General features: G+C 73.4%; 47 protein-coding genes (2 of these 47 only partly in view). 34 read left to right on the top strand and 13 right to left on the bottom strand.

All coding sequences use genetic code 11. The features are described from left to right. A protein-coding gene (recX, locus tag ABTY15_RS13185) for a recombination regulator RecX (RefSeq protein WP_502893489.1) crosses the window boundary here: on the top strand, positions 1-524 show its final stretch. It extends 613 nt beyond the left edge of the window; only the last 524 of its 1137 coding nucleotides appear in the window; its start codon lies beyond the left edge, outside the window; it ends in the stop codon at positions 522-524. Positions 525-696: 172 nt separating this feature from the next. Here the strand turns inward: recX and ABTY15_RS13180 are convergent, their stop codons facing one another. The 5 genes from ABTY15_RS13180 to ABTY15_RS13160 form a co-directional block, all read right to left on the bottom strand. Continuing rightward, positions 697-2433 (bottom strand): FAD-dependent monooxygenase, encoded by a 1737-nt coding sequence (locus tag ABTY15_RS13180; RefSeq protein ID WP_350581241.1) that lies wholly within the window; start codon positions 2431-2433, stop codon positions 697-699. A 122-nt stretch (positions 2434-2555) separates the two neighbouring features. After that, entirely contained in the window at positions 2556-3407 is an 852-nt protein-coding gene (locus ABTY15_RS13175) for an amino acid ABC transporter permease (protein ID WP_350581239.1), read from the bottom strand. After that, positions 3404-4054 (bottom strand): amino acid ABC transporter permease, encoded by a 651-nt coding sequence (locus tag ABTY15_RS13170; protein WP_350581237.1) that lies wholly within the window; start codon positions 4052-4054, stop codon positions 3404-3406. Before ABTY15_RS13170 ends, ABTY15_RS13175 begins: the two co-directional genes overlap by 4 nt. Before the next feature lie 50 nt (positions 4055-4104). Continuing rightward, positions 4105-5004: a glutamate ABC transporter substrate-binding protein gene (locus ABTY15_RS13165; protein ID WP_350581235.1), complete on the bottom strand. Its 900-nt coding sequence runs from the start codon at positions 5002-5004 to the stop codon at positions 4105-4107. Positions 5005-5120: 116 nt separating this feature from the next. Next, positions 5121-5906 carry an amino acid ABC transporter ATP-binding protein gene (locus ABTY15_RS13160; RefSeq protein WP_350581233.1) on the bottom strand — a complete coding sequence of 262 codons (786 nt, stop codon included), beginning with the start codon at positions 5904-5906 and terminating at the stop codon, positions 5121-5123. A gap of 363 nt (positions 5907-6269) precedes the next feature. Here ABTY15_RS13160 and ABTY15_RS13155 point away from each other — a divergent pair, with 363 nt between their 5' ends. Both ABTY15_RS13155 and ABTY15_RS13150 read left to right on the top strand, forming a co-directional pair. Further along, positions 6270-7025, top strand: coding sequence for a response regulator transcription factor (locus ABTY15_RS13155; RefSeq protein WP_350581230.1), 756 nt, complete (start codon positions 6270-6272; stop codon positions 7023-7025). A gap of 6 nt (positions 7026-7031) precedes the next feature. Beyond that, positions 7032-8465 carry a sensor histidine kinase gene (locus tag ABTY15_RS13150; protein ID WP_350581227.1) on the top strand — a complete coding sequence of 478 codons (1434 nt, stop codon included), beginning with the start codon at positions 7032-7034 and terminating at the stop codon, positions 8463-8465. Positions 8466-8468: 3 nt separating this feature from the next. On the opposite strand, the gene ABTY15_RS13145 is transcribed toward ABTY15_RS13150, so the two are convergent. Beyond that, positions 8469-9488 carry a TAXI family TRAP transporter solute-binding subunit gene (locus ABTY15_RS13145; RefSeq protein ID WP_350581224.1) on the bottom strand — a complete coding sequence of 340 codons (1020 nt, stop codon included), beginning with the start codon at positions 9486-9488 and terminating at the stop codon, positions 8469-8471. A 110-nt stretch (positions 9489-9598) separates the two neighbouring features. Between ABTY15_RS13145 and miaB the strand changes: the two genes are divergently transcribed. Together miaB and ABTY15_RS13135 are read left to right on the top strand one after the other, a co-directional pair. Further along, entirely contained in the window at positions 9599-11101 is a 1503-nt protein-coding gene (gene miaB, locus ABTY15_RS13140; RefSeq protein ID WP_350581217.1) for a tRNA (N6-isopentenyl adenosine(37)-C2)-methylthiotransferase MiaB, read from the top strand. Positions 11102-11236: 135 nt separating this feature from the next. Further along, positions 11237-11935 carry a class III extradiol dioxygenase subunit B-like domain-containing protein gene (locus ABTY15_RS13135; protein ID WP_350581206.1) on the top strand — a complete coding sequence of 233 codons (699 nt, stop codon included), beginning with the start codon at positions 11237-11239 and terminating at the stop codon, positions 11933-11935. 7 nt (positions 11936-11942) lie between these two features. On the opposite strand, the gene ABTY15_RS13130 is transcribed toward ABTY15_RS13135, so the two are convergent. Further along, the gene (locus tag ABTY15_RS13130; RefSeq protein ID WP_350581200.1) at positions 11943-12197 is read right to left on the bottom strand and encodes an antitoxin; all 255 of its coding nucleotides are present in this window, start codon (positions 12195-12197) and stop codon (positions 11943-11945) included. A gap of 170 nt (positions 12198-12367) precedes the next feature. On the opposite strand from ABTY15_RS13130, the gene miaA reads away from it, so the two are divergent. The 5 genes from miaA to hflX all read left to right on the top strand — a co-directional run bounded on the left by miaA (position 12368) and on the right by hflX (position 19193). Next, positions 12368-13303 carry a tRNA (adenosine(37)-N6)-dimethylallyltransferase MiaA gene (gene miaA, locus ABTY15_RS13125; RefSeq protein WP_350581176.1) on the top strand — a complete coding sequence of 312 codons (936 nt, stop codon included), beginning with the start codon at positions 12368-12370 and terminating at the stop codon, positions 13301-13303. 242 nt (positions 13304-13545) lie between these two features. Beyond that, the gene (locus tag ABTY15_RS13120; RefSeq protein ID WP_350581170.1) at positions 13546-14055 is read left to right on the top strand and encodes a hypothetical protein; all 510 of its coding nucleotides are present in this window, start codon (positions 13546-13548) and stop codon (positions 14053-14055) included. Between the two features lie 66 nt (positions 14056-14121). Next, entirely contained in the window at positions 14122-15030 is a 909-nt protein-coding gene (gene dapF, locus ABTY15_RS13115) for a diaminopimelate epimerase (RefSeq protein ID WP_350581167.1), read from the top strand. A gap of 186 nt (positions 15031-15216) precedes the next feature. Then, positions 15217-17595, top strand: a complete 2379-nt coding sequence (locus ABTY15_RS13110; protein ID WP_350581146.1) for a RelA/SpoT family protein — start codon at positions 15217-15219, stop codon at positions 17593-17595. 95 nt (positions 17596-17690) lie between these two features. Beyond that, a complete protein-coding gene (gene hflX / locus ABTY15_RS13105; protein ID WP_350581142.1) occupies positions 17691-19193 on the top strand; it encodes a GTPase HflX in 1503 nt (500 codons plus the stop codon). 67 nt (positions 19194-19260) lie between these two features. Here hflX and ABTY15_RS13100 read toward each other — a convergent pair whose 3' ends face one another. Next, the gene (locus ABTY15_RS13100) at positions 19261-20394 is read right to left on the bottom strand and encodes a trypsin-like serine peptidase (RefSeq protein WP_350581139.1); all 1134 of its coding nucleotides are present in this window, start codon (positions 20392-20394) and stop codon (positions 19261-19263) included. Between the two features lie 38 nt (positions 20395-20432). Beyond that, positions 20433-21614, bottom strand: coding sequence for a trypsin-like serine peptidase (locus ABTY15_RS13095; RefSeq protein WP_350581136.1), 1182 nt, complete (start codon positions 21612-21614; stop codon positions 20433-20435). A gap of 350 nt (positions 21615-21964) precedes the next feature. Here ABTY15_RS13095 and ABTY15_RS13090 point away from each other — a divergent pair, with 350 nt between their 5' ends. Genes ABTY15_RS13090 through ABTY15_RS13070 form a run of 5 tightly spaced genes read left to right on the top strand, consistent with a single transcriptional unit; the run spans position 21965 to position 29717 of the window. Next, complete coding sequence (locus ABTY15_RS13090; RefSeq protein ID WP_350581134.1) at positions 21965-23758, top strand: IucA/IucC family protein; 1794 nt, start codon at positions 21965-21967, stop codon at positions 23756-23758. Continuing rightward, positions 23758-24321 (top strand): GNAT family N-acetyltransferase, encoded by a 564-nt coding sequence (locus tag ABTY15_RS13085; protein ID WP_502893488.1) that lies wholly within the window; start codon positions 23758-23760, stop codon positions 24319-24321. Before ABTY15_RS13090 ends, ABTY15_RS13085 begins: the two co-directional genes overlap by 1 nt. A 10-nt stretch (positions 24322-24331) precedes the next feature. After that, positions 24332-25702 carry a lysine N(6)-hydroxylase/L-ornithine N(5)-oxygenase family protein gene (locus ABTY15_RS13080; RefSeq protein ID WP_350581131.1) on the top strand — a complete coding sequence of 457 codons (1371 nt, stop codon included), beginning with the start codon at positions 24332-24334 and terminating at the stop codon, positions 25700-25702. Then, complete coding sequence (locus ABTY15_RS13075; RefSeq protein ID WP_350581129.1) at positions 25680-27536, top strand: IucA/IucC family protein; 1857 nt, start codon at positions 25680-25682, stop codon at positions 27534-27536. Before ABTY15_RS13080 ends, ABTY15_RS13075 begins: the two co-directional genes overlap by 23 nt. A gap of 12 nt (positions 27537-27548) precedes the next feature. Continuing rightward, entirely contained in the window at positions 27549-29717 is a 2169-nt protein-coding gene (locus ABTY15_RS13070) for an ATP-dependent DNA helicase (protein WP_350581126.1), read from the top strand. Between the two features lie 123 nt (positions 29718-29840). On the opposite strand, the gene lexA is transcribed toward ABTY15_RS13070, so the two are convergent. After that, positions 29841-30503, bottom strand: coding sequence for a transcriptional repressor LexA (lexA, locus tag ABTY15_RS13065; protein ID WP_224281048.1), 663 nt, complete (start codon positions 30501-30503; stop codon positions 29841-29843). 562 nt (positions 30504-31065) lie between these two features. Here lexA and nrdR point away from each other — a divergent pair. The 15 genes from nrdR (at position 31066) to ABTY15_RS12990 (ending at position 48218) form a co-directional block, all read left to right on the top strand. Then, a complete protein-coding gene (gene nrdR / locus ABTY15_RS13060; RefSeq protein WP_350581122.1) occupies positions 31066-31563 on the top strand; it encodes a transcriptional regulator NrdR in 498 nt (165 codons plus the stop codon). Positions 31564-31764: 201 nt separating this feature from the next. Next, on the top strand, positions 31765-34638 hold the full coding sequence (locus ABTY15_RS13055; RefSeq protein ID WP_350581119.1) for a vitamin B12-dependent ribonucleotide reductase: 2874 nt from the start codon (positions 31765-31767) through the stop codon (positions 34636-34638). 166 nt (positions 34639-34804) lie between these two features. Continuing rightward, positions 34805-35584, top strand: a complete 780-nt coding sequence (locus tag ABTY15_RS13050; RefSeq protein ID WP_350581116.1) for an SDR family oxidoreductase — start codon at positions 34805-34807, stop codon at positions 35582-35584. A 49-nt stretch (positions 35585-35633) separates the two neighbouring features. Further along, positions 35634-35870 carry an RNA polymerase subunit sigma-70 gene (locus ABTY15_RS13045; protein WP_350581114.1) on the top strand — a complete coding sequence of 79 codons (237 nt, stop codon included), beginning with the start codon at positions 35634-35636 and terminating at the stop codon, positions 35868-35870. A 3-nt stretch (positions 35871-35873) separates the two neighbouring features. Then, positions 35874-36446, top strand: coding sequence for a Clp protease N-terminal domain-containing protein (locus tag ABTY15_RS13040; protein ID WP_350581111.1), 573 nt, complete (start codon positions 35874-35876; stop codon positions 36444-36446). A 268-nt stretch (positions 36447-36714) separates the two neighbouring features. Beyond that, a complete protein-coding gene (locus ABTY15_RS13035; RefSeq protein WP_350581109.1) occupies positions 36715-38577 on the top strand; it encodes a sensor histidine kinase in 1863 nt (620 codons plus the stop codon). After that, positions 38574-39053: a roadblock/LC7 domain-containing protein gene (locus ABTY15_RS13030; RefSeq protein WP_350581106.1), complete on the top strand. Its 480-nt coding sequence runs from the start codon at positions 38574-38576 to the stop codon at positions 39051-39053. The genes ABTY15_RS13035 and ABTY15_RS13030 overlap by 4 nt, the downstream gene beginning before the upstream one ends. Continuing rightward, a complete protein-coding gene (locus ABTY15_RS13025; RefSeq protein WP_350581104.1) occupies positions 39050-39418 on the top strand; it encodes a DUF742 domain-containing protein in 369 nt (122 codons plus the stop codon). Before ABTY15_RS13030 ends, ABTY15_RS13025 begins: the two co-directional genes overlap by 4 nt. Then, positions 39399-40112: a GTP-binding protein gene (locus ABTY15_RS13020; RefSeq protein WP_350581101.1), complete on the top strand. Its 714-nt coding sequence runs from the start codon at positions 39399-39401 to the stop codon at positions 40110-40112. Before ABTY15_RS13025 ends, ABTY15_RS13020 begins: the two co-directional genes overlap by 20 nt. Next, positions 40109-41353 carry a cytochrome P450 gene (locus ABTY15_RS13015; RefSeq protein ID WP_350581099.1) on the top strand — a complete coding sequence of 415 codons (1245 nt, stop codon included), beginning with the start codon at positions 40109-40111 and terminating at the stop codon, positions 41351-41353. The genes ABTY15_RS13020 and ABTY15_RS13015 overlap by 4 nt, the downstream gene beginning before the upstream one ends. A 48-nt stretch (positions 41354-41401) precedes the next feature. Then, positions 41402-42616 (top strand): cytochrome P450 family protein, encoded by a 1215-nt coding sequence (locus ABTY15_RS13010; protein WP_350581096.1) that lies wholly within the window; start codon positions 41402-41404, stop codon positions 42614-42616. A gap of 298 nt (positions 42617-42914) precedes the next feature. Further along, the gene (locus ABTY15_RS13005) at positions 42915-44303 is read left to right on the top strand and encodes an ABC transporter substrate-binding protein (protein ID WP_350581093.1); all 1389 of its coding nucleotides are present in this window, start codon (positions 42915-42917) and stop codon (positions 44301-44303) included. A 158-nt stretch (positions 44304-44461) separates the two neighbouring features. Continuing rightward, positions 44462-45484 carry a carbohydrate ABC transporter permease gene (locus ABTY15_RS13000; RefSeq protein WP_350581090.1) on the top strand — a complete coding sequence of 341 codons (1023 nt, stop codon included), beginning with the start codon at positions 44462-44464 and terminating at the stop codon, positions 45482-45484. Further along, positions 45481-46458, top strand: coding sequence for a carbohydrate ABC transporter permease (locus ABTY15_RS12995; RefSeq protein WP_350581086.1), 978 nt, complete (start codon positions 45481-45483; stop codon positions 46456-46458). The genes ABTY15_RS13000 and ABTY15_RS12995 overlap by 4 nt, the downstream gene beginning before the upstream one ends. 179 nt (positions 46459-46637) lie before the next feature. Then, positions 46638-48218: a DUF4153 domain-containing protein gene (locus tag ABTY15_RS12990; RefSeq protein WP_350581083.1), complete on the top strand. Its 1581-nt coding sequence runs from the start codon at positions 46638-46640 to the stop codon at positions 48216-48218. A gap of 156 nt (positions 48219-48374) precedes the next feature. Here ABTY15_RS12990 and ABTY15_RS12985 read toward each other — a convergent pair whose 3' ends face one another. Further along, positions 48375-49928, bottom strand: a complete 1554-nt coding sequence (locus tag ABTY15_RS12985) for an MFS transporter (protein WP_350581081.1) — start codon at positions 49926-49928, stop codon at positions 48375-48377. Positions 49929-50425: 497 nt separating this feature from the next. Between ABTY15_RS12985 and ABTY15_RS12980 the strand changes: the two genes are divergently transcribed. From ABTY15_RS12980 to ABTY15_RS12970, 3 genes are all read left to right on the top strand, one after another. Further along, positions 50426-50977: a TetR/AcrR family transcriptional regulator gene (locus ABTY15_RS12980; RefSeq protein WP_350581078.1), complete on the top strand. Its 552-nt coding sequence runs from the start codon at positions 50426-50428 to the stop codon at positions 50975-50977. Positions 50978-51078: 101 nt separating this feature from the next. Further along, complete coding sequence (gene rnhB / locus ABTY15_RS12975) at positions 51079-51777, top strand: ribonuclease HII (protein WP_350581076.1); 699 nt, start codon at positions 51079-51081, stop codon at positions 51775-51777. Between the two features lie 101 nt (positions 51778-51878). Continuing rightward, entirely contained in the window at positions 51879-52565 is a 687-nt protein-coding gene (locus ABTY15_RS12970) for a hypothetical protein (RefSeq protein ID WP_350581073.1), read from the top strand. Between the two features lie 193 nt (positions 52566-52758). On the opposite strand, the gene ABTY15_RS12965 is transcribed toward ABTY15_RS12970, so the two are convergent. Both ABTY15_RS12965 and ABTY15_RS12960 read right to left on the bottom strand, forming a co-directional pair. Continuing rightward, on the bottom strand, positions 52759-53391 hold the full coding sequence (locus tag ABTY15_RS12965) for a hypothetical protein (RefSeq protein WP_502893491.1): 633 nt from the start codon (positions 53389-53391) through the stop codon (positions 52759-52761). A 443-nt stretch (positions 53392-53834) separates the two neighbouring features. Beyond that, entirely contained in the window at positions 53835-56030 is a 2196-nt protein-coding gene (locus ABTY15_RS12960; protein WP_350581066.1) for a RecQ family ATP-dependent DNA helicase, read from the bottom strand. A gap of 228 nt (positions 56031-56258) precedes the next feature. Here ABTY15_RS12960 and ABTY15_RS12955 point away from each other — a divergent pair, with 228 nt between their 5' ends. Beyond that, positions 56259-57671 carry the 5' portion of a DUF4192 domain-containing protein gene (locus tag ABTY15_RS12955; protein ID WP_350581063.1) on the top strand. It continues 207 nt past the right edge of the window, so the window shows 1413 of its 1620 coding nt (coding positions 1-1413); its start codon is at positions 56259-56261; the stop codon falls past the right edge of the window.

Below are 57671 nucleotides of genomic sequence, written 5' to 3'. Positions count from 1 at the left end.
GCGGGCGTGGCAGGGCCGAGGAGTCGGCCGATCCCGAGACCCGGGCCCGCGACATCTGTATGCGGCTGCTCACCGGCGCCGCCAAGACCCGCAAGCAGCTCGCCGACGCCCTGCACAAGCGGGAGATTCCGGACGGCGTCGCCGACGAGGTGCTCACCCGGCTCGAAGAGGTCGGGCTGATCGACGACGCGGCCTTCGCCGCGGCCTGGGTGGAGTCCCGGCACGCCGTCCGGGGGCTGTCCCGGCGGGCGCTGGCCCAGGAGCTGCGCACCAAGGGCGTGGCCGCCGAGCTGGTCGAGCAGGCCGTTGCCGGGCTCGACCACGACGACGAGACCGAGGCGGCCCGGGCCCTGGTCGAGCGCAGGCTCCGGGCCACCCGCGGGCTGGACCCGCAGGTCCGGACGCGGCGGCTGGTCGGCATGCTGGCCCGGCGCGGCTACTCCGAGGGCCTGGCGTTCCGGGTGGTGCGGACGGCCCTGGAGGAGGAGGGCGCGGACGAACTGCCGGACGGGGAGCCGCAGTAGTGCGCGTTCCGTACCTACCTGTTCGGGCGGCCGGCCCGGCGCGCTGACCTGTCCGGGCCGGATCCGGGTCACGGTGGTGCGGGGGAGCCGGGTCACCGCGGTGGCCCGGTAGGGCCGGTCCGTCGGATCCGGCCGGGCCCGCGGCGGGATCCGCCGGACGGGCCCCGGGCGGTCAGGGCGACTCGGCCGGCGCGGGCACCTGCCCGGCCTCGGGTGCGGCGGCCGCGGTCGGCTCCGGCTCGGGCCCGCCGGTGAGCGGGGCCGGCCCGCCCCGGGCCCGGTCGGCGAGCGCCAGCAGGTCCTCGGCGGCGGCGCCCTGGGTGACCCCGACCAGGTGCCCGTCCGGCCGGATCAGCAGCACGGTGTGCGGACCGGCGCCCGGGTACTCCTCGGTGACCAGGACCTCGGCGGGCACCGGCAGGGCGGCCGCGACCTCGGCGAGCCGGGGCATCAGGCCGGCCCCCAGCCAGTGCTCGGCGGACCAGACGGCGGTGCCGGGGGCGACCAGCAGCAGCAGGAAGGTGGCGCCGAGCCGGGCGTGCAGGTGGTCCGGGGTGCCGTCGGTGGAGAGCACCGGCAGGTCCGGCACGAGCACGCCGGGGGCGGTGGCGGGCAGCAGTTCGCTGAGCGAGGTGGTGCTCCGGCTGCCGCGCTGCACCGGCACCCGGCCGGGGACGCCGGAGGGCGCCGCCGGGTAGGCGGGCGCGCCGCCGAAGCGGCCGGTGCCGAGCTGGCCGTCGGCGAGCAGCGGCGCGTGCTTGCGGAAGCCGCCGACCAGCAGCGAGCGGCGGGTCTGCTGCCAGCCGCGCAGCGGGCGCAGCAGCGGCATCGCCTGGTCGACGGCGCGCAGCCGGGCGCCGACCGCGCCGCGCCGTTCGGCCTCGTAGCCGTCCAGCAGGGAGCCGCCGGGCTGCGGGCCGCCGGAGTGCAGGTGCCAGGCGAGGGCGAGGCGCCAGGCGAGGTTGTCGGCGTCGCGCAGCCCGTCGGCGAGGTTCTGCATGCCGAGGGCGCCGTGCAGGTGGGCGGCGTCGCCGGCGAGGAAGCAGCGGCCGCTGCGGAAGCGGGCGGCGAGCCGCTGCTGCGCGGTGTGGTCGGCGGCGGCGAGCAGTTCGAAGCGGGGGAGTTCGCCGCACCAGCCGGTGAGGGTGGCGGTGACCCGGGTGAGCAGGGTGTCGCCGGTGACGATGCCGGGCCAGGTGGCGTGCGGGTCGACCGGTTCGGTGGGCGCGGGTCTGCCGGGCGGCAGCCGCCAGTCGAGCCGCCAGACGCCGTCCGGCAGCGGACGGGCGGAGGCCTCGCGGTCGCCGCGCCACGGGGGCTCGCGGTGCAGCCGGGCCTCGGCGAAGGGCAGGTCGACCCGGACGGTGGCGATGGCGTTGCGGTCTACGGCCGGGCGGCCGGGGAAGCGGATCTTCAGCAGCTTGCGGACGGCGGAGCGGGCGCCGTCGCAGCCGACCAGGTGGCTGCCGCGCCACCAGGTGGAGGCGCCGTCCTGGGTGCCCACGGTGCGGACGTTGACGCCGTCGCGGTCCTGTTCGAGTTCGACGACGCGGCTCAGCGGGACGAGCTTGACCAGCGGGGTGCCGGTCAGGGCGTCGCGCAGGCCGCGCTGGAGGCGGTGCTGGGGCAGGTGGAAGGTGGGCGACTCGGTGAGGTCGAGCCGCAGCACCTCCTGGCGGCGCCGCCAGATGGCGAAGGAGTCCCACAGCGCGGAGTCCGAGACGGCCCGCGGGTAGCCGATCCGGGTGAGGAAGGCGGTGCTGTCGGCCCCGAGGACGACGCTGCGCGGGCCCTCGGGGCAGAGCCCGGAGCCCTCGTCCAGGACGACGGTGGGCACCTCGTGCCGGGCGAGTGCGAGGGCCAGGGCCAGACCGACCGGTCCGGCCCCGACCACGATCACCGGGTCCATGCCGTGACCTCCGGGCACGAACAGGCCGACGGGCCGGCGTCAGTTACCGCTGCCGCATATGCCGCGTGGATGCTCCCGGGAGGTGTCACGAAGAGCAATGCAACAGTTCACCTGCGTGTCCGTCAAGCAGCAGCTGAAGTGCGCCGGTTCGCGCCGCGACGCCCGCGTGCCTCGATCCACCGGGCGAGCGCGGTGAGGAGCAGGCACATGGCGATGTAGATCGGACCGATCACCAGCACCACGGGGATGTAGGGGAAGCCGGCGGCGTTCAGCGGCTGGCTGGCGATCTTCTTCCCGACGAACAGCAGTTCCTGGTAGGTGATGATGAAGCCGAGCGAGGTGTCCTTCAGGGTGACGACCAGCTGGCCGATCATCGAAGGCAGCATCGAGCGGACCGCCTGCGGGACCAGGATGGTGGTCATCACCTGGGTCTTGCGCAGGCCGATCGCGTACGCGGCCTCGCCCTGGCCCCGCGGGACGGCGTTGACGCCGCTGCGGATGATCTCGGCCTGGACGGACCCGTTGTAGAGGGTGAGCCCGAGCACCAGCGCCCACATCGGTTCCTTGGCGAAGAACGCGTAGTAGAGCGCGACGATCAGGATCAGCAGCGGCATCGCCCGGAAGAACTGGACGAAGCCGACGGACGCCCAGCGGACCGGCTTGTGGTCGGACAGCTGGCCGGTGGCCAGGAGTGCGCCCAGCGCGAGCGAGAACGCCGCGGCGAGCCCGAAGGCCTGGAGCGTGGACACCAGGCCGTCCACGATCATCTGCTGGACCTTGGTGTACTGGAACGGGTCCCACAGGTCGGCGTCGAACTGGCCGTTGTCGGCGAGCGTGACGACGGCGTAGGTGAGCAGTCCGGCGATGCCGAGCACCGAGAGGACCCCGAACAGCCGGTACCGGGCGCGGGCCTTCGGGCCGGGGGCGTCGTAGAGGACGCTGGCCGACGCGTCGCGGGTGAGGAGCTTGCTCATCGGGCCACCGCCAGTCGGGATTCCAGGAAGCGGAACAGCAGCGCGACCGTGGCGCTGATCAGCAGGTAGGCGCAGGCGATCCAGAAGAAGATCGCGAAGATCGAGTAGCCCTTCTCGGAGAAGGTCTGCTGCGCGCTGTACAGCTCGGGGACGCTGAACGCGCCGGCGATCGCCGAGTTCCTCGGCAGGGCGATGAAGACGCTGCTCATCGGCGCCAGCACGGTCCGCGCGGCCTGCGGCAGGATGACCTGGGTCAGGGTCTGACCGAAGGTCATGCCGAGGCTGCGGGCGGCCTCGGCCTGGCCGAGCGGGACGGTGTTGACGCCCGAGCGCAGCACCTCGCAGACGAACGAGGCGGTGTACCCGCCGAGCGCCAGCACCGCGAAGGCGAGGTGGCTGAAGTGCACGCCGAGTGCGGGCAGTCCGAACTCGACGGCGAAGAACAGCAGGGTCAGCGGGGTGTTGCGGAAGAGCGTCACCCAGGTGGTGCCGAAGCCGCGCAGCACTGGGACCGGGGAGACCCGGAAGGCCGCCAGCAGGGTGCCCAGCAGCAGGGCGAGCAGGGCGCTGAGGGCACTCAGCTCGATCGTCTGCAGGAAGCCGTCGCGGAACAACGCGAAGTTGTCGTCCTCGAACAGGAACCCCATCCGGCGGCCCTCCTCTCAGGAGTGGTCAGGTGCGGTGGTCAGCGGGTGGATCAGTAGCGGTCGATGGCCGGCGGGGTCGGCGCGGCGGAGCCGGAGAGGCCGAGCGTCGCGTCGTACGCCTTCTTCCAGTCGCCGTTGTCCTGGTGGGCCTTGAGGGCGTCGTTGATGGCGCCGCGCAGGGCCGCGTCGTCCTTGTTCAGGCCGACGCCGTAGTTCTCCTTGGTGAACGGCTTGCCGACCACCTTGAGCTTGCCGGCGAACTTGGAGGCGTAGCCCTTGAGGATCGCGTCGTCGGTGGTGACCGCGTCGACCTCGCCGGCCAGCAGCTTCTCGACGCAGGCCGAGTAGGTGTCGAACTGGGTGATCTTCGGGTTGTACTGCTGGATGTTCTTGATCGACGTCGAGCCGGTGGCGGTGCAGACGTTCTTGCCGTTGACCGAGTCCGGGCCGGTGATCGCGGTGTTGTCGTTCTTCACCAGCAGGTCCTGGCCGGCGATGTAGTACGGGCCGGCGAAGGAGACGGTCTTCTTGCGCTCGTCGTTGATGCTGTAGGTGCCGACGTAGAAGTCGATCTGGCCCTTGGAGATGGCCGGCTCGCGCTGCGAGGAGACCAGGGTCTGCCACTTGATCTGCTGCGGGGTGAAGCCGAGATCCGCGGCGATCATCTTGGCGATCTCGATGTCGAAGCCGCTGCGGTCGCCGCTGGCGACGTCCTCGAAGCCCAGGAAGGGCTGGTCGGCCTTGGCGCCGATGATCAGCTGGCCGCGCTTCTTGGCCTCGGCCAGGATCTGGGAGTCGATCTTGACGTCGGTCTTGACCGTGTAGGTCGGCAGCGCCGGGGCGTTGCTGGCGCTCCCGGAAGCGCTGGGCGAACCGTCCTTGCCGCAGGCGGCGGTGGCGGTGAGCGCGACGGCACAGAGCGCGACGGCGAGGGTGCGACGAGTCCTCATGAGGGTGTTCTCCTGGGGCTGGGCCACGGGGTCAACCGGGCTCTGGCGTCTGGAAGTTGCGTGCAGGCGAGGCCGGCCGGCGCCCTTGCCGGAGCCGGCCCCGATCACTCGAAGCGTCAGTGGTGCAGGATCTTCGAGAGGAAGTCCTTGGCGCGCTCGGAGCGCGGCGCGGTGAAGAAGGCGTCGGGGGTGTTCTGCTCGACGATCCGGCCGTCGGCCATGAACAGCACGCGGTTGGCGGCGGAGCGGGCGAAACCCATCTCGTGGGTGACGACGACCATGGTCATGCCGTCGGCGGCCAGCTGGCGCATGACCTCCAGCACCTCGTTGACCATCTCCGGGTCGAGCGCCGAGGTGGGCTCGTCGAAGAGCATCACCTTGGGCTTCATCGCCAGCGCCCGGGCGATCGCCACGCGCTGCTGCTGCCCGCCGGAGAGCTGGGCCGGGTACTTGTCGGCCTGCTTGCCGACGCCGACCCGGTCGAGCAGCTCGCGGGCGGTCCGCACGGCCTGCTGGCGGGCCACCTTGCGCACCTTGACCTGGCCGAGGACGACGTTCTCCAGCACGGTCTTGTGTGCGAACAGGTTGAAGGACTGGAACACCATGCCGACCTCGGCGCGCAGCCGGGCCAGTTCCCTGCCCTCGGCGGGCAGCGGGCGGCCGTCGATGGTGATCGTGCCGGAGTCGATGGTCTCCAGCCGGTTGATCGTCCGGCACAGCGTGGACTTGCCCGAGCCGGACGGCCCGATCAGCACCACGACCTCGCCCTGGGCGATCTTCAGGTCGATGTCCTGGAGCACGTGCAGCGCGCCGAAGTGCTTGTTCACGTTGCTCAGTACGACCAGGGGGGCGCCTGTGGCGGAGGAGTTCCGGGCGGAATCCTCGACCGGGTTCTCGGTCATCGCGCCTGCTCCCTCGATGTCGGCCCGAGAAGTCTGAACTCCCTTGGGCTGCAATGGTGGTACGAGATCCGGGAGCCGCGACCGGCGGAGCCGCAGCCCCCGGTGGGCCGACCTTAGGAGCGTCGGCGATGCCCCGTCAGCCGATCTGAGCGGAACTTGAGGATCACGAAAAGGACACACGGCGCGTGCGGACTGTTCGCGAGAGCGCCAACCGGGCATGTGACAGCGGGCATCCGGGCCGGCGCTCCCCGTCCCCCGGGATCCCGCCGACCGGCCCAGCCTGGCGCCGGGCCGCCCGCTGGCTCATACTGCGCAGGACCCCCGGCACCGTGCCGGGAGACCCTGGGGGAGGGAGGAGACAGGATGCGACTGCTGCTCGTCGAGGACGACGAACGCGTGGCCGCGGCGCTGGTCGCGGTGCTGGGACGGCACGGGTTCCAGGTCCGGCACGCCCGCAGCGGGCACGAGGCGCTGGACGCCCTGGTGCCGGACGGCAACGAGCCGTACCGGGTGGTGCTGCTCGACCTCGGGCTGCCCGACCGCGACGGCTTCGAGGTGTGCAGCCGGATCAGGGCCGGCAGTGGCGTGCCGGTGATCATGGTCACCGCCCGCGCCGACATCCGCTCCCGGATCCACGGCCTCAACCTGGGTGCCGACGACTACGTCACCAAGCCCTACGACATGGGCGAGCTGCTCGCCCGCATCCACGCGGTGGCCCGCCGCGGCACCGCGCCCACCGCCGTCGCCGTGTCCGCGCCCGACACCGTCCCGCAGCAGCGCGGCCCGCTGGAGTCCCGCGGCATCCGGATCGACCGGGAGCGCCGCCGGGTCAGCGTGGACGGCCGGGACGTGCCGCTCACCCGCAAGGAGTTCGACCTGCTCGCCCTGCTCGCCCAGAGCCCCGGCGTGGTCTACCGGCGCGAGCAGATCTTCAGCGAGGTCTGGCGCAGCGGCTGGGAGGGCAACGGCCGCACCCTGGAGGTGCACATCGGCTCGCTGCGCAACAAGCTCGCGCTGCCCGGCCTGGTCGAGGCCGTCCGCGGCGTCGGCTACCGGCTGATCCCCGACTCCCCGGCGCCCGCCCCCGAGCCGGCTCCACCCGCCCCCGCGGAGCGCTGACCGCACGTGCGCACCCGCCTGCTCGGCATCCTGATCGCCCTCATGCTCTGCGTGCTGGCCGCCCTGGGGCTGCCGCTCGCGGCGGCGGTCGCGGCGGCCGAGCAGAGCCGGGTCGTCGTCGACCGGCTCGACGACGCCGCCCGCTTCGCCCAGGACCTGCCCACCTCCGGCACCTCGGCCCTGGACTCCGCGCTCAAGGGCGACCCGGAGCCCGCCCCCGGCGACATCAGCCGCCGCAACGCCATCGACGCCGAGGTCGCCCGCTATCACGACCTGTACGGCGTGCGGCTCGGCATCTTCCAGCGCGACGGCCTGCCGATCTCCACCGCCCCCCGGGACTGGCAGGTACCGAGCGGCGGCTGGGGCGCCCAGGCCTTCCAGGAGGCGCTGGACGGACGCCGCAGCCACAACCCTCCGCAGGTCTGGCCGTGGAGCGACGACCGCACGATCACCGTCGCCACCCCGGTGGTGCGCGACGGCGACGTCGTCGCGGTGGTGCTCAGCGAGTCCCCGACCGGGGCACTGCGCACCCGGGTGCTGCACCGCTGGCTGGTGATCGGGGCCGGCGAGGCCGCCGCGATGATCGTCGCGGTGCTGCTGGCCGTCCGGCTCACCGAGTGGGTGCTGCGCCCGGTGCGCACCCTCGACCGGGCCACCCACGACATCGCCACCGGCCGGATGGCCGCCCGGGTCGCCCCCGGCGGCGGACCGCCCGAACTCCAGCGGCTGGCCCGCTCGTTCAACGAGATGGCGGACCACGTTGTGCTCGCCATGGACCAGCAGAAGGCCTTCGTCGCGGACGCCTCGCACCAGCTGCGCAACCCGCTCGCGGCGCTGCTGCTGCGGGTCGAGGTGCTCGGCCTGGAACTGCCCGAGGGGCACGAGGAGGAGCTCGGCGGCGTCCGCGAGGAGGGCATCCGGCTGGCCCGGGTGCTGGACGACCTGCTCGGGCTCGCCACCGCCGAGCACGCCCGCCCCGAACCCGAGCGCACCGACCTGGCCGCGCTCACCCTGGCCCGGGTGGACGCCTGGCGGCCGGTCGCCGAGCAGTGCGGGATCGAGCTGCGCTGGGACGGCCCGGCGCTCGCCATCGGCATGGCGGACCCGATCGGCTTCGGCTCCGCCCTGGACGCCGTGCTGGACAACGCGCTCAAGTTCAGCCCGGCGGGCAGCGGGGTACGGCTGCGGGTCGCGGTCGGCCGGGAGGAGGTCGCGGTGGTCGTCACCGACGCCGGGCCCGGCCTCACCGAGGAGGAGCTGTCCCGGGCCGGCGACCGGTTCTGGCGCAGCCCGCGGCACCAGAACGTGGACGGCTCCGGGCTCGGCCTCTCCATCGCCCGGACCCTGCTGGCGGCCGGCGGCGGCTCGCTGGACTTCGCCCCGGTCAAGCCGACCGGGCTCGCGGTGACCCTCTCGGTGCCGCGGCCGGACAAGGCCTGAGGGTCAGGGCTTCACCGAGCGGTAGTAGCGGGCCGCGCCCTCGTGCAGCGGGAGCGGGTTGGTGTAGACGGCGGTGCGCAGGTCGACCAGCTGGGCGGCGTGCACCTGGGAGCCGATCTGGTCGCGGCTGTCGATCACCGCCTGGGTCATGCCCTGGACCAGGCCCGGGTCCACGTCGTCCCGGGTGATCAGCAGGTTGGGTACCGCCACGGTGGCGACGGCGTCCGTGGGCTCGGCGTTCGGGTAGGTGCCCTTGGGCATGGTGGCGGCCCGGTAGGCGTCGGTGCCGCCGCCCTCCAGCTTGTGGATCGCCTCGGCGAGGTCGCCCAGCGGCACCACCCGGATCCGGACGTGCTCGGAGAGGTCGGTCAGGGCGCTGGTCGGCAGGCCGCCGGACCAGAAGAAGGCGTCCAGCTTGCCCTCCCGCAGCTTGTCGGCGGCGTCGCCGACCCCCAGCGGGTCCGGTTTTATGTCGTGCTCCGGGTCCAGGTTGGCCGCGGTCAGCAGCCGCTTGGTCACCAGGTTCACCCCGGACTGCGGCAGGCCCACGCCGACCCGCAGCCCCTTGAGGTCGGCCGTCCGGTGCACCGGCGAGCCGGCCGGGACGATCAGCTGGAGGTAGTCGTCGTACAGCCGGGCGATCGCCCGCAGCCGCCCCTTGCCGGTGCCGTTGTACTCGGCGACCGCGTCGGCGGTGGCGATCGCGAAGGCGTCCTGGCCGCCGCCCACCCGGGACAGGTTGTCGAGCGAGCCCTGGGTGTTGTCCAGCGCCAGCCGCACGCCGGGCATCGCCTTGGCGACGTGCGCCTGCAACAGCTGCCCGTACCGGTCGTAGACGCCGCGCTGCACGCCGGTCGCGAAGCGCGTCTCGCCGCGCGGGTAGCCGGGCGAGCGGCCCGCCGACAGCCACCAGCCGCCCAGGCCCGCGACCAGCAGGGCCAGGGCCAGCACCGTCCGCCACAGCGGGCTGCCGGCGGCGGTGCGGACCGCGGTGCCTAGTCGGGACGGGGTGCTGGGGGCCATGCAGGGGATACTGCCAGGCCGCCGGGAGGAACGGGAGGGGGCAACCGGCGGGGGTGGGCGGGCGGCGGAGGCGGCGATAAGCGCTTTGCGGGTGCCCGTACCCTGGTCTGGTGAGCGGTGAGAGCGGATTGAAGAGCTACAAGGTCGTCACGTACGGCTGTCAGATGAACGTCCACGACTCGGAGCGGCTGTCCGGGCTGCTGGAGGACGCGGGCTACGTCAAGGCCGGGCAGGACGGCGACCCGGACCTGGTCGTGTTCAACACCTGCGCGGTGCGCGAGAACGCCGACAACAAGCTGTACGGCAACCTCGGACAGCTGGCGCCGGTCAAGACCCGTCACAAGGGCATGCAGATCGCCGTCGGCGGCTGCCTGGCGCAGAAGGACCGCGACACCATCGTCCAGAAGGCCCCGTGGGTCGACGTGGTGTTCGGCACCCACAACATCGGCCACCTGCCGGCGCTGCTGGAGCGGGCCGCGGTCGAGCGCAAGGCCCAGGTCGAGATCCTGGAGTCGCTGGAGACCTTCCCCTCCACCCTGCCCACCCGCCGCGAGTCCGCGTACGCCGCGTGGGTCGCCATCTCGGTCGGCTGCAACAACACCTGCACCTTCTGCATCGTCCCCGCGCTGCGCGGCAAGGAGGAGGACCGCCGCCCTGGCGACGTTCTCGCCGAGATCGAGGCGCTGGTGGACGAGGGCGTCATCGAGGTGACCCTGCTCGGCCAGAACGTCAACGCCTACGGCTCCGACCTGGGCGACCGCGAGGCCTTCTCCAAGCTGCTGCGCGCCGCCGGCCAGGTCGAGGGCCTGGAGCGGATCCGCTTCACCTCGCCGCACCCGCGCGACTTCACCGACGACGTGATCGCCGCGATGGCCGAGACGCCGAACGTGATGCACCAGCTGCACATGCCGCTGCAGTCCGGCTCGGACCGGATCCTCAAGGCGATGCGCCGCTCCTACCGGCAGGAGCGTTTCCTCGGGATCATCCGGAAGGTCCGCGAGGCCATGCCGGACGCCGCCATCTCCACCGACATCATCGTGGGCTTCCCCGGTGAGACCGAGGAGGACTTCGAGGAGACGATGCACGTCGTCCGCGAGGCGCGCTTCACCAACGCCTTCACCTTCCAGTACTCCAAGCGCCCCGGCACGCCGGCCGCGGAGATGGACGAGCAGGTGCCGAAGGCCGTCGTGCAGGCCCGCTACGACCGGCTGATCGCCCTCCAGGAGGAGATCTCCTGGGAGGAGAACAAGAAGCAGGTCGGCCGCACCCTGGAGATCCTGGTCGCCGAGGGCGAGGGCAAGAAGGACGACAAGACCGACCGCCTCTCCGGCCGCGCCCCCGACAACCGGCTGGTGCACTTCACCAGGCCGACCGAGCCGGTCCGGCCGGGCGACGTGGTGACCGTCGAGATCACCTACGCCGCCCCGCACCACCTGCTGGCCGAGGGCCCGACGCTCGCCGTGCGCCGGACCCGGGCCGGCGACGCCTGGGAGAAGCGCCAGGCCAAGCCCGCCGCCAAGCCGGCCGGGGTGATGCTCGGCCTGCCGACCATCGGCGCCCCGGCGAAGCTGCCGCTGGCCGCCCCGGCCGGTGGCGCCTGCTGCGGCGACTGACCGCACGCGTTCGGGCGGCGGCCCGGTGGGACTCCGCCGTCCCGCCGGGCCGTCGGCGTTCGCCGTCAGGGCCTGTCGCCCAGGTCCCGTCTGCCGGACGACGGGACCTGGGTGACAGGCCCTAGAGTGATCCACATGCTGGTAGCCGCCGCCGTGTGCCCCTGTCCGCCGCTGCTCGTCCCCGAGGTCGCCGCCGGGGCGGCCGCGGAGCTGGACGCGCTGCGGGCCGCCTGCGACGAGGCGCTGGCGGCGCTGGTCGCGGCCGGGCCGCAGCTGGTCGTGGTGGTCGGCACCGGGCCGGAGGCCGAGGTGTGGACCGAGGGCGGGGCCGGCTCCTTCCACCGCTACGGGGTGCCGCTGGTGGTCAGGCTGCCGGGCGACCGGGTCGAGGGGCCGGAGCTGGCGCCCTCGCTGACGGTCGGGGCCTGGCTGCTGGAGCGGGCCGGGGTGACCGTGCCGACGCACGCCTGCGCGGTGCCCGCCGACGCCCCCGCCGATCGGATGCTCGGGCTCGGCCAGGGCCTGGCCGGCCTCGCCGACCGGGTCGGCCTGCTGGTGCTGGGTGACGGCAGCGCCTGCCGCTCGGTGAAGGCGCCCGGCTACCTGGACGAGCGCGCCGAGGGCTTCGACACCGCGCTGGCCGCCGCCCTGGGCTCCGCCGACCTGCCCGCGCTGGCCGCCCTGGACGCCGGGCTGGCCGCCGAGCTCAAGGCCGAGGGCCGGGCGCCCTGGCAGGTGCTGGCCGGCGCCGCGGAGGGCGCCGGCCTCACCGCCCGGCTCGGCTACCAGGACGCGCCGTACGGGGTCGGGTACCTCGTGGCGTCCTGGAGCTGAGGTTCGGTTAGGACTGCGGCGTCTGGCCGTTGCCGGCCGAGGGCCCGGCCGAAGGGCCGGCATCGCCGGGCTTCGGCTTGTGCGCGAAGTCCTCCACCGCGCCCTTGGCCTTGCTGGCGCCGTGCTCGATCTTCTCGGTGTACTTGCCCTTGGTGGCCTTGTCGATCGCGCCGCCGGTCTTGTCCACCACGTGCTCGATCTGGTCGCTGTGCTTGCCCGCGAGCTCGCTGGCCTTGCCCTTGAGGCTGTCCATCAGACCCATGGCGATCTCACCCCTTCTGCCTTGTCTCCTGCCCAACGTCCGAGCGGGTCGAACCGTTCGCAAGCCGGGTACACGTGCGGAATCGGCTGGAAACAGTCATATCCTCGCGCACCGGGAGCCGGCGGGCAGCCCGGTCACCGGCGGGGCGGCGGTTTTGCGAGACTGGAGCGGTGAGCAGCTCCCGTACCGTCCAGCCCCGTGTCGTCTCGATCGTCGGCGCCACGGCCGCCGGCAAGTCCGACCTGGCCGTCGCCATCGCCCGCAGCCTCGGCGGCGAGGTGATCAACACCGACTCGATGCAGCTGTACCGGGGCATGGACATCGGCACCGCCAAGCTCACGCCCGCCGAGCGCGGCGGGATCCCGCACCACCTGCTGGACGTCTGGGACGTCACCGAGGCCGCCAGCGTGGCCGAGTACCAGCGGCTGGCCCGGGCCGAGATCGACCGGCTGCTCGCCGCCGGGCGCACGCCCGTCCTGGTCGGCGGCTCCGGGCTGTACGTCCGGGCGGCGATCGACGAGATGGAGTTCCCCGGCACCGACCCGGCGGTCCGGGCCCGGCTGGAGGCCGAACTGGAGCAGGACGGGCCGTACGCGCTGCACCGGCGACTGGCCGCGCTGGACCCGGCGGCCGCCGAGGCGATCCTGATCAGCAACGGGCGGCGGATCGTCCGGGCGCTGGAGGTCATCGAGATCACCGGGCAGCCGTTCACCGCCAACCTGCCGAGCAACACCGCCGTGTACGAGGCGGTGCAGATCGGCGTCGCGGTGCCGCGCCCCGAACTGGACGAGCGGATCACGCTGCGGGTCGACCGGATGTGGGAGGCCGGGCTGCTCGACGAGGTCCGGGCGCTGGAGGAGCTCGGGCTGCGCGAGGGCCGGACGGCCTCCCGGGCGCTCGGCTACCAGCAGGTGCTGGACCACTTCGCCGGCGAGTGCACCGAGGACGAGGCCCGGGCCGAGACCGTCCGGGCGACCAAGCGCTTCGCCCGCCGCCAGGAGTCCTGGTTCCGCCGGGACGACCGGATCCACTGGCTCTCCCGGCCGGCCGGCACCGACCCGGTGGAGCTGCTGGAACGTTCCCTGGAACTGATCTCCCGTCAGTAACTTCCGGCCGCGTGGGCGGGTTCCGGCCAATTCGGCGGTGCACCTGCGCGCGCAGGTGGCCGTGCAGGACGAACCGGCGGTCACGGGCCGATCACGTGATGGCCACGGATCACCCGACGACCCCGGTGAGGCCCGGAACGCCCCTCTGGACATGCCATCATCGATGCCATAAGGGTCGGCCCGTGCGGGCCGACCGTGCCCGGCCGCGAGTCCGCTCGTGTCGAACTGTCAGGGGAGGCCGTGTGTCGACGGGTACCGGCCCCGAGCCCGGCCAGAGCGGGAGCGTCACCGCGCCGGCCGACGCGTTCGACGAGTCCACGCTGGGCGACCTGCCCGTGCTGACCGGCCTGGACGCGCCCACCTCCTACGCGGTCGCGCTGCCGGCCCTGGACAACCGCACCCCGGCCGGCGCCGTGCACGAGCGCGAGATCCGCCCGCGGCGGCGGCTGCGCTGGTGGCAGACACTGCCGATCGCACTGCTGGGCACCCTCGGCTCGCTGATGTTCGCCTTCCCGCTCGCCTTCGGCTCGGCCGGGGCGCGCGCGACCATGGTCGGGATGCTCGGGCTGCTGCTCACCGCCGCCTCGATGGGCTGGGGCGCGATGGCGGCCCGGCACGCCGGCTACAAGTGGCCGGGCCTGCCGCGCCGGGGCTCCGGCCAGCGGGCCGGCTGGAAGACGATCGTGGTCTACACCCTGATCGCGCTGGTGGCCTGCGCCCTCGCGGTCTGGCGGGTCGCCTACCTCCGGTAGGCACGCCCCGGTCCGCCCCTCGGGCGGGGCCGCCGCGCTCCCGGCCGGCTCAGTACCATCGGGAGGGTGAGCGCATCCACCCCGCAGCCGGCCGGAATCCCCTTCCTCAAGGGGCACGGCACCCAGAACGACTTCGTCATCATCCCGGACCCGGACGGCCGGCTGGCGATCGGCCCGGCGGCCGTCGCGGCGCTGTGCGACCGGCGGGCCGGCCTCGGCGGTGACGGGCTGCTGCGCGTGGTGCGCTCCGCCGCCGACCCGGCCGCCGGGGACCAGGCCGACCGGGCCGAGTGGTTCATGGACTACCGCAACGCCGACGGCAGCATCGCCGAGATGTGCGGCAACGGGGTTCGGGTCTTCGCCCGCTACCTGGTCGAGGCCGGGCTGGCCAAGCCGGGCGAGCTGGCGGTGGCCACCCGGGCCGGGGTGCGCACGGTACGGGTCGCCGAGGACGCCGAGGACGGCACGCCCGGCGAGGTCACCGTGGACATGGGGCACGCGCGGCTGCCCGGGCCGGACGGCATCGAGGTCGCGGTCGGCGAGCGGCGCTGGCCCGCGCTGAACGTCAACATGGGCAACCCGCACGCGGTGGTCTTCGTGCAGAGCCTGGACCACGCCGGGGAGCTCCGCAGCGCACCGCTCACCAGCCCCGACAGCGCCTACCCGGAGGGCGTCAACGTCGAGTTCGTGGTGGACCGCGGGCCGCGGCACGTCGCCATGCGGGTGTTCGAGCGCGGCTCCGGCGAGACCCTGTCCTGCGGCACCGGCACCTGCGCGGTCGCGGTGGCCGCCATCCGCCGGGACGGCGTGGACCCGGCGGTCACCGGCGAGGCGGCCACGTACACGGTGGACGTGCCGGGCGGCCGGCTGGTGATCACCGAGTACCCGGACGGCCGGGTGGAGAAGACCGGCCCGGCGGTGATCGTGGCCTCCGGCGAGATCGACGCCCGGTGGTGGGCCTCGCTGGTCGGCTGACGGTCCGACAGGCGCGGGCCGGCCCGGTTTGCCCAATTCGTACGGTGACGAATCCCCCCGTTCGGGTGATACCGGTCGCGGACGGGAAGCAGGGCGTCGCGGAACGTGCTCTGCTCGGTAGCATGGACCACCGGGTCGATCCCCCGCGAAGGGGGCGGCAACCGGTGACCGCTGCCGGAGGTGCCGATGTCCATCGAAGCCGGGCAGCCCCTGGCGGGGCAGCCGACGACCGCACGGCAAACCGGGCCCAGGCGGCCCCTGGGCGGGCTGGGCCGGGCCGCGCTCGGCCGGGCCGGGCGGGCCGCGCTGCTGGCCACCGGCCGCCAGCCCGTCCCGGACGCCCTGGAGCCGCTGGTCCGGGTCCACCGTGAGCACCATCCGCAGGCCGACCTCGGCCTGCTCGCTCGGGCGTACCGGCTCGCCGAGGCCAGCCACCGCGGCCAGAAGCGCAAGAGCGGCGAGCCGTACATCACCCACCCGCTGGCCGTCACCATGATCCTGGCCCAACTGGGCGCCGGGACCACGACCCTGGTCGCCTCGCTGCTCCACGACACGGTCGAGGACACCGAGTTGACGCTGGAGCAGGTCGGCTCCGGCTTCGGGCCCGAAGTCGCCTACCTGGTGGACGGGGTGACGAAACTGGAGAAGGTCGACTTCGGCGCCGCCGCCGAGGCCGAGACCTTCCGCAAGATGCTGGTCGCCACCGGGGACGACGTCCGGGTGATGGTGATCAAGCTCGCCGACCGGCTGCACAACATGCGCACCATCCGGCACATGAAGCCGGCCAGTCAGGTGCGGATCGCCAAGGTCACCCGGGACGTGCTGATCCCGCTGGCCGAGCGGCTCGGCATCCAGGTGCTCAAGGCCGAGCTGGAGGACATCGTCTTCGCCACCCTGCACCCCGAGGAGTACGCCCGCACCCGCTCCCTGATGGCCGGTCACGAGGCCGAACCCGACGCGGTGCTGGACCCGTTCGCGCGGCTGCTGGGCCGCCAGCTGGCCGAGGCGGGGGTGGCCGCCGAGGTCGCCGTCCGGCCCCGGCACTGCGTCTCGCTGCACCGGGTGCTGCTCAAGCGGGCCGCCGCGCCCGGGCCGGACGGGCGGCCGCAGGGGCCGCAGCCGGCCGACTTCGGGCGGCTGCTGGTGGTGGTCGAGGAGAACGCCGACTGCTACGCCGTGCTCGGCGAGCTGCACACCTGCTGGACGCCGCTGCCCGGCGAGTTCAAGGACTTCGTCGCCGCCCCCAAGTTCAACCTCTACCAGTCGCTGCACACCGCCGTGGCGCTGAGCGGCGGCGCGGTGGTCGAGGTGCTGGTGCGCACCCGGCGGATGCACGAGGTCGCCGAGACCGGGGTGGTGGCGCTGGGGGACCCGGACCCGGCCGCCGCCGCCCAGGACGCGGACGAGCTGGACCGCACCGACCCGGCCCGGCCCGGCTGGCTGAGCCGGCTGCTGGAGTGGCAGCAGGAGACGCCCGACCCGGACGCCTTCTGGTCCGCGCTCACCGCCGACCTGGCCGGGGACCGCGAGATCACCGTGGTGACGGAGGGCGGTGAAACGCTTCAGCTGCGGGCCGGCGCGACCTGCGTGGACGCCGCCTACCTGCTCGGCGAGGAGACCGGCCACCGATGTATCGGCGCGCGGGTCAACGGCCGGCTCACCGCGCTGTCCACCGTCCTGCACGACGGTGACCGGATCGCGGTGCTCACCGAGACCGCGCCGGCCGGGACCGGGCCGCGCACCGCCGGCTCCGCGGGCTCCGCGGCGACCGCCGGGTCCGCCGAGGCGTCCGAGGCGTCCGAACCGTCCGGCCCCGCGCCCGAGTGGCTGGCGTTCGCCCGGACCCCGGCCGCCCGGCTCGCCATCGAGCGCTGGCTCGCCGACCACCCGGCCCGGCTGCCGGTGGTGCGGACCGGACCGGCCGGCGGCCAGCCCGCCCCGGTCGCGCACCGGACCGCCGAGCGCCGCCCGGCCCCGGTCGTGGTGGACGGCCAGCCGGGGGCCGCCGTCCGGCTGGCCCGCTGCTGCACGCCCGTCCCGCCGGACGAGGTGGCCGGCTACCCGATCCGCGGCGGGGCCGTCGCGGTGCACCGCACCGGCTGCCCGGCCGGGGAGCGGATGCGCGAGGCCGGCCGCGGGGCGCTGGAGGTCCACTGGCACGCGGCCGGCACCCCGGCGGCCGGCTACCGGGCCACCCTGCTGGCCGAGGCGCTGAACCGGCCCCGGCTGCTCGCCGACCTCACCGCGGCGATCTCCGCCGAGGGCGTCGGCATCGTCTCGGCCGAGGTCGAGCCCCCGCAGGAGCTGCGGGTGCGGCACACCTACACCGTCGAACTGCCCGAGCCGGCCGCGCTGCCCGCCGTGATGCGGGCGATGCTCAAGGTCTCCGGCGTGTACGACGTCAGCCGCCCGCACGCCCCGGAGGGCGGCGGGGCCCGGCGACCGGGCGGAAATCGGGATGACCGGCCCGCGCCGGGCGTGCGACCATCATGGGGAATTCACGGCCGGTCCGCGGCGTTCACAGGGCACAGGAGCCCCGGTGGCACCCGCGGCCCCGAGGGGTAGCTCACCCCGCCCGGGTAGCAGGGGCGGCAGCTGGGCAGACTCCGAGTGGGACGATGGGTCCCACAGGCCATCCGTACCAGCAGCCAAAGGACAGAATGACCTCCACGTTCGACACCCGCGACCACGCCGACGCCCCGCGCCGCTTCGACGGTCTGCGGGCGGAAGCCCTCATGGACGAGGACCTCGCGGCCATCGACGAGGACCTCGGCAACCACTACGACGGCGACCAGTACGACCGCAGCGAGCGCGCCGCGCTCCGTCGTGTCGCCGGCCTCTCCACCGAGCTCGAAGACGTCACCGAGGTCGAGTACCGCCAGCTCCGCCTGGAGCGCGTGGTGCTCGTCGGCGTCTGGACCGACGGCACGCTGGAGGAGGCGGAGAACTCGATGGCCGAGCTCGCCGCACTGGCCGAGACGGCCGGCTCCCAGGTGCTGGACGGCGTCATCCAGCGCCGTGACAAGCCCGACGCCGCCACCTACATCGGCTCCGGCAAGGCCCTGGAGCTGCGCGAGATCGTCGCCGCCACCGGTGCCGACACCGTGGTCTGCGACGGTGAGCTCACCCCGGGCCAGCTGATCCACCTGGAGGACGTGGTCAAGGTCAAGGTCGTCGACCGGACGGCCCTGATCCTGGACATCTTCGCCCAGCACGCCAAGTCCCGGGAGGGCAAGGCGCAGGTCTCGCTCGCGCAGATGCAGTACATGCTGCCGCGCCTGCGCGGCTGGGGTCAGTCGCTCTCCCGGCAGATGGGTGGTGGTGGCTCCGGCTCGTCCGGCGGCGGCATGGCCACCCGTGGTCCCGGTGAGACCAAGATCGAGACCGACCGGCGCCGGATCCGCGAGAAGATGGCGAAGCTCCGCAAGGAGATCGCCGAGATGAAGAAGGGCCGCGACACCAAGCGCCAGGAGCGCAAGCGCCACCAGGTGCCGTCCGTGGCCATCGCCGGGTACACCAACGCCGGCAAGTCCTCCCTGCTCAACCGGCTCACCGGCGCGGGCGTGCTGGTGGAGAACGCGCTGTTCGCCACCCTGGACCCGACCGTGCGCCGGGCCCAGACCCCGAGCGGGCGGGTCTACACCCTGGCCGACACCGTCGGCTTCGTCCGGCACCTGCCGCACCACCTGGTCGAGGCCTTCCGTTCGACCATGGAGGAGGTCGCCGACGCGGACCTCATCCTGCACGTGGTCGACGGCTCGCACCCCGAGCCGGAGACCCAGCTGGCCGCGGTCCGCGAGGTCATCGTCTCGGTCGACGCGCAGAACGTGCCGGAGATCGTGGTGATCAACAAGGCGGACGCCGCCGACCCGCACGTGCTTCAGCGCCTGCTGCGCCGCGAGCCGCACGCCATCGTGGTGTCGGCCCGCAGCGGCGCGGGCATCGAGGAGCTGCTGAAGCTCATCGACGACGAGCTGCCGCGCCCGGCCGTCGAGGTGCGGGCCCTGGTGCCCTACACCCAGGGCGGGCTGGTCTCCCGGGTGCACGCGGAGGGCGAGCTGCTCTCCACCGAGCACACCGGCGAGGGCACGCTGCTGCACGCCAAGGTGCCGGCCGAGCTGGCCGCCGAGCTGGAGCGCTACGCGGTGGCGCTCCAGGGCTGAGTCCACGCACGCGAAAGGGCCCCGGACACTCGTCCGGGGCCCTTTCGCGTGCGCCACCTGACGTGCGCTACCGGACGTTCTTGCTGAAGTAGTCGAAGGCCTGCTTCGCCTGGTCCTGGAGGGACGGGCCGGCCAGGTACTCGGACGGGTTGCGGTTGCCGATCGAGTTGACGCTGATCAGGTTGGGCTTGCCGTCCTTCCTGATGAACCAGCCGCCGCCGCTGGAGCCGCCGGTCATGGTGCAGCCGATCACGTACATCGGCGGGCGGGTCTGGTCGAAGGAGAGCCTGGCCGGCGGGACCGGGGAGTCGCAGCGGTCGAGCTCCATGCCGTCGAAGGGCCGCTCGGCCGGGTAGCCGTAGGAGGCCGCCGAGGTGATCTGGTCGCGCGGGGCGTTGAACCAGACCGGGACCGAGCCGCCGACCGTCTCCTCCAGCGAGGTGCCGGAGCCGTTCTCGTTGCGAACCCGGATGATCCCGTAGTCGTACTGGTTGTGGGCGCCGACGCCGCTCTCCTTGACCCAGGTCGGCGAGACCAGCGCCCGCACCGCCGTCCACCGGCCGTACGGGGAGACCTGCTGCTCGGTGTACCGCTTGCCGCGGCTGGCCTGGCCGTCCCGGTTGAAGCCCGGCACGAAGACGATGTTCTTCAGCCAGCCGCCGCCCTGGCCGTCGTGCAGGCAGTGCGCGGCGGTGTAGACGAGGTTGCTGCGGCCCGGGTTGACCGGGTCGGAGACGACCGTGCCGGAGCAGACCGCGTCGCCCTCGGGCGTGGTCATGAAGATCTTGCCGACCACGGCGGTGCCCGGGTCGTACGGGTGCGGCTGCGGCTTCGCCGGGACGGCGGCCGGCGGGGCGTCCCGCTGGACGCCGCTCTGCGCCGCGGTGTGCGAGTACTCCGGGGTGGGCCGGCCCTTGGCGGCCTCCATCCTGGCGATCGACCAGAAGCCCTGGGCCACCTCGTTGGCGAAGCCGCTGTCGGAGACGAAGCGCGCCCAGTCCTCCAGTTTCCAGCCGGCCAGGTCGCCCAGGCTGGTGGGCGCGGGCTTCGGGAGGGCGGCGGGCGCGCTGGCGGCCGCGTCGGCGCCGGAGCCGTCCGGTCCGCAGGCCGTCGCGGTGAGCGCGAGGGCGGCGAGCACCGCGGCGCCGGCCAGCGTGGTCCGGCGCCGCGGCGCGCGCCCGCGGCTGGTGTTCTTCGGCATGCTGCATCGTCCCCCGTGACGTGCTGGTGTTCCTGCGGCTACTGCTTCCTGGAGATCCACTCCAGCGCCGTGCGGGCGACCGTCTCCAGGTACGGGCCGCTCAGCGAGGTGTGGTCCTGGGTGCCGATCGACGTGTTGCTGACCAGGGCGGTCTTCCCGTCCGGCATGGTGGCGAACCAGCCGCCGCCGCTGGAGCCCTGGGTCATGGTGCAGCCGATGGTGAGCATCGACGGGCGCTTCGGGTCGAAGGACAGCCGGGTCGGCCGGCCGCCGTCGCACTTGTACAACTCCTGGCCGTCGAACGGCTTGTAGAGCGGGTAGCCGACGGCCGACACGGAGACCTTGTCGCGCGGGGCGTCGAACCAGACCGGGACGGCCGAACCGACCGTCTCCTCCAGCGACTTGCCGGTGTCGTTCTGGTTGTGCACGCGCATGATCGCGAAGTCGTACTGGCTCGCGGCGTCGCCGCTGCCGCCGCCCTCGACCATCCACTGCGGCGAGGTGGTGACCAGGTCCGCCCACCAGGTGCCGAGCGGGGCCAGCTCGGACAGCGGGGCCTTCTTGCCGCCGCTGGAGGCGCCCGAGTTGTTGTAGGCGGGCACGAAGACCAGGTCCTTGAAGTAGTTGCCGCCCTTGCCCTCGTGCACGCAGTGGCCGGCCGTCCAGACCAGGTTGCTCTTGCCGGGGTGCTGCGGGTCGGTGATCACCGTCGCCGAGCAGTTGCCGCGACCGCCCTGGGCGGAGAAGAACACCTTCCCGGAGGGCTGCTTGAGGTACGGGCGGGGCACCGGGGTGGCCTTGACCGCCGGGGGCTCCGGGTCGGTGACGCCGTCGTCGGTGACCGGCTTGGTGGTCGGCGGGGCCGGCTCGGCGGGCTTGGAGTCGCCCATCTTGTCCGGGTTCCAGAAGTCCTTCACGACCGGGTTGTTGAAGACGTGTTTGGACGCCCACTTGTCCCAGTCGTCGAACTTCCACTTCTTCAGGTCGTCCCAGGTCCTCGGCAGGCCCTCCAGCAGGCCGGTCGGCAGGCCCGACGGCAGGGTGATCCCGCCGATCACGCCGCTCCCGGTGGCGCCCCCGGTGGCGCTCGCGGAGACGGGTGGCGGTGCGGCGGTGCCGCCGCCGTCGCCGGCCGGGCCGTCCGGCCCGCAGGCGCTCGCCGCGAACAGCGTTCCCGCCACCAGGGCGGCGGCCAGGGCTGACCGGTGGATCGATGGCATCGGTGTGCTTCCTCCTGTGGTCGGTCGGGCGGTGGTCGGTCGGGCGGTGCTGCGGCGGCTGGCCGCTTCGGAGTCTTCCATCGGCAGTCAGGACGGCCACCGCCACCCCCCGGGTTGCGGTCCTGACCGGAGGTCACCGATCCGTGACCGGCCCCCAGCCCACTCGTTGACACGAAGGGGCCTTCCTCCCGGGCGGTGAACAATCCCCGATCTTCACCCGGACGAGTGAGCCGTCCTTGTGATCACCCATCAGGGATAGGTAACCCTTACCTGACGCGACGGTGCGAGCACCCGCCGGACCCCCTCCACCACCCGCGCGCGTCCGCACCCCCGCGCCCCAAGGAGCAGCCTTGAGCACCGCCCTCACCGGAGCCCCGCCCGAATCGCCGGTGCACCCGGACCGGTTGGGACATCCCGATCCGCTGCTGCACGCCGACCCCGCGGTCGCCGCCGAACAGGCCGGGCTGGAGGCCCTGTTGCGGTGCTGGACGCGGGAGACCGGGGCCCGCCCCGGGCCGGACGGCCGGCTCCGGATCGCCGTCCTCGGCGGCGCCGCGCGGCTCAGCGCCCCCGTCCGCTACTGGTCGCCCGGCGGCTGGCACCGGTTCGGCCCCGTCGTCCTCTCGGCCGGGGAGGCCGCCGAGGCCCCGGTGGACGCCGTCACCGCCGCCGCGCTGCTCGCCGCCGCGGCCGCCGAACGCCCCGACCCCGGCCAGGTCGCCGACCTCGCCGCCCGGGTCGCCGACTCGGTCGTCCGCACCGCCGAGATCCTCGCCCACCGCCGCACCGCCGCCCCCGCCGGCGGGCCGGAGCGCTCGCAGTTCCTCGCCACCGAGCAGTCCCTGCTGCTCGGCCACCCGCTGCACCCCACGCCGAAGAGCCGCGACGGCCTCGGCCCGGCCCAGAGCGCCGCCTACTCGCCCGAGCTGCACGGCTCCTTCCAACTCCACTGGTACGCCGTCGACCGCGACCTGCTCGCCACCGGCTCCGCCCTCACCGAGAGCGCCGACCGGATCACCGCCGGCCTGCTCGGCGACCGCGCCACCCTGCCGCCCGGCACCGCCGTCCTGCCGCTGCACCCCTGGCAGGCCCGCGAACTCGCGCACCGCCCGGCCGTCGCCGCGCTGCTCGCCGAAGGACTGCTGCACGACCTCGGCCCGGCCGGCGAACCCTGGTACCCCACCTCCTCGGTGCGCACCGTCTACCGGCCCGGCACCCCGTGGATGCTCAAGCTCTCGCTCGGCCTGCGGATCACCAACTCCCGTCGGGAGAACCTGCGCAAGGAGCTCCACCGGGGTCTGGAGATGCACCGGCTGCTGGAGAGCGGCCTGGCCGCCGAGTGGCAGGCCGCCCACCCCGGCTTCGACATCGTCCGCGACCCGGCCTGGATCGGCGTCGACCACCCCGGCCTCGGCGACCCGGGCGGTCTGGACACCGTGCTGCGCGCCCAGCCCTTCGCCCCCGCCGAGCGTGCGCTGTGCGTCGCCGGACTGGTCGCCGAACAGCCGCTCGGCACCGGCACCACCGTGCCGTCCCGGCTCGGCGACACCCTGCGGGCCCTCGCCGCCCGCTCCGGCCGCCCGCTGCCCACCGTCGCCGCCGAATGGTTCCTGCGCTACCTGGACGCCGTCGTCCTGCCCATCCTCTGGCTGGACGGCCGGGCCGGCATCGCCCTGGAGGCGCACCAGCAGAACAGCCTGGTGCTGCTCGACGCCGAGGGCTGGCCCCGCGGCGGCCGCTACCGCGACAACCAGGGCTACTACTACCGGGAGAGCGCCGCCGAGCGGCTCACCGGGCGGCTGCCCGGGCTCGGCGGCCGCAGCGACACCTTCCTCCCGGACCAGGTGATCGACCACCACTTCGCCTACTACCTCGGCATCAACCACGTCCTCGGCCTGGTCGGCGCCCTCGGCAGCCAGGGCCTCGCCGACGAGAACGTCCTGCTGGCCGCCCTGCGCCGGTTCCTGACCGGGCCCCGGGCGGCCGCCACCGGCTCGGCCCTGCCCGCGCTGCTGCTCGACGCGCCCACCCTGCCCTGCAAGGCCAACCTGCTCACCCGGATCAACGGGCTGGACGAGCTGGTCGGCCCGGTCGCCACCCAGTCCGTCTACGTGGACATCCCCAACCCGGTGGCGGGCGCCTGATGTTGGACGACCTGCCCGGGTGGGGCGCCGTCCCCACCCCCGCCGGCGAGTTCCGGCTCAGCCCCGTCCGGCTGCCCGCCGACCTGGACCTGCTCGCCGGGTGGATGAACGACCCCGAGGTCGCCGCCTTCTGGGAGCTCGCCGGGCCGCCGGCCGTCACCGAACGGCACGTCCGGGCCCAGCTCGACGGCGACGGGCGCAGCGTGCCCTGCCTCGGCCTGCTCGACGGCGCCCCGATGAGCTACTGGGAGGTCTACCGCGCCGACCTCGACCCGCTCGCCCGGCACTACCCGGCCCGGCCGCACGACACCGGGATCCACCTGCTGCTCGGCCCCGCCGGGAGCCGCGGCCGGGGCCTGGGCGCCGTCCTGCTGGCCGGGCTCGCCGAGGCGGTCCTGCGGCGGCGGCCGCGGTGCGAGCGGGTGGTCGCCGAACCCGACGTCCGCAACCGACGGTCGGTGCGGGCCTTCGAACGGGCCGGCTTCCGGACGGCCGCCGAACTCGACCTGCCCGACAAGCGCGCCGCCCTGATGGTCCGCGCCCGACCCGACCTCCCCGCCTAGGACCGCCCCCGTGGACAGCTCAGCACAGCCGCCGTACGACCTGCTCGGCGTCGGCATCGGCCCGTTCAACCTCTCGCTCGCCGCGCTCGCCGAGCCCCTCCCCGGCCTGCGGACGCTCTTCTGCGACCAGCGCCCGGAGTTCCGCTGGCACCCCGGGATGCTGGTGGACGGGGCCCGGATGCAGGTGCCGTTCCTCGCCGACCTGGTCTCCCTGGTCGACCCGACCAACCCGTGGTCCTTCCTCAACTACCTGCGCGACCAGGACCGGCTCTTCCCGTTCTACTTCGCCGAGCGCTTCCAACTCCCGCGCCGCGAGTACGACCACTACTGCCGCTGGGCCGCCGAACGCCTCGGCAACTGCCGCTTCGGCACCGAGGTCACCGCCCTGCACGCCGAACGGGGCCACTTCCGCGCCGAGCTGACCGACACCGCGACCGGGCGGCGCACCACCGTACGGGCCCGCAACCTCGCCCTCGGCGTCGGCACCCGGCCCGTCCTGCCCGAGGCCTTCGCCGCCCTCGACGGCTACCCGCTCGCCTTCCACTCCGCCGACTACCTGGACCGTCGGGACGACCTCGCCGACGCCCGCGACCTCACCGTGATCGGCAGCGGGCAGTCCGGCGCCGAGGTCTTCCTCGACCTGCTCCGGCGCCACGACGGCGACGGCGTCCGGCTCCGCTGGCTCACCCGGACCAGGGCCCTCGCGCCGATGGAGTACTCCAAGCTCGGCCTGGAGCACTTCACCCCCGACTACACCCGCTACTTCCACAGCCTGCCCGAACCCGTCCGGGACACCCTGGTCGCCGCCCAGTGGCAGCTGCACAAGGCCGCCAGCGCGGAGACCCTCGCCGAGATCCACGACCACCTGTACGAACGCACCATCGGCCGCCCGATCGACACCGCCCCGGTCGAGATCACCCCCGGTACCGCCGTCACCGACGCCCGGCCCGGCCCCTGCGGCGGGCTCGAACTGCGCTGCCGGCACACCGACTCCGGCGCCGAGCACACCCTGCGCACCGACGCCGTGGTGCTCGCCACCGGCTACCGGGCCGCCCGCCCGGCCGCGCTCGAACCGCTCGCCCACCTGATCGACTGGGACCCCTCCGGCCGCTACCGGGTCGACCTCGACCACCGCGTCGCCACCCGGCCGGAACTCCTCGGCGGCCTCTACGTCCAGAACGCCGAACTGCACACCCACGGCGTCGGCGCCCCCGACCTGGGCCTCGGCGCCCACCGCGCCGCCGTCATCCTCAACGCCGTCACCGGCCGGACCGTCCACCGGCTGCCCACCCGCACCGCCTGGACCGGCTTCGCGCCGCCCCGCCCCGCCGTCTTCCCCCGACCCCAGGAGCCGACCCGTGCCGCAACCGCCGGCCGCTGAAGCGCCGCTCTACCTGCCCCCACAACTCACCGCCGGGCACTGGCAGCGGGCCGGCCGCGCCCTGCTGGCCAAGATGCTCGGCGAGTTCGCGTACGAGGAACTGCTCAGGCCCGAACCCGGCGCCGCCGACGGCGAGTACCGGCTCCCGCTGCTCGGCGCCGAGGTCGACGCCGAGGCCGAGGCCGAGTACCGCTACACCGCCCGCCGGGGCGCCTACGGCAGCTGGCGGGTCGACCCGGAGTCGGTCCGCTGCACCCGCCCGGACGGACTCGACCCGCTGCGCTTCCTCACCTACGCCCGGCACACCCTCGGCCTGCGCGGCGAGACCACCGGCCACCTGCTCCGCGAACTCACCGCGACCCTCACCGCCGACGCCCACCAGCTCGCCACCGCGCTCACCGCCGCCGAACTCGCCGAGCTCGACCACCCCGCGCTGGAAGGCCGGCAGGGCGGCCACCCCTGGATCGTCCCCAACAAGGGCCGGATCGGCTTCTCCGCCACCGACGCCGCCCGCTGGACCCCGGAGGCCCGCACCCCGCGCCCGCTGCCCTGGATCGCCGTCCACCGCCGGCTCGCCCAGTACCGCGGCGTCCCCGGGCTGGAGCGGCCCGAGCAGCTGTACGCCCGCGAACTCGACGACCCGGAGGCGCTGCGCGCCGGGGTGCGCGCCCACGGCCTGGACCCCGACGACTACCTGCTGCTGCCCGTTCACCCCTGGCAGTGGGACGAGACGGTCGTCCCGCTGTTCGCGCCCTGGATCGCCTCCGGCGACATCGTCCCGCTGCCCTCCGACGGCGATCCGCGGCTGCCCCAGCAGTCCATCCGCTCCTTCTTCAACACCGCCCGCCCCGGCCGCTGCACGGTCAAACTGCCGCTGTCGATCCTCAACACCCTGGTCTGGCGCGGCCTGCCGGTCGAACGCACCCTCGCCGCGCCCGCCGTCACCGCCTGGATCCACGGCCTGCGCGACGCCGACCCGTTCCTGCGCGACGACTGCCGGGTGATCCTGCTCGGCGAGATCGCCTCCGTCACCGTCGACCACCCGTACTACCGCGAACTGCCCGAGGCGCCGTACCAGTACAAGGAGCTCCTCGGCGCGATCTGGCGCGAACCGCTCGGTCCCTTCCTGACCGGGGGCGAGCGGGCCCGCACCCTGGCCGCGCTGCTCCAGACCGGCTCCGACGGCCGGGCGCTCGCCGCCGAACTGATCACCCGCTCCGGGCTCACCCCCGCCGAGTGGACCGGCCGGCTCTTCGCTGCCCTGCTGCCGCCGTTGCTGCACTTCCTCTACCGGTACGGCCTGGTCTTCTCCCCGCACGGCGAGAACGCCATCGTGGTCTTCGACGAGCGGGACACCCCGGTCCGGCTCGCGGTCAAGGACTTCGTGGACGACGTCAACCTCAGCAACCAGGACCTGCCCGAACTGCGCGGGGTGCCGGCCGAGGTCGGCGAGGTGCTGCTGCGGGAGAGCCCGCAGGGCCTCTGCCAGTTCCTGCACTCCGGGCTGTTCATCGGCGTGCTGCGCTACCTCGCCCCGCTGCTGGAGGCGCAGACCGGGCTGCCCGAGGCGCGGTTCTGGGCGCTGCTGCGGGCCGAGATCCACCGCCACCAGGAGCGCTTCCCCGAGCTGCGCGAGCGCTTCGAGCTGTTCGACCTGTTCCGGCCCCGGATCGACCGGCTCTGCCTCAACCGCAACCGGCTGCTGCTCGACGGTTACCGGGACCGGCCGTTCCGCCCGCACGCGGCCCGGTACGGGACGGTGCCCAACGCGCTGGTGACCCTGGAGACGGATCTGCCCGGGCAACGGGACCGGATTGTCACCCCGGCCCCGTAGGGTGGGAGGGTCATGACGAACGACTCCGAATCCCAGCTCCCCGGCGACGAGGCCGAGGACGCCATCGACGCGAATCTCGACGGCGACGCTCTTGACGACGACGACGCCGACGCCGCCGGGGAGGCCGTCGCCGTCCCGCGCTCGCGCCTCCCCGAACTGCTGCACGCCGCGGTGGCCGCCGTCGGCGGTGTCGAGCGCCCCGGCCAGGTCCGGATGGCCGAGGCCGTCGCCGACGCCGTCGACCACGGCGAGCACCTGCTCGTCCAGGCCGGCACCGGCACCGGGAAGTCCCTCGCCTACCTGGTGCCCGCGCTCGCCCACGGGGACCGCGTGGTGATCGCCACCGCCACCCTGGCGCTCCAACGCCAGCTGGTCGAACGGGACTTGCCGCGCACCGTGGAGGCGCTGCACCCGGTGCTGCGCCGCCGGCCGCTGTACGCGATGCTCAAGGGCCGCTCCAACTATCTGTGCCTGCACCGGGCCAACGAGGGCACCCCGAGCGACGAGGGCGAGGGCCTGTTCGACCCGGTGGACGCGCTCGGCGGGCCCACCGGCAAGCTCGGCCAGGAGGTGCTGCGGCTGCGCGACTGGGCCGAGGAGACCGAGACCGGCGACCGGGACGACATGACCCCCGGCGTCTCCGACAAGGCCTGGGCCCAGCTGTCGGTCACCTCCAAGGAGTGCCTGGGCGCCACCCGCTGCGCGTACGGCCAGGAGTGCTTCGCCGAGAAGGCCCGGGAGCGGGCCAAGCTGGCGGACGTCGTGGTCACCAACCACGCGATGCTGGCGATCGACGCCATCGAGGGTGCGCCGGTGCTGCCCGAGCACGGGCTGCTGATCGTCGACGAGGCGCACGAGCTGGTCAACCGGGTCACCGGCGCGGCCACCGCCGAGCTGACCGTCGGCGCGGTCAACCGGGCGGTCAAGCGGGCCGCCCGGCTGGCCAACGAGAAGGCCGTCGACGCCCTCCAGGCCGCCGCCGAGAACTACCACGGCCTGATGGAGACCGCCCAGCCCGGCCGGGTCGAGGAGCTGCCCGAGTACCTGGCGTACGCGGTCACCGCGATCCGGGACGCCTCCCGGCAGGTGATCACCTCGCTCGGCGAGACCAGGGACAAGGGGCTCAGCGACGAGGACGCCGTCCGCAAGCAGGCGATGGCCTCCGCCGAGACGCTGCACGAGACCGCCGAGCGGCTGCTGGAGGACTCCGAGTACGACGTGGTCTGGATCGAGCGCAGCGACCGCTTCGGGATGGGCACCGCCTCGCTGCGGGTCGCCCCGCTCAGCGTCTCCGGGCTGCTGCGCGAGGGCCTGTACAAGGAGCGCTCGGTCGTCCTGACCTCGGCCACCCTCAAGCTCGGCGGGGACTTCAACGGCGTCGCCGGCTCCGTCGGCCTGCCCTCGGAGGCCCGGCTGCCGGACCAGCGGACGCAGGGCGACAACCCGGAGCCGGGCCCCGGCTTCGGCGACGAGGTGGTCCCGTACTGGCGGGGCATCGACGTCGGCTCGCCGTTCAAGTACCCCAAGCAGGGCATCCTGTACGTCGCCAAGCACCTCGCCGACCCCGGGCGCGACCCGGAACGGCCGGACATGCTGGACGAGTTGGCCGAGCTGATCGGCGCGGCCGGCGGGCGGACGCTGGGCCTGTTCTCCTCGATGCGCGGCGCCCAGACGGCCGCCGAGGCGATGCGGGAGCGGCTGGACAACCGGATCCTGCTCCAGGGGGAGGACACCCTGGGCGAGTTGATCCGCGAGTTCGCCTCGGACGCGAGCACCTGCCTGTTCGGCACCCTCTCGCTCTGGCAGGGCGTGGACGTGCCCGGCTCGGCCTGCCAGCTGGTCGTGATGGACCGCATCCCGTTCCCCCGGCCGGACGACCCGCTGATGAGCGCCCGGCAGAAGGACGTCGAACAGCGCGGCGGGAACGGCTTCATGGCCGTCGCGGCGACGCACGCGGCGCTGCTGATGGCGCAGGGCGCGGGCCGGCTGGTGCGCGCGGCCGACGACCGGGGCGTGGTGGCGGTGCTGGACCCGCGGGTGGAGACCAAGCGGTACGGGGGTTTCTTCCGCTCCTCGATGCCGGAATTCTGGTACACCACGGACCGCAACCAGGTGCGCCGCTCGCTGGCGGCGATCGACGCCTCGGCGGCGCCGGTCCGGCCGGTGGTGAAGCGGGGCTGAGCAGCCCCTGGAAACGGGCTGAGAGCCCCCGGGAAACGGGCGGGGAGCCCCTGGGAACCGCCGGAGGGGCTCCCCGCGCCGTCGCGCGGTGGAGCCCCTTCCCGGTGTGCGGCGCGGAGGGTGTCAGAGGCGGCGCAGGACCGCGACGACCTTGCCCAGGATGGTGGCGTTGTCGCCGTTGATCGGCTCGTACGCCGGGTTGTGCGGCATCAGCCAGATCCGGCCGTCCTCGCGCTTCAGGCGCTTGACCGTCGCCTCGCCGTCGATCATCGCGGCCACGATGTCGCCGTTCTCGGCGACCGGCTGGCGGCGCACGGTGACCCAGTCGCCGTCGCAGATGGCCGCCTCGATCATCGAGTCGCCGCGCACGGTGAGCGCGAACAGCTCGCCCTCGCCGACCAGTTGGCGGGGCAGCGGGAAGACGTCCTCGACCGTCTGCTCGGCCAGGATCGGCCCGCCGGCGGCGATCCGGCCGACCAGCGGGACGTAGGAGGTGGACGGGCGGCCGGCCGTCTCGGCGGTGTTGGGGCGGGCCACCTCCACGCCGCGGACCTCGTAGGCGCGCGGGCGGTGCGGATCCCGGCGCAGGAAGCCCTTGCGCTCCAGGGCCATCAGCTGGTGGGCGACCGAGGAGGTGCTGGAGAGGCCGACGGCCTGGCCGATCTCGCGCATGGACGGCGGGTAGCCGCGCCGCTGGACGGAATCCCGGATGACCTCGATGACGCGCCGCTGGCGCTCGGTCAGCCCGGCCTCGTCGGTACGGATGCCGGGGGGGCGGCCGGGCATCGCGCGGGCGGGCGCCGGGTGGCTGTCGTCCAGCACGGGGGAGTGTTCGATCGGCTGGTCGGGAACGCGGCTCGCGCTGGAAAGGGCCGGGCCGGAGAGGCGGTGGTCTTCGCTACGGTCCATGCTGATGTCCACACTCTGCTGATTCGTGGTGCGCTGCCCCACCTTGAACTGGGAGTGTTCCTGCACCGGGATGGTGTTGGTTTCGACGGTGTTCACGGCGGCCCCTCTCGACGGCTGTCCTCTCCCTTTTCCAGCCCAACGCACCTCCTATCGAAAGGTTGCGCCAAACACACGTTCGAGTGAATTATTCGGGAGTTGGCTGACTCGATCAAGGCTTTGTTGTACATCGATTAAATGTTCGACCGGTAGCCGACTTCGGCAGTCTAATCGCCGTCGACACGCCAGGGGGCCCACTTCCCCCGGAGACCTACATCTAGTGGCTACTCTCCTCTCCGTGCCCAGTACTAGTGGTCACGAGGCATGATCAGCTTGCCCAGGCCGGGGTCGCATCGCTTAGACTCGACCAAGTCCGCACGTCCTGCCAGGGAGGGATCCTCAGGTGCACTGCCCCTTCTGCCGGCACTCCGACAGCCGCGTTGTCGACAGCCGGACCACCGAGGACGGCAGTTCCATCCGCCGTCGTCGGCAGTGCCCGGACTGCGGCCGCCGCTTCACCACCGTGGAGACGGCCGCGCTGATGGTCATCAAGCGCAGTGGGGTCACCGAGCCGTTCTCCCGGGAGAAGGTCATCTCCGGCGTCCGCAAGGCCTGCCAGGGCCGCCCGGTCACCGAGGACGCCCTCGCCCAGCTCGGCCAGCGGGTCGAGGAGTGCGTGCGCGCCACCGGCAACGCCGAGCTGACCACCCACGACGTCGGACTGGCCATACTCGGTCCGCTCAAGGAGCTCGACGTGGTCGCGTTCCTGCGCTTCGCCAGCGTGTACCAGGCGTACGACGGACTGGAAGACTTCGAGGCCGCCATCGCGGAACTCCGCGCCGAACGGCCCGTCCCCGAGGCGGACGGCACCTGCGTGCCCGTCGCCGCCGCCGCGCCCTAGGAGGCGCCGGCCCCTCCTCGTCGAGGGGCCGCAGCACCCGGCCCCGCGGGGCCGACGCGTGCCCGGAAACGGGGCGCAGAACACTACAAACCGTGCGTGAGCAGGCGAGGCCTTCGGCTGCCCGCACACCGGAAGAACGAACCAGCGGTGCCCGGACTTTTCAGGGCACTTCGGGCGTTTGCCCAGGAGGAGGAGCGAGAAGTGACAGACACCACGAGCGGTTCCGCACGCGGGTCGAAGTCCGACAAGGCCGCGGCCAAGGCTGCCGGCAAGGCGCCCAAGGGCGGCCTGCGGATCGAGCGCATCTACACCACTCCGGGCGTGCACCCGTACGACGAGGTCCGCTGGGAGCGGCGCGACGTCGTCATGACCAACTGGCGTGACGGGTCGATCAACTTCGAGCAGCGTGGCGTCGAGTTCCCCGACTTCTGGTCGGTCAACGCCGTCAACATCGTCACCTCCAAGTACTTCCGCGGCGCCGTCGGCACCCCGCAGCGCGAGTGGAGCCTCAAGCAGATCATCGACCGCGTGGTGCTCACCTACCGCGCCGCCGGCGAGAAGCACGGCTACTTCGCCACCGCGGACGACGCGGAGATCTTCGAGCACGAGCTGACCCACGCCCTCCTCCACCAGGTGTTCAGCTTCAACTCGCCGGTCTGGTTCAACGTCGGCACCAAGCAGCCCCAGCAGGTCAGCGCCTGCTTCATCCTGGCCGTCGACGACTCCATGGAGTCGATCCTCGACTGGTACAAGGAAGAGGGCATGATCTTCAAGGGCGGCTCCGGCGCCGGCCTCAACCTCTCCCGGATCCGCTCCTCCAAGGAACTGCTCTCCTCCGGCGGCAACGCCTCCGGCCCGGTCTCCTTCATGCGCGGCGCCGACGCCTCCGCCGGCACCATCAAGTCCGGCGGCGCCACCCGTCGCGCGGCCAAGATGGTCGTCCTGGACGTGGACCACCCGGACGTCGAGGCCTTCATCGAGACCAAGGTGAAGGAGGAGGAGAAGATCCGCGCCCTGCGCGACGCGGGCTTCGACATGGACCTCGGCGGGGACGACATCACCTCCGTCCAGTACCAGAACGCCAACAACTCCGTCCGCGTCAACGACGAATTCATGACCGCCGTCGAGAACGGCACCGAATTCGGCCTGCGCGCCCGGATGACCGGCGAGGTCATCGAGACCGTCGACGCGAAGAAGCTCTTCCGCAAGATGGCCGAGGCCGCCTGGGCCTGCGCCGACCCCGGCATCCAGTACGACTCCACGATCAACCACTGGCACACCTGCCCGGAGTCCGGCCGCATCAACGCGTCCAACCCGTGCAGCGAGTACATGCACCTGGACAACTCCAGCTGCAACCTCGCCTCGCTCAACCTGATGAAGTTCCTGCGCGAGGACGACTCCTTCGACGCCGAGCGCTTCGCCAAGGTCGTCGAGCTCGTCATCACCGCGATGGACATCTCCATCTGCTTCGCCGACTTCCCCACCGAGAAGATCGGCGAGACCACCCGCGCCTACCGCCAGCTCGGCATCGGCTACGCCAACCTCGGCGCCCTGCTGATGGCCACCGGCCACGCCTACGACAGCGAGGGCGGCCGCGCCCTGGCCGGCGCCATCACCTCCCTGATGACCGGCACCGCCTACCGCCGCGGCGCCGAACTCGCCGGCGTCGTCGGCCCGTACGACGGCTACGCCCGCAACGCGGCCCCGCACCAGCGGGTCATGAAGCAGCACGCGGACGCCTCGCTCGACGCGGTCTCCTTCGACGACCTGGACGCCCCGGTCTGGCTCGCCGCCAACAAGACCTGGCAGGACGTCCTGCGCATCGGCGCGCAGAACGGTTTCCGCAACGCCCAGGCCTCGGTCCTCGCCCCGACCGGCACCATCGGTCTGATGATGGACTGCGACACCACCGGCGTGGAGCCGGACCTCGCGCTGGTCAAGTTCAAGAAGCTCGTCGGCGGCGGCTCGATGCAGATCGTCAACGGCACCGTCCCGCGCGCCCTGGGCTGCCTCGGCTACCAGGACGAGCAGATCGAGGCGATCGTCGCCCACATCGCCGAGCACGGCAACGTGGTGGACGCGCCGGGGCTCAAGACCGAGCACTACGAGGTCTTCGACTGCGCGATGGGCGAGCGCTCCATCTCGCCGATGGGCCACGTGCGGATGATGTCGGCGATCCAGCCGTGGATCTCCGGCGCCATCTCCAAGACCGTGAACATGCCGGCCACCGCGACCGTCGAGGACGTCGAGGAGATCTACTTCGAGGCGTGGAAGATGGGCGTCAAGGCGCTCGCCATCTACCGCGAAAACTCGAAGGTCGGCCAGCCGCTCTCGGCCAAGAAGAAGGACTCCGAGGCCAAGACCGAGGAGGCCCCGGCCGCCGCGGTCGAGAAGGTCGTCGAGTACCGCCCGGTCCGCAAGCGCCTGCCCAAGGGCCGTCCGGGCATCACCACCTCCTTCACGGTCGGTGGCGCCGAGGGCTACATGACCGCCAACTCCTACCCGGACGACGGCCTCGGCGAGGTCTTCCTGAAGATGTCCAAGCAGGGCTCGACCCTCGCGGGCATGATGGACGCCTTCTCCATCGCCGTCTCGGTCGGCCTCCAGTACGGCGTGCCGCTGGAGACCTACGTCTCGAAGTTCACCAACATGCGCTTCGAGCCGGCCGGCCTGACCGACGACCCGGACGTGCGGATGGCGCAGTCGATCGTCGACTACATCTTCCGCCGCCTGGCGCTCGACTTCCTGCCGTTCGAGACCCGCTCGGCGCTCGGCATCCACTCCGTCGAGGAGCGCCAGCGCCACCTGGAGACGGGTTCCTACGAGCCGCTGGAGGCCGACGAGCTCGACACCGAGTCGCTGGCCCAGTCCGCCCCGGTGGTCGCCAAGCCCGCCCCCGCGGTCGAGGCGCCCAAGCCGGCGGCCAAGCAGGCCCACAACTCCACGGAGCTGATCGAGATCCAGCTCGGCCTCAACGCCGACGCCCCGCTCTGCTTCTCCTGCGGCACCAAGATGCGCCGCGCCGGCAGCTGCTACCTCTGCGAGGGCTGCGGCTCCACCAGCGGCTGCAGCTGATCACGCACCACCCCGGTTCACCCCCTGAGGTGAACTCCTGAGGCGGGGCGAGGACTTCACGGTCCTCGCCCCGCCTTTCGCGTTGTCGTGGGGGTGCCGATGTCACGGATCGGGGTGGTGGGTGGTCGGTAGGGGGTGAAGGGCTTCGACGAGAGGAGTGGTTGTGGTGACGGGGACGGTGCTGGTGACCGGGGCGACGGGGACGTTGGGGCGGGAGGTGGTGCGGGAGTTGGTCGCGCGGGGGGTGGCGGTGCGGGGGTTGAGCCGGCGGGCGCGGGGTGGGGGTGACGGGGTCGAGTGGGTGGTCGGGGACCTGGTGACCGGGGCGGGGGTCGCGGAGGCGGTGGCCGGTGTCGAGGTGGTGGTCGACTGTGCGACCACGGTGGGGAAGAAGGACGTGGTGGCGGTCCGGACGCTGGTGGCGGCGGCGGAGCGGGCCGGGGTCCGGCACCTGGTGTACGTGTCGATCGTGGGGATCGACCGGGTGCCGCTGTCGTACTACCGGGTGAAGGTCGCGTGCGAGGAACTGGTGCGCGGGTCGGGGCTGGGCTGGACGGTGCTGCGGGCCACGCAGTTCCACGACCTGCTGCTGAAGGTCTTCGACGTCTCGGCGCGGCTGCCGGTGTTCCCGGTGCTGAGCGGGGCGCGGTTCCAGCCGGTCGACGTGCGGGACGTGGCGGCGCGGGTGGCGGAGCTGGCGGGGGAGGAGCCGGCCGGTTACGCGCCCGAGGTGGGCGGGCCGCGGGTGTGGGCGTACCGGGAGCTGGTGGCGGCGTACCTGCGGGCGGCGGGCCGGCGGCGGGTGCGGGTGCCGTTGCGGCTGCCGGGCGCGGTGGGGCGGGGGCTGCGGGCGGGCGGGAACCTGGCGCCGGAGCGGGCGGTGGGGCGGAGGACCTTCGAGGAGGCGCTGGCGGCGCGGTTCGGGGGCCGGTTCGGGGGCCGGTAGCTGTCAACCAGGGTTGACATCCGCCCGGGCGTCAACCAAAGTTGACAGCATGAGCGAGAGCGGAGAACTCGCGGCCGCGGCGAGCAGTCGTGACCCCGCGGTGGGGCTCCGGGCGGTCCGTGCGCTGCGCGATCTGGCGGACCGCCTGGAGGGCCTACAGGTGGGAAACGCCCGGTCGCAGGGCTGGTCCTGGCAGGACATCGCGGTCTGCCTCGGGGTGACCAGGCAGGCCGTGCACAAGAAGTACGCCCGACGGGGGCCCGGCAAGGACGAGGACGGAGGCTGAGCGATGTTCGAGCGTTTCACCGAGCCGGCGCGGCAGGTGGTGACCGCCGCCCACCAGGAGGCGGCCGGGCTGCGGCGCGAGCAGGTCGGGACGGAGCACCTGCTGCTGGCGATCCTGGCCCGGCCGGAGGATCCGGCGGTCGCCGTGCTGGTCGAGGTCGGGCTCGACCACGAGGCGGCGCGGCAGGCGGTGGTCCGGCTGCTCGGGCCGGGCGACGACGCGACCGCGCTGGCCTCGATCGGGGTCGACCTGGACGCCGTGCGGGAGGCCGTGGAGTCGGTGTTCGGCGAGGGCGCGCTGGACGCGCCGGCGGTGGCGGAGGAGTCGAGGCGGCGGGGCTGGTTCCGGTCGGAGCCCAGGTCGGTACCGGTTCGCGGCCGGTTCTCCCCGCGGGCGAAGAAGGTGCTGGAGCTGCCGCTGCGCGAGGCGCTGCGGCTGAAGTCGGGCGAGATCGCGGTCGGTCACCTGCTGCTCGGGGTGATCCGCGAGGGGGAGGGCCTCGGGGTGCGCGTCCTGGTGGACCACGGGCTGGACCTGGCCGCCGTCCGGCGGAAGGTGGAGGCGGCACTGGTCTGAGCGGGGAGTGCCGGGCGGTGCGGCGGTTGCGTCACCAATCGGTGTGCGCGACGTGAATGAGCGAGATTGACCGTCAACTGGCTGCTTGAGGGCAATGTCTGAATCGATATGATCGGCCGAAAGCGTGAACCGATCAGCCGCCCGGAGACGTTTCGCGACGTCGCCGGGCGGTCTGGTATCCGCCCGATCCGCTGTCGGCGTCCTTCCGCCGCCGGCGGCCCGCCGCTCGCTGCCCGCTGCCCGCCGCCGTTGCCGAGGACCTGCACCGATGACAGAAGCCACCAGCCCCGACGGCCGGCCGCGCCGACGGCCCGCGCCGCGCACCGTCGCCCTGACGACGGCGGCCGTCCTGCTGGCGCTGGTCGCCGGGTCGGTCGGGATCGCCCGGGCCCTGGACGCGCAGCAGCCGCTGACCGCCCTCGCGGTGGGTGCGGTCGGCGTGCTCTGGCTGATCGCGGTCGGCCTCGCGGCGGCCGGCACCGAGCGAGCCGGCCGACTGGCCGGGGAACTCGCCGCACAGCACGACGAGACGATGACGGCCCTGGTGATCGCGGGCTCCGCCCGGCAGGCCGAGTCGGCCGCCCGGGACCGGGCCGGCGCCGCCGCGGCCGAGCGGGACGCCGCCCGCGCCGAGCGGGCCCGGGCCGAGGCGGACGTCACGGCCGTGCACGCGGAACTGGACCGACTGCGGGCGGAGATCGAGGCGGAGCGCGCCGGGTTCGAGGCCGAGCGCGCGGAGTTCGAGACCGGCCGGGCGCGGGCCGCGGCCGACCGGGCCGAACTGGACCGGCTGACCGACGGCGTGCTGCCCGAGGTGGTGCAGCGGCTGCGCGACGGCGCATCGGTGGACAGCGCGCTGGCCGCGCACCGTACGCACCCCCAGAACGTGCTGCTGCGCGCTGTCGCCGAGGAGGTCGGCCGGGGCGAGCGGCTGCGAGCCGCCGCGCTCGCGGTGTGCGCGACCGCCGCCGGTCGGGTGCAGGCGCTGGCCACGAGCATGCACGCGGAGCTGCGCGAGATGCAGCACCGGCACGACGAGGAGGTCCTGGGCGACCTGCTGCGGCTGGACCACTCGACCGCCCAGGCGGGCCGGATGGCCGACAGCATCGCGGTGCTCACCGGCGCCCGGTCGGGGCGGCGCTGGGCCAAGCCGATCGCGGTGGAGTCGGTGCTGCGCGGCGCGCTCGGCCGGATCGGCGCCTACCAGCGGGTGCGGCTGCACAACGCCAGCACCGCCGCGGTGGCCGGGTACGCGGCCGAAGGCGTGATGCACGCGCTGGCCGAACTGCTGGACAACGCGACCAACTTCTCCGCCCCGCCGGCCGAGGTGCACGTCTACGTCGAGGAGGTGTCGGCCGGGCTGGCGGTCACCGTCGAGGACAGCGGGCTGGGGCTGAGCGACAGTTGGCTGCGGCGGGCCGAACGGGCGGTCTCCGCGGAGCCGCTGGACCTGACCACGCTGTCCGCCGGCACCAGACTGGGGCTGGCGGTGGTCGGCATGCTGGCGCGCAAGCACGGGCTGCAGATCTCCTTCCGCCCGTCGGCGCGCGGTGGCACGGGGGTGGTGATGCTGATCCCGCAGCAGCTGGTCGCGCATCCTGCTCCGGCGTCCGAGCCGGCGCCCGTCCCGGCGCAGGCGCCCGCCGTCGAGACCGTACGCCCCGCCCTCGCTCCCGCGCGCCCGGCCCCGGCCCCGCTGCCGCCCGTGCCCGCCGTTTCCGCACCCGTACCCGCGGTGCCCGCGCCCGCCGTCCCCGCGCCCGCGGCCCCCGCACCTGCCGCCCCCCGGCCCGCCCGGCTGACCGAGAGCGGTCTGCCGCAGCGCCGCCGCGGGCAGACGCTCGCCACCACCACCCCGGCGGCGGCCCCGGCCGCGCAGCCGGTACGGGCCGACGCGGTGAGCGCCGCCGCCCGGTTCGGCGCCTTCCGCCGGGCCGCCCAGCAGGCGGCCGGCGACCCGGTCACCGCCGACCCGGTCACCGCCGACCCGGTCACCGCCGACCCGGTCACCGCCGACCCGGTCACCGCCGGGCCGGCGCCGTCGGCGGGCAACCGCACCGTGGACACCGGCACCACGGACACCGACACCACGCCCGACGCTTCCCCCGTCACCGAGAAGGACTCCCGATGAGCAGCGCCACCGACCGTGACCTCGACTGGCTGTTGGAGAACCTGCTGGCCGCCACCCCCGGCACCCGGCACGCCCTCGTTCTCTCCGCCGATGGCCTCAAGCTCTGCCACACCTCGGGGCTGAGCACCGACCAGGCCGACCAGCTGGCCGCGATCTCCTCCGGTCTGCAGAGCCTGGCGCACGGCGCCTCGATCGAGTTCGGCGACGGCAGCGGCGGTGTGCGGCAGTCGATGACCGAGTTCCACGGCGGCATCCTGTGCATCGTGGCGGCCGGCGAGGGCGCGCACCTGGCCGTGGTGACGGACGACGACGCGGACGTCGGCGTGGTCGGCCACAACATGCACGGCCTGATCGAGCAGATCGGTGTCCACCTCAGCGCACCCGCCCGCAGCGTGGACGGCGCCGACGGAGCCCACGCGGACGGAGCCGGGCCGGACGGAACCGGGACGGCGGCCGACGAGAGCGCCGGCGCATGACGACCGGGCCGGTCCTGCCGGGGCGTGACGACGACCCGGACCGTCTCTACACCATCACCCGGGGCCGCAGCCGTTCCCCGGAGAACGCCTTCGACCTGGTCACCCTGATCGTCGCGGAGCGGCCGCCGACGGCGGGGATGCAGTCGGAGCACGCCCGGATCCTGCGGATGTGCGAGGCCCCGACCGCCGTCGTGGAGGTCGCCGCGGAGCTGACGCTGCCGGTGTCGGTGGTGAAGATCCTGCTCGGCGACCTGCTGGAGTCCGGGGCGGTCACCGCCCGCCACCCCCGGTTCGCGCCGAACAAGGCCCGGCTGCCCGATCTCGACACGCTGAAGCAGGTGCTGCATGGCCTCCAACGGCTCTGACCCCGCGCCCGCCGCCGGGCGTACCCCGCTGCGGGCGACCGCCGACAACGCGCTGAAGATTGTCGTGGTGGGCGGCTTCGGGGTGGGCAAGACGACCCTGGTCGGTTCGGTCAGCGAGATCCGTCCGCTGAACACCGAGGAGGTCATGACCAAGGCGGGCGAGGAGGTCGACCCGGCCGGTGCCTGGGGCAAGCGCTCCACCACGGTGGCCTTCGACTTCGGCCGGATCACGCTCTCCGAGAGCCAGGTGCTGTACCTGTTCGGCGCGCCGGGGCAGGAACGTTTCTGGTTCCTCTGGGACCGGCTGTTCAGCGGCGCGCTCGGTGCGGTGGTGCTGGTGGACACCAGCCGCCTGGAGGACTCCTGGTACGCGATCGACCGGCTGGAGCACCACGGCACCCCGTTCATCGTGGCCCGCAACAACTTCGGTGCGCCCACCCACACCCTGGAGCAGGTCCGCGAGGCCCTCGACCTGCCCGCCGGGGTGCCGCTGGTGGACTGTGACGCCCGCGACCGGGAGTCCGGCAAGCGGGTGCTGATCGAGCTGGTCCGCCACCTGACGGCCCTCGCCGAAGCCGTGGCCCCGGCCCGAGCCGGCGCGACCCCCGAGGCCGTAGCCCTGGCCCGAGCCGGCGCGACCCCCGAGGCCGTGCCCGCCCCCACGACCCCGGAGTACGAGGAGAGCACCCCGTGACCGAGCCCGCCGCCACCCCGCCCCCGGGCTGCCCGGCGCACGCCGGCGCCACGCCGCTGTACGGCCCGCGCTTCCAGACCGACCCGGCCCAGCTCTACCGCGAGCTGCGGACCGCGCACGGCCCGGTGGCCCCGGTCGAGCTGGCCGGCGGCGTGCCCGCCTGGCTGGTGATCGGCTACCGCGAGCTCCAGCAGGTGACCGGCCAGCCGCAGCTGTTCGGCCGGGACTCCAGCCGTTGGCACGCCTGGGCGACGCTGCCCGCGGACTGGCCGCTGAGGCCGATGATGGCGCCGGTGCCGTCGATCCTCTACGCCGAGGGCGAGGAGCACGTCCGCCGGTCCCGGGCGGTCACCGACGCGCTCGCCGGGATCGACCCGTACGAGCTGCGCAAGCACGGCGAGGAGATCGCGGACCGGCTGATCGACGACTTCGCCGGCCGGGGCGAGGCCGACCTGGTCGCGGAGTACGCGCACCGGATGCCGCTGCTGGTGCTGTGCCGGCTGCTCGGCCTGGACGAGGAGCGGGCACCGGAGCTGACCGAGGCGCTGCTGACCATGCTGGACGGCGGTCCGGACGCGCCGGCCGGCGCCCAGCGGCTGCTGGAGCTGATGCTGGCCCTGGTGCGGGAGAAGGCCGAGCACCCGGGCGGCGACCTGGCCTCGCGGATGCTCGCGCACGAGGCCGGGCTGGACCACGAGGAGGTCATGCGGGACCTGCGGGTGCTGCTGATCGCCGGTCACCAGCCCTGCTCGTACTGGATCTCCAACACGCTGCGGCTGATGCTGACCGACGAGCGGTTCGCTGCCTCGCTGGCGGGCGGCCGGCGCAGCATCAGCCAGGCGCTCAACGAGGCGCTCTGGGAGGACACCCCGACGCAGATCTTCGCCGGCCGCTGGGCAGTGCGCGACACCCAGCTCGGCGGCCAGCGGATCGCCGCGGGGGACATGGTGCTGCTGGGCCTCTCCGGGGCGAACGCGGACCCGTCGGTGCGGCAGCCGGACGGTCGCCCGGCGGAGGGCAACCGGGCGCACATGAGCTACTCGTACGGCGAGCACGGCTGCCCGTTCCCCGCCCAGGAGGCCGCCGAGGTGATCGCCGCCACGGCGATCGAGGTGCTGCTGGACCGGCTGCCGGACCTGCGGCTGGCGGTGGCCGAGCACGCGCTGGTGTGGCGGCCCTCGGCCTGGGTGCGCGGACTGGTGGCGCTGCCGGTCGCGTTCACCCCGGGCCACGCGCTCTGACCGGACCCAACCCCGTTCACCGAATCCCCTGAAGGAGAGTCACCGTCGATGGCCACCGTCCCGGCCCCGATCGTCCTCGACCCGCTGGCCCGCGACAACGCCGCCGAGGGCGCCCTGCTGCGGGCCGCCGGCCCGGCGGTGCCGGTCGAGCTGCCCGGCGGGGTCGCCGCGTGGGCGGTGACCCGGCACGCGGAGGCGCGCGAGCTGCTGACCGACGCCCGGCTGGTGAAGGACGCCGCGCACTGGGCGGCCTACCAGCGCGGTGAGGTGCCGAAGACCTGGCCGCTGATCGGCCTGGCGGTGCCCGGCCCGAGCATGGTGACCACGGACGGCGCCGAGCACCGCCGGCTGCGGGCGCTGGTGGCGCAGGCGTTCACCCCGCGCCGGGTGGAGCTGATGCGCCCGCTGGTCGAGGAGGTCACCCACGGGCTGCTGGACCGGCTGGCGGCGGGCGGGCCGGCGGTGGACCTGAAGACGGACTTCGCCTTCCCGCTGCCGATGACGGTGATCTGCTCGCTGCTGGGCGTGCCGGAGTCGGACCACGGCGTGCTGCGGGACCTCTACGAGCGGTTCTTCGGCATCAAGCCCGATCCGGCGGGCATCCAGGCGACCATCGCCGGGCTGAACGCCTTCGTGAACGACCTGGTGGCGCAGCGCCGTTCGGCGCCGGGTGACGATCTGGCGAGCGTGCTGCTGGCGGCGGACACCGAGGGTGGGGCGCTGACCGACGCGGAGGCGGCGGCCACCTTGCGGGTGATCATCGCGGCCGGCCACGAGACCACGGTGAACCTGATCGGCAACGCGGTGCGGGCGCTGCTGGCGCACCCGGACCAGCTGGAGCTGGTCCGTTCCGGGCAGGTGTCCTGGGACGCGGTGGTGGAGGAGTCCCTCCGCTGGACGCCGCCGACCAGCAACTTCCTGTTCCGGTTCGCGGCGCAGGACATCCCGGTCGGTGACACGGTGATCCCGCAGGGCGAGCCGGTGCTGATCTCGTACAACGCGATCGGCCGGGACCCGGTGCAGCACGGGGTGACGGCGGAGCTGTTCGACGTCACCCGGGACCCGAGCCGGCACCTGTCCTTCGGGCACGGCCCGCACGTCTGCCCGGGTTCGCCGCTGGCCCGGCTGGAGGCCGGGGTCGCGCTGCCGGCGCTGTTCGCGCGGTTCCCGGAGCTGTCGCTGGGGGTGGCGGACAGCGAGCTGCGGCCGAGTCCGTCGCTGGTGGTGAACAGTCTGCTGGAGCTTCCGGTCCGACTGTTCTGACAATTCGTCACCCTGCCTGCCCCGTCCGGTCCGCCGGGCGGGGCGGCGGCGTTCCGGGCCGTGTTCCGGGCGGCGTGTCGGGTCCCGGCCGTTGGTGCGCGAAGGCCACGATGGGGGCTCAGGCCGGTGAAGGGCGAACGAAGGTCGAACGCGGACCTTGGCGGCGGCCGACGGCTGCGTTAACGTCGTCGGATCGGTTCGTCCGCCGCTCCCTCGCGATCTCTGTACGCCCATCTCCGGTACAGCGCAATGTCGTTCAGCCCACAGCCGGCAGTACGCCCTGGCGAGGAGGACCGCATTGACCCCCATCCCGACAGCGCCGTCCGAGAGATCCCGTCGGCGCCTGGTCGCCCTGCCCGCCCTGGTGGCGGCGCTGGCCCTGACCGCGGCCTGTTCGAACAGCTCCGACAGTTCGGGTGGCGGCTCGGGCGGCTCGGCCGCATCGCTGTCCGGCGACTGTGCCAAGTACCAGCCGTACGCCGGGCATTCGGGCACCACGGTGACGATGTTCGCGTCGATCCTCAGCCCGGAGTCGGACAATCTGGAGAAGTCCTGGTCCGAGTTCAGCAAGTGCACCGGGATCAAGATCAGTTACGAGGGCTCGAACGACTTCGAGTCGCAGCTGCCGGTCCGGGTGGCGGGCGGTAACACCCCGGACTTCGCGATCATCCCGCAGCCGGGTCTGCTGGCGCAGATGGTGAAGAGCGGCAAGGTGGTGAAGCCGCCGGCGCAGACGGTCAGCAACGAGGACCGCTGGAGCCCGGTGTGGAAGTCCTACGGTTCGGTGAACGGCACCTTCTACGCCGCGCCGATGAGCGCCAACATGAAGTCGCTGGTCTGGTACTCGCCGAAGGCCTTCAAGGCGGCCGGCTACGAGGCGCCGAAGACCTGGGCCGACCTGATGGCCCTCAGTGACCGGATCGCCAAGGCGGGCGGCGCCAAGCCGTGGTGCGGCGGCATCGCCTCCGGCACGGCCACCGGCTGGCCGGCCACCGACTGGCTGGAGGAGGTGGTGCTGGGCACGTACGGCGGCGAGGTCTACGACCAGTGGGTCACCCACAAGGTGAAGTTCTCCGATGAGAAGATCACCACGGCTATGAAGACCGTCGCCGACTGGATGCAGAACCCGGCCTGGGTCAACGGCGGTTACGGCGACGTCAAGTCGATCGCCACCACCACCTTCCAGGACGCGGGCGCGCCGATCCTCACCGGCAAGTGCGCCATGCTCCAGCAGGCCTCGTTCTACAAGGCGCAGTGGCCCAAGGACACGAAGATCGGGCCAGACGGCGACATCTTCGCCTTCCACCTCCCGGCGGTGAACCCCTCGGTGCCCAACCCGGTCGAGGGCGGCGGCGAGTTCCTGACCGCCTTCGCCAACCGGCCCGAGGTGCAGGCGGTGCAGAACTACCTGTCCAGCGCGGAGTGGGCGAGCAGCCGGGTGAAGACCGCGAGCGGGTGGGTCTCGGCCAACCAGGGCGTGGACAAGAGCCTGTACACCGACCCGATCGACCGGCTGTCGGCGGACGCGCTGACCGACCCGGCGGCGACCTTCCGGTTCGACGGGTCCGACCTGATGCCGGCGGCGGTCGGGGCCGGGCAGGAGTGGAAGTCGTTGACCGCCTGGTTCGCCGAGGGGCAGTCGATCCAGAAGACCGCCGCGGACATCGACTCCGCCTGGCCGCAGTAGCGCGCGCAGCCGTAGCGGGCGCGGTAGCAGCCCGCGCGTCCGACGGCCGGCCGGTACGCCGTCAACGGGACCACCTGCCGAGGGCGGTGCGGGGCCACCCACCCGCACCGCCCGCCCCCCTCGGCCCGAGGCGGGGTGTCGAGAAGGGACGTACAGCCGTGTCCGCACCCGCAAGCCAGTCTTCGGCCGCCGCGCTCGCCACCGGCGCGTGGGGCGATGCGGCGGTCAAGTTCGGCAACAGCTTCGGCGCCGTCGCGGGCTTCCTCGGCATCCTGCTGCTGGTCTTCTTCGCCGCCGGTCGGGCCCGCGGCCGGCTGGCCCGACCGCTGGCGGTGCTGGTGTTCCTCGGCCCGGCCGCGCTGCTGCTGCTGGTGGGCCTGGTGGTGCCGCTGGTCCGTACGGTCTACCTGAGCCTGCAGAACGACGACGGCAGCCGGTTCGTCGGCGGGGAGAACTTCGGCTGGGCGTTCACCACCGACTCGGTGCGCAAGGTGCTGGTCAACACCCTGCTGTGGCTGGTGGTCGCGCCGCTGGCGGCGACCGCGCTGGGGCTGGTGCTGGCGCTGCTGGTGGACCGGATGCGCGGCCAGGCGGTCTACAAGTCGCTGATCTTCATGCCGATGGCGATCTCGCTGGTCGGGGCCTCGATCATCTTCAAGTTCGTCTACGAGTCGCGCGGGCCGGGGCAGTCGCAGATCGGCCTGCTCAGTCAGCTGGCCGTCGCGGTGGGCTGGGAGGATCCGCCGAACTGGATGCTCTCCCAGCCGCTGAACACCTTCCTGCTGATGGCGGTGATGGTGTGGGTGCAGACCGGCTTCGCGATGGTGGTGCTGTCGGCGGCGATCAAGGCCATCCCGGACGAGGTCACCGAGGCGGCCCGGCTGGACGGCGCGGGCGGGGTGCGGCTGTTCTGGTACGTCACCGTGCCGATGATCCGCACCACGGTGGTGGTCGTGCTGACCACCGTCATGATCACCACGCTGAAGGCCTTCGACATCGTCCGCACCATGACCGGGGGCAACTTCGGCACCCAGGTGCTGGCCAACGAGATGTACTCGCAGTCCTTCGTGCAGTTCAACACCGGCCGGGGCAGCGCGCTCGCGGTGTTGCTGTTCCTCGCGGTGCTGCCGCTGGTGGCCTACAACATCGTCCAGCTGCGGAAGGAGCGTGGGGTCCGATGAGCAGCCCGGCGCAGGGGAGTCCGGTCGAGGGGAACCGGGTACAGGGGAGCCCGGTCCGGGGGAACCGGGCGCAGGGGAGTCCGGTCCGGAAGGCCTTCAGCAGCCCGCTGGCCTCGGTCTTCGTGGTCGCGGTGACCGTGCTGTGGACGGTGCCGACGCTGGGCCTGCTGGTGACCTCGCTGCGGCCCAAGCAGGACGTCACCGCGGACGGCTGGTGGAACGCCTTCCTGCACCCGGACTTCGGCCTCGGCAACTACCACACGGTGCTGTTCGAGGGCGGCTCCGGCGTCTCGACCGGCCTGATGCCGTTCCTGGTCAACTCGCTGGCGATCAGCATCCCGGCCACGCTGTTCCCGCTGGTGCTGGCGGCGATGGCGGCGTACGCGCTGGCCTGGGTGCGGTTCCGGGGCAGCGACGCGGTGTTCTTCGTGGTGTTCGCGCTCCAGGTGGTGCCGTTGCAGATGGCGCTGATCCCACTGCTGCGGCTGTTCTCCGGCGGTGCGCACCTGGGCTCGCTCACGCTGGTCCCGGCGGTGGACCTCAAGGGCAGTTACGCGCCGGTCTGGCTGGCGCACACCATGTTCGCGCTGCCGCTGGCAGTGTTCCTGCTGCACAACTTCATCGCCCAGCTGCCGCGCGACCTGATGGAGGCGGCGGTGGTGGACGGCGCCTCGCACTTCAAGATCTTCCGGTCGATCGTGCTGCCGCTGTGCACGCCGGCGCTGGCCTCGTTCGCGATCTTCCAGTTCCTCTGGGTCTGGAACGACCTGCTGGTGGCGCTGACCTTCGCGGGCGGGACGCCGGAGGTGGCGCCGATGACGGTGCGGCTGGCGCAGCTGTCCGGGTCCTTCGGCGGGCGCTGGGAGCTGCTCACGGCGGGGGCGTTCCTGTCGATCGTCATCCCGCTGCTCGTCTTCTTCGGGTTGCAGCGGTACTTCGTCCGGGGCCTGCTGGCCGGGTCGGTCAAGGGGTAGCCGGACGCCCTCGCCGGGGCTCACGGGTGGTCAGGGGATTTTGAACTCGTTCAGAAGGGATTTTTGAACAAGTTCAGAATGGTCTAGAGTCGGCCTCAGTCGCGGCGCGCCGAGCGCGCCTGCCGGCGGACCGCCCCAAGGGCGGCTTCCGCATGCCCACCGACCACTGAGGGGGACTCATGTCCGGCCTGTCCACGCCCGCCCCGGCCGATCTGCCACCCGTGCCCGGCCCGTTTCGGGCCGGCACGCCCGTGGCGCAGCCCATCTCGTGGCTGCGCCCCAGCGAGCCCGGGCACCGGGCCGCCGCCACCCCGCGGATCCTCCTCGCGGCGCTGCTCACCGGTCTGCTGACGGCCTGGCTGCTGGGCGACGGACTGGGCGTCAACCTGCTGATCTGCGGCCTCGCCGCCGCCGTCGCGGCCGGGTTGAGTGCCCGCTCGGCCGGTCGCCGGCTCCGGCCCTGGACGGCCGTGTGGAGCCTGCTGGCGCTCGCTCAGCTCGCCGTGCCGGCCTGCTGGGAGGCGGGCTGGCCGGTGGCGCTGTCCGTCGGGTGCGCGCTGGCCCTGGCCTCGCTCGCCCTGCACGGCGGGCGCCGCTGGCCGGGCGTCCTGCTCGCGCTGCCCGGCATCCTCTGGCAGCTCGGGCCCGGCGTGCTCTGGGCGGCGGACGGCTTGCGCGGGCGGACCGTGCCCGGCCGGGGCCGGATCGTCCCGGTGCTCAAGGCCGTAGCCGTCGCCGCCGCCCTGCTGACCGTCTTCGGCTGGCTCTTCGCCGGTGCCGACGCCGCCATGGCGGACATGCTGAACAGCCTCAGCCCCAGCATCGACCTCGACCGACTCCCGTGGCGCACCGTCCTCTTCGCCTTCGGGGTGCTCACCGCCCTGGGCTTCGCGCACATCGCGGCCGGCCCGCGCCGCTGGGACCGTACGGTGATCCGCCCGGGCCGGGAGCGCCGGCGGCTGGAGTGGGCACTGCCGCTGGCCGCGCTCAACCTGCTGTTCGGCGCCTTCGCGGTGATCCAGGGCCTGGTGGTGCTCGGCGGCGCGGACGCCGTCCTGCGCAACACCGGGATGAGCCGCTCCGAGTACGCCCGGCAGGGCTTCTGGCAGCTGACCGTGATCACCGTGCTCACCCTGGTCGTGGTGGCGGTCGCCAACCGCTGGGCCCCGCGCAGCACCGCGGCCGACCGCCGGGTGGCGCGGATCCTGCTCGGCCTGCTCTGCCTGCTCGCCCTCGTCGTGGTCGCCTCGGCGCTCGGCCGGATGTGGTTCTACGTCGACGCCTCCGGGCTGACCCGGCTGCGGCTCTGGGTGCTGGTGGTCGAGGTCTGGCTCGGCGTGGTCTTCCTGCTGCTGGTCACCGCCGGGCTCACCCGCACCGCCGGCTGGCTGCCGCGCGCCGTCGTTCTCAGCGGGATGCTCACCGTGACGGTGTACGGGCTGATGGGTCCGGATGCGATCATCGCCGAGCAGAACGTCGCCCGCTACGAGCGGACCCACCAGATCGACCTGCGCAACGTCCGCTCCCTCTCGCCGGACGCCGTGCCCGCGCTCGACCGGCTGCCCGAACCGCAGCGCAGCTGCGCGCTCCAGCCGATCCGGGCCGAGCTGGCGAACGGCACTCCCGGGCCCTGGTACGCCACCAGCGGCTCCGCCGCCCGGGCCCGGGAGATCCTGGCCGCCCGCCCGCCGATGCTGGACCCGCGCTACGGGGCCGGTGCCTGTGAGCTGGCCGGGCTGAAGATCGACGCCTGGCTCTGACGGCCGCGCCCGGTGCGCCGGTCACACGGCCGGGCCGGCCGGGAGCGTGCTGCTCCCGGCCGGCCCGGTGGTGCGGTGCTTCAGGTGCTGCGGTTGCGTTGGTGCGTGTGGTGCGTGTGGTGCGTTGGTGCGGCGGTGCGTGTGGTGCGGTCGGGCTCAGTGCATCGCGACGCCGGCGGAGTCCGACGGCAGGTCGCTGGCCTTGGCCTTGATCACGAAGACGGCGACCAGCAGCGCCAGCCCCGCGAGCACCGCGCCGACGATGAAGCCGTGCGAAATGCCCTGGGCGAGGACGGAGTTGGCGGCATCGGTGCCCTTCGGGAACTCGTGCTTCTCCTGCAACCAGGCCAATTGGTCCGGGGTGGCGGTCTGCATGAACCCGGGCATCTGCACCTTGCCCTCGGCGGTGGCGTAGTGCGCGAACACCGTGGTCAGGATCGACAGGCCGAGCGAACCACCGATCTGCTGCATCGAGTTGAGCAGGCCGGACGCGGCGCCGGTCTCCTGGCCGGGGACGCCCGCGACGGCGAGCAGCATCACCGGGACGAAGATCAGACCCATGCCGAAGCCGAAGAGCACCGTGGGGCCGAGCACCCCGTCCACGTAGCCGCTGTCCTTGCTCATCAGGGTCAGCCAGCTGAGACCGACGGTCACCAGCAGCGCGCCGCCCGCCATGAACGGCTTCGGGCCGTACTTGGCCTGGAGGCTGGAGGCGATCTGCGCGGCGATGATGATCGACACGCTGATCGGGAGGAAGGAGACGCCGGCCACCAGCGGGCTGTAGCCGAGCGGGCCCTGCACGAAGAGCGTGATGTAGAAGAAGATGCCGAACATGGCCGCGGCCAGGCAGAGCATCATCACCAGACCGCCGGTGCGGTTGCGGTCGGCGAACAGGTGCAGCGGGGTGATCGGCTGGTCGGTGCGGTTCTCGATCACGAAGAACGAGGCGAGCAGGATCGCGCCGGCCGCGAAGGAGCCGAGCGTGATGCTGTCCGACCAGCCGTAGTCGGGGTTGGCGGCCCGGATGAAGCCGTAGACCAGGCCGACCAGGCCCAGCGTCGAGGTGAGCGCACCCGGCAGGTCGAAGCGGCCCGCGTAGCGCTCGGACTCGGCGATGTAACGCGGCGCGGCGAGGGCGATCAGGGCCGCGATCGGCACGTTGACGAAGAAGACCCAGCGCCAGTCCAGGTACTCGGTGAGCAGACCGCCGGCCAGCAGGCCGATCGCGGCGCCCGAGCCGGCGACCGCCGAGAAGACGCCGAACGCCTTGTTGCGTTCCGGCCCCTCCTCGAAGTTGGTGGCGATCAGGGCGAAGGCCGTCGGTGAACAGATCGCGCCGCCGATGCCCTGGAGCGCGCGGGCGGCCAGCAGCATGCCGCCGTCCTGCGCGAATCCGCCGAGCAGGGAGGCCAGGCCGAACAGCAGGGTGCCGAAGATGAACACCCGGCGGCGGCCGAGGATGTCGCCCGCGCGCCCGCCGAGCAGGAGCAGCCCGCCGAAGGTCAGCGTGTAGGCGTTGATGACCCACGACAGGTTCGTGGTCGAGAACTCCAGCGCGTCCCGGATCTGCGGCAGCGCGATGTTCACGATGGTGGCGTCGAGCACCACCATCAGCTGCGTGGCCGCGATGACGGTCAGGGTGAGGTTCTTGTTCCGGCCCTGGCTGCTTTGCGGTGGAGAGTTCTTGCTGAGCGTGTCGGAAATAGCCATGATTGTGCCCCCTGCTGGCTACGTGCGCGTGCGTGCGTCGTGGTGCTGGTGCTGGTGCTGGTGCTGGTGCTGGTGCTGCGTGCGTGCCGTGCGCGTACTGTCTGGCGCGCTTCGGTGCGCTTCGGTGCGTCCTGCGCTGCGGACCGGTGGTACGGAGCGTGCCCGCGGCCTGGTGCGGGCTAGGAAGGAACGGGACCGTTCACTAATCTGGACGATATCCTGGTCCCGATTGTGAACGCAAGCGTTCCCTAAGGATGGTGGCGATGGAACGGTTGGTGCGGCGCCTGACGGCGGACCGGACGGCCGGCCGGGCGGCGACCCGGTCGGCGGAGGTGTCGGGCGTGCCGGTGTCGTCCGTGCCGCCCGCGCCACCGGTGGTGTCATCGGCGACGTCCACGGCGTCACCGGCGGCGGTGCCGCCGGAGCCGGCGGCTCACTGCCCGATGCAGGTCGCCCGTGAGGCCTTGTCCCGGCCGGTGCGGCGCCGGGGGAAGGAGTTGGAGAACGCGATCTTCGAGGCCACGCTCGACCAGCTCACCTCCGGTGGATACGCGCGGCTGACGATGGAGGGGGTGGCCGGCGCGGCACGGACCGGGAAGGCCGCGCTCTACCGGCGCTGGGCGTCCAAGGACGAACTGGTCATCGACGCCCTGGACGCCACTCTCCCGCGCCCCTACGACACCCCGGACCTCGGGTCCGCCCGGAAGGAACTGCTCCTGCTCATCGAGGTGTTCGCGGGGGCGATGAACTCCCCGGCGGGCGCCGCCATCCAGGCCCTGATGGGCGAGATCGAGCATGAACGGGCCGAGGTCTTCAAGGACTTCATCGTCCAGCGGGTGATCGAGCCGACCACCGAGACCATCCTGGACATCCTCCGCCGCGGCGCCGCCCGCGGCGACGTCCGGGCCGACGCGGCCTCCCAGCTCGTCGCGGACGTCGTCCCGGCGATGCTGCTCTACCAGGTGAAGGTCTGCGGCCGGCGCAACCTCGGGCCGGACTTCGCCGGGCGGCTGGTGGACGAGGTGCTCGATCCGCTGATCCGCGCCTGAGGCATGGGCGACGGAGGCATGGGCGCCCGAGGCGCAGGCGACGTAGGTATGGGCGCCCGAGGCATAGGCTGGAGGCTGCCCCAGCTGAACGGAAATCCGAGATGCCCATCGTCCCGCCGACGCACTCCGTCGAGCGTTCGCTGCGCCGTGCCGGCGCCCGGATCGTCGTCGGCCTCGACGAGGTGGGCCGCGGCGCCTGGGCCGGCCCGGTCACCGTGGGCGCGGCCGTCACCGGCCTGCGCCGGGCCCCGGAGGGGCTGACCGACTCCAAGCTGCTCACCGAGCTGCGCCGCCGCGCGCTCGCGCCGGTCCTCGCCGACTGGGTCACTGCGTACGCGCTCGGCCACGCCTCGCCGCAGGAGTGCGACGAACTCGGCATGACCGCGGCGCTGCGGCTGGCCGCCGTCCGCGCGCTGGAGGCGCTGCCGGTCGAGCCTGACGCGGTGATCCTGGACGGCAAGCACGACTACCTCGGCGGCCCCTGGCGGGTGCGCACGGTGATCAAGGGTGACCAGTCCTGCATCTGCGTCTCCGCCGCCTCGGTGCTCGCCAAGGTCCACCGCGACGGCCTGATGGCCGAACTGGGCGAGGCGCACCCGGCGTACGGCTTCGCGGACAACGCCGGTTACCCCTCTCCGGTGCACCGTGCCGCCCTGGAGGAGCTCGGCCCCACCGAGCACCACCGGCTCTCCTGGGCCTACTTGGACGCGCTGCCGAAGTGGCGGCACCTGAAGCGGGTCCGGGACGTCGCAGGCGCGTCCGATGGTTCCGCCGACGAACAGTTGACGCTCGGTTTCTGACGGTCCGTCTGGAATTGCCCCAGGTGGGGGCGGCGGGCTTGCGGTGCCCAATGGGTGGGGCGCCCGTGCGCGTTCGACCGGCATTTGATAGATATCCGGGTATGCCTGTCTTCCCCGAGGAGCCGGAGATTCACGAGAGCCTCCCGGGCCCCGGCGTTCCCTTCCCCCGCGAGTCGGACGCACAAGCCCTCCACGCGCCTGTCAGCCACGGCGCGCCCGCCGGCGCACCCACCACCGTCACGGCCGCACCCGCTCCGGCGGTGCCCGGCCCCCGCCCGGCGCCGCCGCGCCCGGTACCGCCGCGCGCCGACCGTTCCGGTCCGTCGCGACTGATCCCCAAGCCCGGCCCGGCACCGCGCCGTCCGGCCCCGGCCGCGCCGCAGGTCGAGGTCCGGCGGATCGCCGCCACCCCGGCGCAGGCGCTGGAGCGCGCCGACGACGCGGTCGACCAACTGCTGGACTCCGGCCGCAACCCGGGCGAGGTCCTGGTGCTGACGGTCGGCGAGGCGCACCCCTGGCAGCAGCACGAGCTCACCTTCGGCGAGGAGCGCTACTGGGCGCAGCTCGCCGAGGGCGGGGACGTGTTCTACGCGGACGCCGCGCTCACCGAGCCGGTCGCCCGCGAGGTGGTCGTCCTGGTGGTCAACGGCGGCACGGCCGCCCGGGCCGCCGAGGCGTACACCAAGGCGCTCGGCCACGCGGCCGCGCTGCTCCTGGTCTGCGGGGACGCCGGCCCGGCCGCCACGGCGGCAGCCGCGGCGGCGCCCGGCCGCCCGGTGCACGCCTGACCGACCGGCGGCGCTCGGACCGACCGCGCTCCCCTTCCCGGGCCCGGTGCCACACGGCGCCGGGCCCTCGGCACGTCGTACCCCGGTGGTCGTCGGGTGCGCCGACGGTGGTTCGGCTCCCGCCCCTGATGGGCCCCACCCCGGTGGGCCCCACCCCGGCGGAACCGGGGCGGGACGACGGCAGCCGGACCGCTCAGCGGGTGCCGGTGCGCCGGGCCGGTTCGATCGCCGTGACCCGTGCCGGGGTCCACGGGCGCTCGGGCTGGCGCGAGCGCTGCGTACGGTCTGTGCGCTGGCCGCGCTGCCCCCGCGGGGGCTCCAGTGCGGAGCGCGGCGGCAGTTCCGTCACCGTGTGCACCGGCCCGTCCGCCCACGAACCCGCGTGCGGGTTGCGTCCGCTCCGCCCGTCCCCGAGGGTCTGCCAGCCGGCCGGGGTGAGTCCGATGTAGGAGCCGCAGCGCAGCCCGTGCAGCGTGGCCGCGTCCCGCAGGGCCCACATCCAGGCGCCGTCCTGCTCCGTCCAGCCCGGGGCGCCCTCGCGGCAGCGCAGCAGCACCGCCGTCCGGACCGGTTCGGCCAGTCTGAGGTCGTGCGGGGTGATCTGGCGCAGGTGGGTGAGCAGGGCGTTCCGGTGCTGCCAGCCGTCGGCGTCGTGCGGCCAGGGCGTGAACGAGGCCGAGGCGGTCAGCCGGTGCAGCGGGTCCAGGACGGCGACCACGACCGTGCCCGGCTGGGGCAGGTGACGTTGGTGCAGTTCCAGGACGAACTCGCGCGGATCGCGCAGCAACGGGATCCCCGAGGCGGTCCAGGTCTCCAGGTCCAGCAGCCGTCTGGGCGCCGAACTCCGGGCGAGGGGATGCTGACCTCGGCCGATACCGTTGATCACGATCCTCCTTCCTGACCCACGGGCACGCGGGTACCTGGGTACGCCGAAGAACGGGTCCAGCGGACCGGTTTTCGGGTACCCGCCAATTCTCAGGGCATCGGGGGTGGAGCGGCAACGATGAAATGATGAACGCCGCCCGAAAGCCCACGTTCTGCCGGATATATTCCGCACCTGGCCGAGCGCCACTCAGGTGGCGCCGGGCGGTGATCCAGGCCTTTCGAAGGGTCTGGCGAACCGCCATGAGCACGATGACCACTCCTTTCCCGCATCAGCCGTCCCGCGCGTCCGCGCCTGCTCCGGTCGATTCCTCCTTTAGGCCATTCGGGTGATTGGTCGAGGTGCTGGGGGCGGGGCTGCGGTGCACGGCCGCGCCGACCGGCCGCTCACCCCTGCACGGCCAGCACCAACGGCAGGACGGCGCTCGCCCCGGCCCGGCGCAGCAGCCGGGCGGCCACCGTGACCGTCCAGCCCGAGTCGACCAGGTCGTCCACCAGCAGCACCGGCCCGCCCGCGGCCGCCACCGCCTCGGCCACCTCCGGTGGCAGGACCAGCGCCCCGGCGAGCGAGTGCAGCCGCTGGGCACTGTTGCTGCGCGCCCCGTGCGGCGGTCGGCCGTCGACGTACTCGATCCGGCCGAGCAGCGGCAGCCGCCCGATCTCGGCGATCCGCGCGCCGAGGCTGCCGACCAGCTGGGGGCGGGTCGAGGAGGCCATGGTCACCACGCCGACCGGGCGGTCCAGCCGGGCGCCGTCCGCCGTCGCGGGCCCGGCCCAGCCACCCGGCCCCCGGGCCCAGTCGGCCACCACCGCCACCAGGGCGTCCACCGCCTCGCTCGGCACCGGGACGTCCGGCGCCTGCTCGGCCAGCAGCGCCCGCAGCCGGTTGCCCCAGCCGATGTCGGACAGCCGGCCGAGCGCCCGGCCGTTCTCCGCCTGCTCGCCCGCCGGGATCCGACCCTTGAGCGCCACCCCGAGCGCGTCCATCCCGGTCGGCCAGAGCCGGCGCGGCTCGAAGCTGACGCCCGGGCGGCCCAGGGCGGCCCGGGCCGCCTCCAGCGCCTGCGCCGAGACCTCCGGGGTGTGCAGCGGACCCGCGCAGTTGTCGCACCGGCCGCACGGTGCGGCCTGCTCGTCGTCCAGCTGACGGCGCAGGAACTCCATCCGGCAGCCGGTGGTCGTCGCGTACTCGCGCATCGCCCGCTGCTCGGCCTCCCGGGACGCGGCGACCTTGGCGTACCGGGCGGTGTCGTAGGCCCAGCTCTGCCCGGTGGCCGTCCAGCCGCCCTTGACCCGGCGGACCGCGCCGTCCACGTCGAGCACCTTGAGCATGGTCTCCAGCCGGGTGCGGCGCAGGTCCACCCGGGGCTCCAGCGCGGCGGTGGAGAGCGGGCGGCCGGCCTCGGCCAACGCGTCGATGGTGCGGCGCACCTGCTCCTCCGGGGGGAAGGCCAGCGAGGCGAAGTAGCGCCAGATCGCCTCGTCCTCGCGCCCGGGCAGCAGCAGCACCTCGGCCCGGTCGACGCCGCGCCCGGCCCGGCCGACCTGCTGGTAGTAGGCGATCGGCGAGCTCGGCGAACCCAGGTGCACCACGAAGCCGAGGTCGGGCTTGTCGAAGCCCATGCCCAGTGCGGAGGTGGCGACCAGGGCCTTGACCCGGTTGGCCAGCAGGTCGGCCTCGGCGGTGCGGCGCTCGGCGTCCTCGGTGCGGCCGGAGTAGGAGGCCACCGCGAAGCCGCGTTCGCGCAGGAAGGCCGTCACCTCCTCGGCCGCGGCCACCGTCAGGGTGTAGACGATGCCCGAGCCGGGGAGCCGGTCGAGGTGGTCGGCCAGCCAGGCGAGCCGGTGCGCCGGGTCGGGGAGGGCCAGCACGCCCAGGGTGAGGCTCTCCCGGTCGAGCGGACCGCGCAGCACCAGGGCGTGCTCGTCGGAGGTGCCGGTGCCGAGCTGCTCGGCGACGTCCGCGGTGACCCGGGCGTTGGCCGTCGCGGTGGTGGCCAGCACCGGGACGCCGGGCGGCAGCTCGGCGAGCATCGTGCGCAGCCGGCGGTAGTCGGGGCGGAAGTCGTGGCCCCAGTCGGAGATGCAGTGGGCCTCGTCGACCACCAGCAGGCCGGTGGAGGCGGCCAGCTTGGGCAGGACCTGGTCGCGGAAGTCCGGGTTGTTCAGCCGCTCCGGGCTGACCAGCAGGATGTCGACCTTTCCCGAGGAGACCTCGGCCTGGATCTCGTCCCACTCCTCGGTGTTGGCCGAGTTGATGGTCCGGGCGTGGATGCCCGCCCGGGCCGCCGACTCGACCTGGTTGCGCATCAGGGCGAGCAGCGGGGAGACGATCACCGTCGGCCCGGCCCCCCGGGCCCGGAGCAGGGCGGTGGCGATGAAGTAGACCGCCGACTTCCCCCAGCCGGTGCGCTGCACGACCAGGGCGCGGCGGTGGTCGACGACCAGGGCCTCGATGGCCGTCCACTGGTCCTCGCGCAGGACGGCGCCGGGCCCGGCGAGCTCGCGCAGGACGGCCTCGGCCCGCGCCCGGACCTCGGCGCGGTCGGCGGTGGCGGTGGTGTGGATCTCTGGCTGCTGCATGCCGTCCATGTAACCCCGAGCCGCCGACAACGGGCGAATGCCGGGGGGCGGGGACGGCCGGAGCCGGGGGCCGAGGGATCCGCTACGTCACTGAACGGCCGTCAGATTTCGCCCGGCTGGTCGAGTTTGGCATCCCTCGAATGGGTGAGGGGAAATTCGAGGGCCGGGTTATCCACAGGATTGAAGAAGAATTCCCTGGGGCTTTCGGATTGCGCCACTCTTCCGGCCATGAACGCGATGAACAACGAACCCGTCGTCCTGTCCCTCGGCCCGGCCTCCGGCCATCGGCCGGTCGTCATGCGCGGTCCGGCCGACATGGCCGAGCTGCTGCCCTACCTCATGGGGTTCCACCCCGACGACAGCATCGTCGCCGTCGGGCTCCAGGGCCCCGACCTGCACCAGGGCGGCGTGATCCGCGCGGACATCCCCGCGTCGCCCGGCGACTGGCCGGCCGCCGCGGAGGAGACGGCCGCGCTGCTGGTCGCCCTGTCCGAGCGGCACGACGGCCCGCCGCTCCAGGTGCTCCTCTACCTGTGCCAGGATCCCGGCACGGCCCACGCGCCGCCGGTCGTGGACGGCCTGCGGCCGCTCGCCGACGCCCTCCGCTCGGCCTTCGGGCGCCGGGGCGTGGTGGTCAAGGAGTCGCTGTGCGTCTCGGCGGGCCGCTGGTGGTCCTTCCTCTGCCGTCACCAGGGGTGCTGCGATCCGGCGGGCAACCCGATCCGGCGCGCTCCGGACCCGGGCCCGGCGGCCGCCGCCGCGACCTTCGCCGGCCTCGCGCCGCGCGGCAGCCGGAAGTCGATCATCGGCGCCCTGGCTCCGATCGGCCCGCCGGGGGCGGCCGCCGTCCGCGCGGTGATCGCCCGGGCCGAGAGCACCGGGGTCGTCCCCTCCCGGGAGGAGGGCGCCGACCTGCTCGACCAGGCCTTCGCCGAGTTCGCGGCCGGTGCGCGCGAGCTCGACGAGGAGCGGGCGGCCCGGTTGCTGCTCGCCCTGCGGGACCGGCGCACCCGGGACCGCGGCGTCGAGTACGCCCGGCCCGCCGAGCTCGCGCCCGCCGAGCGGCTCTGGCGATTCCTCGCCCGCCACGCCGTGCCGCCCTACGAGGGGTGTGCGGTGGCCCCGCTCACCCTGCTGGCCTGGGCCTCCTGGGTGGCGGGGGACACCGCCACCGCCCGGGTCGTGCTCGGCCGCGCGCTGGAGCTCGACCCGTCCTACCTGCTGGCCGAGCTGCTGCACGAGTCGCTGAACGACGGGATGTCGCCGGACGGGCTGCTGGTGGCCGTTGAGGCCCAGCGCCGGCGCCGTACGGAGGGCGGGCCCGCTCCGGCTCCGACACCCGGCGAGGGAGGAAGCGCTTCTCCCGAGCCGGTCCCGGTGTCGGTTTCTCCGAGGGAGGGGGCCGATCCCGACGCGGTTCCGGTGTCGGTGCCTCCGGGGGAGGGGCCCGATCCTGCCCCGGCTCCGGGCGGCGACTCCGCCGGGCCGCCCGGCCCGGCGGGGGCCGGGCGCCGTCGGCGTGGCGCCCGGCGGAAGGGTGAGGCCGGGGCGGCGACGCCGGGAGAACAGGGGCCTGGTGGTTCCGGCGGGTCCGGGGCTTCCGGCAGCTCCGGCCGCTCCGGCGGCGCCGAGGGGCGGGGC

The organism is Kitasatospora sp. NPDC097643, from assembly GCF_040302625.1.
Classification (GTDB): Bacteria; Actinomycetota; Actinomycetes; order Streptomycetales; family Streptomycetaceae; genus Kitasatospora.
Note: the sequence above shows the minus strand (reverse complement) of the source record. Positions and strands in the feature narration are given on the sequence as shown.

Coding starts and splice junctions, on each gene's coding strand:
- ABTY15_RS13160 (WP_350581233.1), bottom strand. CDS start 5,906: ATGACCGAGAACCCGGTCGAGGATTCCGCCCGGAACTCCTCCGCCACA.
- ABTY15_RS13070 (WP_350581126.1), top strand. CDS start 27,549: ATGACGAACGACTCCGAATCCCAGCTCCCCGGCGACGAGGCCGAGGAC.
- ABTY15_RS13100 (WP_350581139.1), bottom strand. CDS start 20,394: ATGCCGAAGAACACCAGCCGCGGGCGCGCGCCGCGGCGCCGGACCACG.
- ABTY15_RS12985 (WP_350581081.1), bottom strand. CDS start 49,928: ATGGCTATTTCCGACACGCTCAGCAAGAACTCTCCACCGCAAAGCAGC.
- ABTY15_RS12970 (WP_350581073.1), top strand. CDS start 51,879: ATGCCTGTCTTCCCCGAGGAGCCGGAGATTCACGAGAGCCTCCCGGGC.
- ABTY15_RS13180 (WP_350581241.1), bottom strand. CDS start 2,433: ATGGACCCGGTGATCGTGGTCGGGGCCGGACCGGTCGGTCTGGCCCTG.
- ABTY15_RS13130 (WP_350581200.1), bottom strand. CDS start 12,197: ATGGGTCTGATGGACAGCCTCAAGGGCAAGGCCAGCGAGCTCGCGGGC.
- hflX (WP_350581142.1), top strand. CDS start 17,691: ATGACCTCCACGTTCGACACCCGCGACCACGCCGACGCCCCGCGCCGC.
- ABTY15_RS13175 (WP_350581239.1), bottom strand. CDS start 3,407: ATGAGCAAGCTCCTCACCCGCGACGCGTCGGCCAGCGTCCTCTACGAC.
- ABTY15_RS13085 (WP_502893488.1), top strand. CDS start 23,758: ATGTTGGACGACCTGCCCGGGTGGGGCGCCGTCCCCACCCCCGCCGGC.
- ABTY15_RS13020 (WP_350581101.1), top strand. CDS start 39,399: ATGGCCTCCAACGGCTCTGACCCCGCGCCCGCCGCCGGGCGTACCCCG.
- ABTY15_RS13170 (WP_350581237.1), bottom strand. CDS start 4,054: ATGGGGTTCCTGTTCGAGGACGACAACTTCGCGTTGTTCCGCGACGGC.
- ABTY15_RS12960 (WP_350581066.1), bottom strand. CDS start 56,030: ATGCAGCAGCCAGAGATCCACACCACCGCCACCGCCGACCGCGCCGAG.
- ABTY15_RS13145 (WP_350581224.1), bottom strand. CDS start 9,488: ATGGCCCCCAGCACCCCGTCCCGACTAGGCACCGCGGTCCGCACCGCC.
- ABTY15_RS13155 (WP_350581230.1), top strand. CDS start 6,270: ATGCGACTGCTGCTCGTCGAGGACGACGAACGCGTGGCCGCGGCGCTG.
- ABTY15_RS13045 (WP_350581114.1), top strand. CDS start 35,634: ATGAGCGAGAGCGGAGAACTCGCGGCCGCGGCGAGCAGTCGTGACCCC.
- ABTY15_RS13030 (WP_350581106.1), top strand. CDS start 38,574: ATGAGCAGCGCCACCGACCGTGACCTCGACTGGCTGTTGGAGAACCTG.
- lexA (WP_224281048.1), bottom strand. CDS start 30,503: ATGCCCGGCCGCCCCCCCGGCATCCGTACCGACGAGGCCGGGCTGACC.
- rnhB (WP_350581076.1), top strand. CDS start 51,079: ATGCCCATCGTCCCGCCGACGCACTCCGTCGAGCGTTCGCTGCGCCGT.
- ABTY15_RS13035 (WP_350581109.1), top strand. CDS start 36,715: ATGACAGAAGCCACCAGCCCCGACGGCCGGCCGCGCCGACGGCCCGCG.
- ABTY15_RS13025 (WP_350581104.1), top strand. CDS start 39,050: ATGACGACCGGGCCGGTCCTGCCGGGGCGTGACGACGACCCGGACCGT.
- ABTY15_RS13095 (WP_350581136.1), bottom strand. CDS start 21,614: ATGCCATCGATCCACCGGTCAGCCCTGGCCGCCGCCCTGGTGGCGGGA.
- ABTY15_RS13135 (WP_350581206.1), top strand. CDS start 11,237: ATGCTGGTAGCCGCCGCCGTGTGCCCCTGTCCGCCGCTGCTCGTCCCC.
- ABTY15_RS13010 (WP_350581096.1), top strand. CDS start 41,402: ATGGCCACCGTCCCGGCCCCGATCGTCCTCGACCCGCTGGCCCGCGAC.
- ABTY15_RS13110 (WP_350581146.1), top strand. CDS start 15,217: ATGTCCATCGAAGCCGGGCAGCCCCTGGCGGGGCAGCCGACGACCGCA.
- ABTY15_RS12995 (WP_350581086.1), top strand. CDS start 45,481: ATGAGCAGCCCGGCGCAGGGGAGTCCGGTCGAGGGGAACCGGGTACAG.
- ABTY15_RS13165 (WP_350581235.1), bottom strand. CDS start 5,004: ATGAGGACTCGTCGCACCCTCGCCGTCGCGCTCTGTGCCGTCGCGCTC.
- ABTY15_RS13040 (WP_350581111.1), top strand. CDS start 35,874: ATGTTCGAGCGTTTCACCGAGCCGGCGCGGCAGGTGGTGACCGCCGCC.
- ABTY15_RS12990 (WP_350581083.1), top strand. CDS start 46,638: ATGTCCGGCCTGTCCACGCCCGCCCCGGCCGATCTGCCACCCGTGCCC.